Annotated in this window: 50 protein-coding genes (1 of these 50 running past the window's edge); 15 read left to right on the forward strand and 35 right to left on the reverse strand. The window is 46.7% G+C overall.

The genetic code is table 11. The annotated features are described in order from the left end of the window. Window positions 1-448: CIA30 family protein (locus ABY802_RS00560; RefSeq protein ID WP_372624974.1), on the forward strand; the 448-nt coding region annotated here is incomplete at its 5' end. 13 nt (window positions 449-461) lie between these two features. Here ABY802_RS00560 and ABY802_RS00565 read toward each other — a convergent pair. The 11 genes from ABY802_RS00565 to gyrA form a co-directional block, all read right to left on the reverse strand. Beyond that, entirely contained in the window at window positions 462-773 is a 312-nt protein-coding gene (locus tag ABY802_RS00565) for a transporter associated domain-containing protein (RefSeq protein ID WP_372624976.1), read from the reverse strand. Then, the gene (locus ABY802_RS00570; RefSeq protein ID WP_372624978.1) at window positions 770-2,185 is read right to left on the reverse strand and encodes a potassium/proton antiporter; all 1,416 of its coding nucleotides are present in this window, start codon (window positions 2,183-2,185) and stop codon (window positions 770-772) included. The genes ABY802_RS00565 and ABY802_RS00570 overlap by 4 nt, the downstream gene beginning before the upstream one ends. Window positions 2,186-2,211: 26 nt before the next feature. Then, complete coding sequence (gene pyrF, locus ABY802_RS00575; protein ID WP_372624980.1) at window positions 2,212-2,922, reverse strand: orotidine-5'-phosphate decarboxylase; 711 nt, start codon at window positions 2,920-2,922, stop codon at window positions 2,212-2,214. 27 nt (window positions 2,923-2,949) lie between these two features. After that, complete coding sequence (locus tag ABY802_RS00580; RefSeq protein ID WP_372624982.1) at window positions 2,950-4,026, reverse strand: N-acetylglucosaminyl transferase; 1,077 nt, start codon at window positions 4,024-4,026, stop codon at window positions 2,950-2,952. Window positions 4,027-4,085: 59 nt separating this feature from the next. Further along, on the reverse strand, window positions 4,086-4,328 hold the full coding sequence (locus ABY802_RS00585) for a DUF1049 domain-containing protein (protein ID WP_372624984.1): 243 nt from the start codon (window positions 4,326-4,328) through the stop codon (window positions 4,086-4,088). Between the two features lie 37 nt (window positions 4,329-4,365). Beyond that, window positions 4,366-4,650: an integration host factor subunit beta gene (gene ihfB, locus ABY802_RS00590; RefSeq protein WP_372624986.1), complete on the reverse strand. Its 285-nt coding sequence runs from the start codon at window positions 4,648-4,650 to the stop codon at window positions 4,366-4,368. Window positions 4,651-4,711: 61 nt separating this feature from the next. Then, the gene (rpsA, locus tag ABY802_RS00595; RefSeq protein ID WP_372625145.1) at window positions 4,712-6,391 is read right to left on the reverse strand and encodes a 30S ribosomal protein S1; all 1,680 of its coding nucleotides are present in this window, start codon (window positions 6,389-6,391) and stop codon (window positions 4,712-4,714) included. A 108-nt stretch (window positions 6,392-6,499) separates the two neighbouring features. Then, entirely contained in the window at window positions 6,500-7,192 is a 693-nt protein-coding gene (gene cmk, locus ABY802_RS00600; protein ID WP_372624988.1) for a (d)CMP kinase, read from the reverse strand. A gap of 149 nt (window positions 7,193-7,341) precedes the next feature. After that, a complete protein-coding gene (gene aroA / locus ABY802_RS00605; protein WP_372624990.1) occupies window positions 7,342-8,622 on the reverse strand; it encodes a 3-phosphoshikimate 1-carboxyvinyltransferase in 1,281 nt (426 codons plus the stop codon). Beyond that, the gene (gene serC / locus ABY802_RS00610) at window positions 8,619-9,716 is read right to left on the reverse strand and encodes a 3-phosphoserine/phosphohydroxythreonine transaminase (protein ID WP_372624992.1); all 1,098 of its coding nucleotides are present in this window, start codon (window positions 9,714-9,716) and stop codon (window positions 8,619-8,621) included. Before serC ends, aroA begins: the two co-directional genes overlap by 4 nt. 85 nt (window positions 9,717-9,801) lie before the next feature. After that, window positions 9,802-12,489: a DNA topoisomerase (ATP-hydrolyzing) subunit A gene (gyrA, locus tag ABY802_RS00615; RefSeq protein ID WP_372624994.1), complete on the reverse strand. Its 2,688-nt coding sequence runs from the start codon at window positions 12,487-12,489 to the stop codon at window positions 9,802-9,804. A 187-nt stretch (window positions 12,490-12,676) separates the two neighbouring features. Here gyrA and ubiG point away from each other — a divergent pair, with 187 nt between their 5' ends. The 5 genes from ubiG to ABY802_RS00640 all read left to right on the forward strand — a co-directional run bounded on the left by ubiG (window position 12,677) and on the right by ABY802_RS00640 (window position 18,553). Further along, window positions 12,677-13,396, forward strand: a complete 720-nt coding sequence (ubiG, locus tag ABY802_RS00620; RefSeq protein WP_372624996.1) for a bifunctional 2-polyprenyl-6-hydroxyphenol methylase/3-demethylubiquinol 3-O-methyltransferase UbiG — start codon at window positions 12,677-12,679, stop codon at window positions 13,394-13,396. A 358-nt stretch (window positions 13,397-13,754) separates the two neighbouring features. Next, the gene (gene nrdA / locus ABY802_RS00625; protein ID WP_372624998.1) at window positions 13,755-16,040 is read left to right on the forward strand and encodes a class 1a ribonucleoside-diphosphate reductase subunit alpha; all 2,286 of its coding nucleotides are present in this window, start codon (window positions 13,755-13,757) and stop codon (window positions 16,038-16,040) included. A 74-nt stretch (window positions 16,041-16,114) separates the two neighbouring features. Continuing rightward, on the forward strand, window positions 16,115-17,245 hold the full coding sequence (nrdB, locus tag ABY802_RS00630; protein ID WP_372625000.1) for a class Ia ribonucleoside-diphosphate reductase subunit beta: 1,131 nt from the start codon (window positions 16,115-16,117) through the stop codon (window positions 17,243-17,245). 6 nt (window positions 17,246-17,251) lie between these two features. Beyond that, window positions 17,252-17,506, forward strand: coding sequence for a class I ribonucleotide reductase maintenance protein YfaE (yfaE, locus tag ABY802_RS00635; RefSeq protein WP_372625002.1), 255 nt, complete (start codon window positions 17,252-17,254; stop codon window positions 17,504-17,506). Between the two features lie 69 nt (window positions 17,507-17,575). Further along, window positions 17,576-18,553, forward strand: coding sequence for a hypothetical protein (locus tag ABY802_RS00640; RefSeq protein ID WP_372625004.1), 978 nt, complete (start codon window positions 17,576-17,578; stop codon window positions 18,551-18,553). A gap of 82 nt (window positions 18,554-18,635) precedes the next feature. Here the strand turns inward: ABY802_RS00640 and ABY802_RS00645 are convergent, their stop codons facing one another. From ABY802_RS00645 to ABY802_RS00665, 5 genes are all read right to left on the reverse strand, one after another. Continuing rightward, window positions 18,636-19,205 carry a YceI family protein gene (locus ABY802_RS00645; RefSeq protein ID WP_372625006.1) on the reverse strand — a complete coding sequence of 190 codons (570 nt, stop codon included), beginning with the start codon at window positions 19,203-19,205 and terminating at the stop codon, window positions 18,636-18,638. Window positions 19,206-19,449: 244 nt separating this feature from the next. Then, window positions 19,450-20,367, reverse strand: coding sequence for a rhodanese-related sulfurtransferase (locus tag ABY802_RS00650; RefSeq protein WP_372625008.1), 918 nt, complete (start codon window positions 20,365-20,367; stop codon window positions 19,450-19,452). A 99-nt stretch (window positions 20,368-20,466) separates the two neighbouring features. After that, window positions 20,467-21,114, reverse strand: a complete 648-nt coding sequence (locus ABY802_RS00655; RefSeq protein ID WP_372625010.1) for a LysE family translocator — start codon at window positions 21,112-21,114, stop codon at window positions 20,467-20,469. A 73-nt stretch (window positions 21,115-21,187) separates the two neighbouring features. Next, entirely contained in the window at window positions 21,188-22,573 is a 1,386-nt protein-coding gene (locus ABY802_RS00660) for an NAD(P)/FAD-dependent oxidoreductase (RefSeq protein WP_372625012.1), read from the reverse strand. After that, on the reverse strand, window positions 22,522-23,091 hold the full coding sequence (locus ABY802_RS00665) for a GNAT family N-acetyltransferase (RefSeq protein ID WP_372625014.1): 570 nt from the start codon (window positions 23,089-23,091) through the stop codon (window positions 22,522-22,524). The genes ABY802_RS00660 and ABY802_RS00665 overlap by 52 nt, the downstream gene beginning before the upstream one ends. A 176-nt stretch (window positions 23,092-23,267) precedes the next feature. Here ABY802_RS00665 and ABY802_RS00670 point away from each other — a divergent pair, with 176 nt between their 5' ends. Beyond that, window positions 23,268-25,898: a TonB-dependent receptor plug domain-containing protein gene (locus tag ABY802_RS00670; protein WP_372625016.1), complete on the forward strand. Its 2,631-nt coding sequence runs from the start codon at window positions 23,268-23,270 to the stop codon at window positions 25,896-25,898. Window positions 25,899-25,963: 65 nt separating this feature from the next. Here ABY802_RS00670 and ABY802_RS00675 read toward each other — a convergent pair whose 3' ends face one another. Continuing rightward, the gene (locus ABY802_RS00675; RefSeq protein WP_372625018.1) at window positions 25,964-29,002 is read right to left on the reverse strand and encodes an FAD-binding and (Fe-S)-binding domain-containing protein; all 3,039 of its coding nucleotides are present in this window, start codon (window positions 29,000-29,002) and stop codon (window positions 25,964-25,966) included. 10 nt (window positions 29,003-29,012) lie between these two features. After that, window positions 29,013-29,594: a GTP cyclohydrolase II gene (ribA, locus tag ABY802_RS00680; protein WP_372625020.1), complete on the reverse strand. Its 582-nt coding sequence runs from the start codon at window positions 29,592-29,594 to the stop codon at window positions 29,013-29,015. Between the two features lie 261 nt (window positions 29,595-29,855). Between ribA and ABY802_RS00685 the strand changes: the two genes are divergently transcribed. After that, a complete protein-coding gene (locus ABY802_RS00685; protein WP_372625022.1) occupies window positions 29,856-31,703 on the forward strand; it encodes an ABC transporter ATP-binding protein in 1,848 nt (615 codons plus the stop codon). A 32-nt stretch (window positions 31,704-31,735) separates the two neighbouring features. Here the strand turns inward: ABY802_RS00685 and ABY802_RS00690 are convergent, their stop codons facing one another. The 3 genes from ABY802_RS00690 to ppsA all read right to left on the reverse strand — a co-directional run bounded on the left by ABY802_RS00690 (window position 31,736) and on the right by ppsA (window position 36,373). After that, window positions 31,736-32,083, reverse strand: a complete 348-nt coding sequence (locus tag ABY802_RS00690; RefSeq protein WP_372625024.1) for a BON domain-containing protein — start codon at window positions 32,081-32,083, stop codon at window positions 31,736-31,738. A gap of 156 nt (window positions 32,084-32,239) precedes the next feature. Beyond that, entirely contained in the window at window positions 32,240-33,775 is a 1,536-nt protein-coding gene (locus tag ABY802_RS00695) for an alanine/glycine:cation symporter family protein (RefSeq protein ID WP_372625026.1), read from the reverse strand. Between the two features lie 219 nt (window positions 33,776-33,994). After that, a complete protein-coding gene (gene ppsA / locus ABY802_RS00700) occupies window positions 33,995-36,373 on the reverse strand; it encodes a phosphoenolpyruvate synthase (RefSeq protein WP_372625028.1) in 2,379 nt (792 codons plus the stop codon). A gap of 137 nt (window positions 36,374-36,510) precedes the next feature. Here ppsA and ABY802_RS00705 point away from each other — a divergent pair, with 137 nt between their 5' ends. Continuing rightward, on the forward strand, window positions 36,511-37,320 hold the full coding sequence (locus tag ABY802_RS00705) for a pyruvate, water dikinase regulatory protein (protein WP_372625030.1): 810 nt from the start codon (window positions 36,511-36,513) through the stop codon (window positions 37,318-37,320). Window positions 37,321-37,441: 121 nt separating this feature from the next. On the opposite strand, the gene ABY802_RS00710 is transcribed toward ABY802_RS00705, so the two are convergent. Beyond that, a complete protein-coding gene (locus ABY802_RS00710) occupies window positions 37,442-38,794 on the reverse strand; it encodes a class II 3-deoxy-7-phosphoheptulonate synthase (RefSeq protein WP_372625147.1) in 1,353 nt (450 codons plus the stop codon). Between the two features lie 125 nt (window positions 38,795-38,919). After that, window positions 38,920-39,396 carry a low molecular weight protein-tyrosine-phosphatase gene (locus tag ABY802_RS00715; protein WP_372625032.1) on the reverse strand — a complete coding sequence of 159 codons (477 nt, stop codon included), beginning with the start codon at window positions 39,394-39,396 and terminating at the stop codon, window positions 38,920-38,922. A 196-nt stretch (window positions 39,397-39,592) separates the two neighbouring features. Here ABY802_RS00715 and ABY802_RS00720 point away from each other — a divergent pair, with 196 nt between their 5' ends. Continuing rightward, window positions 39,593-40,270, forward strand: a complete 678-nt coding sequence (locus tag ABY802_RS00720; RefSeq protein ID WP_372625036.1) for a response regulator transcription factor — start codon at window positions 39,593-39,595, stop codon at window positions 40,268-40,270. Here the strand turns inward: ABY802_RS00720 and ABY802_RS00725 are convergent. Genes ABY802_RS00725 through ABY802_RS00745 form a run of 5 tightly spaced genes read right to left on the reverse strand, consistent with a single transcriptional unit; the run spans window position 40,243 to window position 43,747 of the window. Further along, window positions 40,243-41,022, reverse strand: a complete 780-nt coding sequence (locus ABY802_RS00725; protein ID WP_372625038.1) for a CsgG/HfaB family protein — start codon at window positions 41,020-41,022, stop codon at window positions 40,243-40,245. The two genes, ABY802_RS00720 and ABY802_RS00725, sit on opposite strands and share 28 nt — an antisense overlap. Window positions 41,023-41,024: 2 nt before the next feature. Further along, window positions 41,025-41,411, reverse strand: a complete 387-nt coding sequence (locus ABY802_RS00730) for a curli assembly protein CsgF (protein ID WP_372625040.1) — start codon at window positions 41,409-41,411, stop codon at window positions 41,025-41,027. An 11-nt stretch (window positions 41,412-41,422) separates the two neighbouring features. Continuing rightward, the gene (locus tag ABY802_RS00735; RefSeq protein WP_290613912.1) at window positions 41,423-41,800 is read right to left on the reverse strand and encodes a curli production assembly/transport protein CsgE; all 378 of its coding nucleotides are present in this window, start codon (window positions 41,798-41,800) and stop codon (window positions 41,423-41,425) included. A gap of 32 nt (window positions 41,801-41,832) precedes the next feature. After that, the gene (locus ABY802_RS00740) at window positions 41,833-43,320 is read right to left on the reverse strand and encodes a hypothetical protein (protein ID WP_372625043.1); all 1,488 of its coding nucleotides are present in this window, start codon (window positions 43,318-43,320) and stop codon (window positions 41,833-41,835) included. A gap of 22 nt (window positions 43,321-43,342) precedes the next feature. Beyond that, the gene (locus tag ABY802_RS00745) at window positions 43,343-43,747 is read right to left on the reverse strand and encodes a curlin subunit CsgB (protein WP_372625045.1); all 405 of its coding nucleotides are present in this window, start codon (window positions 43,745-43,747) and stop codon (window positions 43,343-43,345) included. Between the two features lie 289 nt (window positions 43,748-44,036). Here ABY802_RS00745 and ABY802_RS00750 point away from each other — a divergent pair, with 289 nt between their 5' ends. The 4 genes from ABY802_RS00750 to ABY802_RS00765 all read left to right on the forward strand — a co-directional run bounded on the left by ABY802_RS00750 (window position 44,037) and on the right by ABY802_RS00765 (window position 50,429). Then, on the forward strand, window positions 44,037-46,538 hold the full coding sequence (locus ABY802_RS00750; RefSeq protein ID WP_372625047.1) for a S8 family serine peptidase: 2,502 nt from the start codon (window positions 44,037-44,039) through the stop codon (window positions 46,536-46,538). Between the two features lie 110 nt (window positions 46,539-46,648). Further along, complete coding sequence (locus ABY802_RS00755; RefSeq protein ID WP_372625049.1) at window positions 46,649-47,557, forward strand: AAA family ATPase; 909 nt, start codon at window positions 46,649-46,651, stop codon at window positions 47,555-47,557. Then, window positions 47,554-48,498: a hypothetical protein gene (locus tag ABY802_RS00760; protein ID WP_372625051.1), complete on the forward strand. Its 945-nt coding sequence runs from the start codon at window positions 47,554-47,556 to the stop codon at window positions 48,496-48,498. The genes ABY802_RS00755 and ABY802_RS00760 overlap by 4 nt, the downstream gene beginning before the upstream one ends. Continuing rightward, entirely contained in the window at window positions 48,492-50,429 is a 1,938-nt protein-coding gene (locus ABY802_RS00765; RefSeq protein WP_372625053.1) for a transglutaminaseTgpA domain-containing protein, read from the forward strand. Before ABY802_RS00760 ends, ABY802_RS00765 begins: the two co-directional genes overlap by 7 nt. Window positions 50,430-50,467: 38 nt before the next feature. On the opposite strand, the gene ABY802_RS00770 is transcribed toward ABY802_RS00765, so the two are convergent. The 3 genes from ABY802_RS00770 to htpX all read right to left on the reverse strand — a co-directional run bounded on the left by ABY802_RS00770 (window position 50,468) and on the right by htpX (window position 53,096). After that, entirely contained in the window at window positions 50,468-50,704 is a 237-nt protein-coding gene (locus ABY802_RS00770) for a TIGR02647 family protein (RefSeq protein ID WP_290613926.1), read from the reverse strand. A 182-nt stretch (window positions 50,705-50,886) separates the two neighbouring features. Beyond that, window positions 50,887-51,966 (reverse strand): alanine--glyoxylate aminotransferase family protein, encoded by a 1,080-nt coding sequence (locus tag ABY802_RS00775; protein ID WP_372625148.1) that lies wholly within the window; start codon window positions 51,964-51,966, stop codon window positions 50,887-50,889. Window positions 51,967-52,235: 269 nt separating this feature from the next. Further along, complete coding sequence (htpX, locus tag ABY802_RS00780) at window positions 52,236-53,096, reverse strand: protease HtpX (RefSeq protein WP_372625055.1); 861 nt, start codon at window positions 53,094-53,096, stop codon at window positions 52,236-52,238. A gap of 154 nt (window positions 53,097-53,250) precedes the next feature. On the opposite strand from htpX, the gene pepE reads away from it, so the two are divergent. Then, on the forward strand, window positions 53,251-53,952 hold the full coding sequence (gene pepE, locus ABY802_RS00785) for a dipeptidase PepE (RefSeq protein WP_372625057.1): 702 nt from the start codon (window positions 53,251-53,253) through the stop codon (window positions 53,950-53,952). 195 nt (window positions 53,953-54,147) lie between these two features. Here the strand turns inward: pepE and bioD are convergent, their stop codons facing one another. The 4 genes in view from bioD to bioB are tightly spaced (at most 29 nt apart) and all read right to left on the reverse strand, a layout consistent with a single transcriptional unit that may run on beyond the window. Then, complete coding sequence (gene bioD, locus ABY802_RS00790) at window positions 54,148-54,840, reverse strand: dethiobiotin synthase (protein ID WP_372625059.1); 693 nt, start codon at window positions 54,838-54,840, stop codon at window positions 54,148-54,150. After that, the gene (gene bioC, locus ABY802_RS00795) at window positions 54,830-55,651 is read right to left on the reverse strand and encodes a malonyl-ACP O-methyltransferase BioC (RefSeq protein ID WP_372625061.1); all 822 of its coding nucleotides are present in this window, start codon (window positions 55,649-55,651) and stop codon (window positions 54,830-54,832) included. The genes bioD and bioC overlap by 11 nt, the downstream gene beginning before the upstream one ends. Next, window positions 55,648-56,808: an aminotransferase class I/II-fold pyridoxal phosphate-dependent enzyme gene (locus tag ABY802_RS00800; protein WP_372625063.1), complete on the reverse strand. Its 1,161-nt coding sequence runs from the start codon at window positions 56,806-56,808 to the stop codon at window positions 55,648-55,650. Before ABY802_RS00800 ends, bioC begins: the two co-directional genes overlap by 4 nt. Before the next feature lie 29 nt (window positions 56,809-56,837). Further along, on the reverse strand, window positions 56,838-57,671 hold the 3' portion of the coding sequence (gene bioB, locus ABY802_RS00805; protein WP_372625065.1) for a biotin synthase BioB. It continues 216 nt past the right edge of the window; the window shows 834 of its 1,050 coding nt (coding positions 217-1,050); its start codon lies beyond the right edge, outside the window; the stop codon is at window positions 56,838-56,840.

Below are 57,671 nucleotides of genomic sequence, written 5' to 3' on the forward strand. Positions count from 1 at the left end.
CGTTATGGGTGGACGCTCAACAGGCTCAGTTAAAGCGGTATCGGAACCTGTAGGTCTGCGTTTTTTTGGTGATTTGTCACTCGCCAACAATGGTGGTTTTGCGTCTGCAGAATTCAGACTTGCAAAAAAAATACCTTCAGTTCCCTATCGCAGTATTAAATTAAATGTTGCAGCAGATGGCAGACAGTATCAGTTACGGTTGAAAACCCCTTTTATTCCGCAGGGTGTGGCTTATGTTGCCGACTTTAAGAGCGCTATCGACCAGCTAAATTACTATTTTCAGCATAGCGATTTCAATGGTCGATATCGTGGCAGACTAGTGCCTAACATGCCAAAACTTAGGTTTGCTGATGTCAGTCACATCAGTGTGATGCTGGCAGACAAAAACAGCGGTGCTTTTAGCACTGTGTTGTACTCCATTAGTTTATCGACCGCTCCAGTACCATAGATGCTATATTTTGTCAGGGTTCGAGCGCTTTGATACCCACCTGGATAATATTTCCGTTTTCATCCAGTTCACGCACCGTCAACACAAGTTGATCTAACCTGACCTGATCGCCAATAACCACTCTACGGTGAAACCGCTCACTGATATAGGAAGACAGACTTTGTTTTTTGTTCTGATCGTCCATATTAATGGTATAAAACGCGTCTAAATCTGCCAGACTTACTTCGCCGTTCAATACAAAGTCGCCAAAGAAGTTGCTGTTAGTCAGGCCGGAAGTATCTGCTTCACTGGCGAGCACTTCACTAATTTTCTTTACATCTTTCAACCTGGCCAACACCATACGGTATCGCGACTGTTAAATACAGGTTCTTTAACAGGTAACTGCCACTCGCCATCACGGATTATCCCTAAAAACTGTACATCAACGCTGAATTTAAGGTCCTGCCAACATACACCACGGATCGGTGACTGGTCTTCAACCTTAAATGCTAACACTTCCATCACATCTTTACTGGGGATTGCATCTAACGGCATAGCTTGATCCGGTTCAAGTTCACCTGGCACCTCCAGTTTCAACCAACGTGCAACCGGTACCAGCGTCCAGCCTTGCAGTACCAATGAAACAATCACCACCACAAAAGCAACGTCAAAATAAAGATGCTCGTTTGGTACGCCGGCCAGCCATGGAAACAATGCAAGAATAATAGGTACGGCGCCTCGTAAACCAACCCAGCTGATAAAAATCTGATCTTTAATCGGGAAGCGAAACGGGATCAAACTGATTAATACCGCTAATGGCCGGGCAATAAAAATTAAAATACCGGCTAAAATTAGCGCATCAACTAAATGTTCTTTTAAATTGGTTGGCACCACCAGTAAACCCAGCATCAGAAACATGCTGATCTGGCTTATCCAGGCCAAGCCATCGTGCATTCTTAAGATATGAATAATTTGCGGCAACCTGGCATTTCCTACCAGATACCCCATCAAATAAACGGCTAAAAAACCGCTACCACCAAAACTATTGGTAATGGCGTAGATAAAAATGCTGCTGGCAACGGCAAGTAAAGGAAAAAACGCAAAACTTAATGGTAACCTTCGGCATAAAAATACAAAAACCCGCCCTGCTCCAAACCCCATGGCCCCGCCAACAACGGCTTGCTGTAAAAACGACAACAAGACTAACCAATCAAGTGTTGCATCTTGGGCTAACACACTAACTAAAGTGAGGGTTAGCATTACCGCCATCGGATCATTGCTGCCCGACTCTATTTCCAAGGTTGATGCAACCCGTTGTTTTATTCTGAGTCGCTGCGATTGAAATATTGAAAATACCGCCGCAGCGTCGGTTGAACTCAAGATCGCACCCAGCAGTAGTCCTTCAACAATTGAGAGATTAAGCAGGTACGCAGCAGATAAACCCACTACAACGCATGTTATTACCACCCCAAGGGTTGCCAACATGGAAGCAGGTGCCAGCGCCACCCTGAAACGCTCTGGATGCGTGCGCATGCCACCGTCGAACAGAATAATAACCAGCGCGATCGACCCTATCAGAAATGCAGTTTGCGGGTCATCAAACTGAATACCAACAATGCCATCTTCGCCGGCTAACATTCCAACAATAAGAAATATCAGTAGCATCGGCGCGCCGAGTCGCGCTGAGATTAAGGTCGCTATAATACTAACGAAGAATAATAACCCGCCAATTAAGATGGTGAGGTTTATCGTGTCCATAAAAACCTCCTTATTACTTTATCGCTTTACGCTTTGGCGTTGATCACTTCGTTAACAATAGCTTGTAGCGCTACTAATGGCGAGGTCGCCTGAGTAATAGGACGGCCAATAACAAGGTAATCGACCCCTGCCCGCACCGCTGCTGCCGGTGTCATAATTCGCTTCTGATCATCGGCATTACTGCTAGCAGGGCGAATGCCTGGTGTCACTAACTGAAAATCTTTGCCAAATTGCCGTTTTAATGCAACCGCTTCCTGTGCTGAACACACAACACCATCCAAACCACTGGCCGCGACTAACGTAGCCAGTTTTTGTACCTGCTGTGCCGGGGTCAGTGTGATGCCCATCTCAGTCAAATCACTTTGCTCCATGCTGGTCAGCACGGTTACTGCAATAAGTTTTGGCTTGTTAATACCATAACGTTGCAGCGAGTCCTTTGCAGCTTTCATCATTTTGCTGCCGCCACTGGCATGAACATTGACCATCCAGACTCCAAGATCCGCCGCTGCCTGCACAGCTTTAGCTACCGTATTAGGAATATCATGAAATTTGAGATCAAGAAAAACTTCAAAATGACGACGCTGTAGTTCTGTTACAAACGCCGGTCCAAAGTGGGTAAACATTTCTTTGCCAACTTTTAACCGGCACAGCGCTGGGTCAAGTTGCGCAACTAAATTAAGGGCTTCAGTCTGATTGGCATAATCAAGCGCGACCACAACAGGCGTGTTACAAGACATCGGTGTTCCTTTTACACTGGTAATAATTTAACGGCCGTCAATACCGGTAATTGGCTCCACTGTCTCCCATTGCTGGCAAGATGGACACAACCAGTATTGCTGACGGGTCTTAAAACCGCAATTGCGGCAACTGTATAGCACTTTGTTGGCAAGGTAGGCCTGAACCAGCTCCTCAACGGAAAGCAACGCTTCCGCCGCCGCAGTTGATTGATGCTGTCGAACCTGCAACAGTTTCTGAAACAACCGGATACTGGGTTGTTGTTGTAACTTGTCCAGTAAAAACTGTTCTGCTGCCTTAGCTGAGCCATGCTCTGCCAGCCAGTCAGCCAGTAAACCACTCGCCGTCACATTGTGCTGTTTATTTGCTAACTGACTAAGCAACTGATACCACTGATCACCTGAAAATTCGCACTGTTGTAACAGTGGCAGTATTTCAGCGCTCCACTGGGGCTTCTGTTTAATGATACTGAGTAATGGCTCCTTTGCCAGATCGCCCTGCTCTGCCTTTAAATAAAAGCTAGCCAGAGCAAAACGTGGCCGGATCGCAAGCGGATTAGTTTGAATAAGTTGTTGTAAACGCGCAACGTCTGGTTCGTTATGCATTGCCTCAACGGCCATATTAGCTAACGCGATTTTTAAAGAGCGCGATTCGCTGTTGTTTACTTCATTCTCAAATGTCCGGGTTTTGTGCCAATCATGACTGGCCGTAAAAATACTAAATAACTGCTTTAATGCCGGCTCCCGCCAGCGGTTGCTGCTTACCAGTGGGGTTGCCAAACTCTCAGCTCGATCATACAACCCGGCAGAAAAATAATCTTTTGCCAGTTCATACTGAATTTGCTGTGCCTGTGGTTTAGCTAACTTTAACTGATGAAGTTTTTCATGAATGCGAATGGCCTTGTCCCAATCGCCTTTGCGGCGAAACAGGTTTGCCAACGCTAAATAGGTTTCAATGGTAGCTGCTTCGATATCAAGCAATTCTAGCAACTGCTCAATAGCCTTATCTTCCTGATCTGTCAGCAAAAAATTAAGGCCGGAGGAAAGATTACGGGTAACGCTGGCGCGGTCTTTTAGTTCAGTATGTTTTACGCTATTTCTACCCATAAACCAGCCATAAGCGGCGGCAACAGGAAGTAACAAAAATAGCAATTCCAACATAAAAGTCAGGTTTTCTCTGGGGTGGTTTTAAGCCAGTTTTTGGTTCGACGGATCATTCTTAACCAGGCAGCAATTATCAGCCCAAGCATGACACCGGTAACTAAAAAAATAATTGCAATATCAACGACTCGTAATTGCAGTTTAACAATTAGAAAATGAATATCTGTTACTTGCTGGTTAATAGCACCAAATACAAACCCTATTACCAGAAAAGCAATAATCAGTATCAGATACAGTAATCTGCTCAAAAGACACTCCGTGTACTGCAATAGCCCTGATTAGGGATCAGGTATTATCTTTGACCCGATCGCGTAACTCTTTTCCTGGCTTAAAGTGCGGGACGTATTTACCGTCTAATTCTACTTTATCGCCGGTTTTAGGATTGCGACCAATGCGAGGAGCACGGTAATGCAGTGAAAAACTGCCAAAACCGCGAATTTCGATACGTTCATTCGCTGACAGTGACTGGGCCATCTGTTCCAGAATTTCTTTAACAGATGCTTCGACATCCTTGACTTGAATATGCGGGAAATCGGTTGCTAATTTTTCAATCAATTCAGACTTGGTCATAGACCCTCCTGCAAAACCCAATGGTAAAGCAAGGGGCAGATGCCCCCTGCTTCGCTAGCAATTAATCCTGCTTCTGAGCAGCTTTAAATGCTTCAGCCATAGCGTTACCACCGAAGTCAGCTTCTTGCTGCTTGGTATTAACGGTATCCATAGCTTCTTTTTCTTCAGCTTCGAATTTCGCTTTGATTGACAGGCTGATTACGCGGTTTTTGCGGTCAACACCCATTAAACGAGCTTCAACTTCTTCGCCTACTTTCAGTACTGTTGAGGCATCTTCAATACGCTCACGCGCGATATCAGAAACCCGGATGTAACCTTCAACTGCACCTTCTAACATTACAGCGGCGCCTTTAGCGTCAACGGCGGTTACTTCACCTTTAACGATAGCACCTTTTTTGTTGTCAGCAAGGTAACCATTAAACGGATCTTCATCCAGTTGTTTGATACCTAAAGAAATACGCTCACGCTCTGGGTCAACTTGTAACACAACGGCGTGTACTTCGTCACCTTTCTTGAATTCACGAACCGCTTCTTCACCAGTCGCGTTCCAGCTGATATCAGATAAGTGAACCAGGCCATCAATGCCGCCGTCTAAGCCGATAAAGATACCGAAGTCAGTGATTGACTTGATCTTACCGCTAACCTGGTCGTTCTTGTTGAAACCTTTAGCAAACTCTTCCCATGGGTTAGCTTTACACTGTTTCAGACCTAAAGAAATACGACGACGTTCTTCGTCAATTTCCAACACCATCACTTCAACAGTGTCACCTAAGTTAACCACTTTAGATGGGTGAATATTTTTGTTAGTCCAGTCCATTTCTGAAACGTGAACTAAGCCTTCAACGCCTTCTTCGATTTCCACGAAGCAGCCGTAGTCAGTTAAGTTGGTTACGCGGCCAGTGATGCGAGCACCTTCTGGGTAACGTGAGGCAATAGCGGCCCATGGATCTTCACCCATTTGCTTCAGACCTAAAGATACACGTTGCTTCTCGCGGTCAAATTTCAGTACTTTAACTGGAATTTCGTCGCCAACATTAACAATTTCGCTTGGGTGCTTAACACGCTTCCAAGCCATATCAGTGATATGCAGTAAGCCGTCTACGCCACCTAAATCAACGAATGCACCGTAGTCAGTCAGGTTCTTAACGATACCTTTAACTTCCATGCCTTCTTCTAAAGTTTCTAACAGCTGATCACGTTCCTGGCTGCTTTCTGACTCGATCACTGCACGACGTGAAACCACCACGTTGTTACGCTTCTGATCCAGCTTGATAACTTTGAATTCAAGTTCTTTGTTTTCCAGGTGCAAGGTGTCACGTACCGGACGGACATCTACTAATGAACCTGGCAGGAAGGCACGAATACCGTCGACTTCAACCGTAAAACCACCTTTAACTTTACCAGTGATAACACCAATAACAGTTTCTTTATCTTCGCAAGCTTTTTCCAGGCGAACCCAGGCCTCATGGCGCTTAGCTTTTTCACGAGATAACAAGGTCTCACCGAAACCATCTTCAATAGCGTCTAACGCTACGTCAATGATGTCACCAACGCTAACTTCGATTTCACCGCTCAGCGATTTGAACTGCTCAACAGGGATCGCAGCTTCTGATTTAAGACCGGCGTCAACCATAACAACGTCTTTCAGAACAGCAACAACGGTACCTTTAACTATGGCACCTGGGCGGGTTTCGATGGTCTTGAGGCTTTCCTCAAATAATTGTGCAAAATTTTCAGTCATAGTCACTTTTTCAGTTAAGTGCTCCACTTCGCCTCATGCGTTATGGGGTTGCTAAGTTTACCGGCAACAATCCTTGTTACTGGCTGTCCAAAATGCTGGCTTGGTGTTTTAGCTTACTTTTAGCAGCGAATTACTGTTAATGTAACTAATAACCTCTGCCAGCACTTGTTCAATGGCTTTATTTGTCGAATCCAGCATGTATGCATCGACAGCGGGTTTTAACGGCGCTGTTGCCCGGTTCATATCACGCTCATCACGCGCCTGGATCTCGTGCAAAAGGTCGTCGATGTTAACATCCAGACCCTTTTGTTTCAACTCTAAATATCTACGGTTGGCGCGTTCTGCAGGGTCAGCGGTTAAAAATATTTTAACTTCTGCCTGAGGGAACACAACAGTGCCCATATCACGACCGTCTGCGACCAGACCGGGCGCCTCAGCAAAGGCACGTTGCCTGCGCAACAGCGCTTCACGAACCCGCGGCAATGAAGCAATTTTTGATGCTTCGTTTGCTACTTCCTGAGTACGGATAGTGTGTGATACGTTTTCGCCTTCCAGAGTAACCTTGGTATTACCCTGTTCGTCTGCACTAAACTGCACATCCAGGTGCGCCGCTAGTGGTTGTAATGCTTCTTCGTCATCTGCAGAAATTTGATGATGCATTGCCGCCAGTGCCAGTACCCGATAGATAGCGCCACTGTCGAGTAATTGCCAACCTAACTTCTGAGCCAGTAAACGGCTTAGCGTGCCTTTACCTGAGCCTCCCGGGCCATCGATGGTAATTACTGGTGCATGTTGCGGCATCCTACCTCCTAAAGAGCATTAACTGCTATTTCAAATTTTAAAACCGCCATATTATACAGGTTTTTGCGACAAAAGCTGTGTTTAGTTGCGATAAAGATGCTTCGCGGGGCGCAGTAAAAACTGCTGCGCCTGTTTTACTCAAGGTTGTTTTAGCATTGCAGACGGTTAAATAAGTCAAAATAACCGGGAAATGTTTTTGCAGTGCAATCCGGGTCTTCAATGGTCACACAGGTTTTGCCTAGCGCCACTAACGAGAAGCACATCGCCATCCGGTGATCGTTATAAGTAGCAATACTGGCGTGCTTAAGCTTTAACGGCGGCGTAATTTTAAGGTAGTCATGACCTTCTTCTACTTCGGCACCCACTTTTCGAAGTTCAGTTGCCATAGCAGCCAGGCGATCGGTTTCTTTTACCCGCCAGTTATAGACATTGCGAATAACCGTTGGCCCGGTAGCAAATAATGCGGTGGTGGCAATGGTCATCGCGGCGTCCGGTATCGCGTTATAATCGCGGTCTATACCTTTAAGCTTATTACGCGTAACCATGATGTAGTCATCGCCCCACTCAACCTCAGCGCCCATGGCCTCCAGTGCATCGGCAAAATGAATATCGCCCTGCACCGCATGTTTACCAATGCCTGTGACCTTTATGCTACCACCTTTAATCGCTGCCGCCGCCAGAAAATAGGACGCCGATGACGCATCGCCTTCTACCAGCCAATGGCCTGGCGAGCGGTATTGCTGACTACCTTTGATGCTAAAACGCTTGTAGTCATGGTTTTGCACCTCAACGCCAAAACGCTGCATCAGCGCCAATGTAATATCAATATAAGGCTTGGATACCAGCTCGCCGGTAATGTCTATTTCGCTGTCCCCATTTAGCAGCGGCGCTACCATGAGCACAGCCGTTAAAAATTGACTGGAAATACTGCCATTAATTTGCATGTTGCCGCCCTGCAATGCTTTCCCCTTAATGTGTAACGGCGGAAAATCTTTGCTGCCAATATAACCAATATCCGCCTGCCACTGACGCAGCGCGTCAACCAGATGGCCAATCGGTCGCTCATACATGCGGGGCTCGCCGGTTAAAGTAACATCGACATTAGATGCCGCCAGTGTGGCAGTGAGCGGCCGCATAGCGGTACCGGCGTTACCGAGAAATAAGGTCAACGCCTGCGGATGATTAAACAGGCCGCCAACCCCCTCCACCTTACACTTAGTGCGACAAGCAGATAATGTATAGCGAATACCCAGTGCCGTTAACGCATTGAGCATATATTTAATATCGTCGCTATCAAGCAGGTTCGTAATTTCGGTGGTACCTTTTGCCAGCGCTGCCAACAACAACACGCGGTTAGAAATACTTTTGGAACCGGGTAAATGCACTTCACCGGCCATTTTGGCAATAGGCTCAATGGTTAATGTCTTCATCCGTTTACCCGTTCAAATTCTTGCATAAAGCTGACTAATGTCTGGACACCTTCCAGTGGCATGGCATTGTAAATACTGGCCCGCATGCCACCAACCATCCTGTGCCCCTTCAATGCCAGCAAGCCGTGGACCTGAGCCTGTTCAACAAACATGTCGTTTAAGCGCTCGTCAGCCAGGAAGAAAGGCACATTCATCCATGAACGATAGGTTGGTGCAACGTCATTGCTGTAAAAATCACTTTTATCAATATAATCATAAAGTAAGTTTGCTTTTATTTGGTTACGCGTTGCCATCTCGGTAACGCCGCCCTGCTGTTTTAGCCATTTAAATACCAGGCCGGCTAAATACCAGGCGAAAGTGGGCGGAGTATTAAACATGCTGTCATTTTCAGCCGCCAGACGATAATCCAGTACCGCAGGAATAGCCGCAGCTGATGACGGCAGTAAGTCGTCCCGGACAATCGCCAGGGTTAATCCTGAGGGGCCTATATTTTTCTGTGCACCAGCGTAAATAACACCATAGCGGCTGACATCTATGGGTCTTGATAAAATAGTGGAGGACAAATCTGCAACAATCGGTACTTCCGTTTCAGGTAATCCGGTAAATTCAATACCATCGACTGTTTCATTCGGACAACAGTGTATAAAGGCGGCGCTGCGGTTAAGTTGCCACTGCGCTGGGTCGATAAGCGTGCGCAGGTTATCATCGGTTTTAGTCCGGATATCCTGCACATTCAGCTTACCGTATTTATGCCCTTCTTCCACCGCTGCTTTAGACCAGGCACCAGATATAATATAATCCGCAGTGCTGTTACCAGCATTTTTTTCGGTATTGAAAAGATTAAGCGGTACCGCAGAGAACTGACCGCGTCCACCGCCATGCATAAACAGCACTTTATAATTGGCTGGAATAGCCAGCAGATCACGTAAATCTTGCTCAGCCTCAGCTGCCATCTTAATAAACGCTTTACTGCGATGGCTTACCTCCATTACCGAGCAACCCTGCTGTTGCCAGTTAATAAATTCCTGCTGTGCCTGCTGCATTACAGCCGTGGGTAACATGGCCGGACCGGCACAAAAATTAAAGGTAGTCATGTGTTACTGCTCTCTATTCTATTCTCAACAAAGATTTTAAATCAGCTAAAAAAAACGAGCGCTACTGCGCCCGTTTTCGGATGAATTATGACTGCTCAGGATCGTTATCTTGTGCTAACTGACTGTCTTGTAGATCAGGGCCAGCCACATCAGCACTGTTTGCCGTATCTGCAGAGTCTGCATTTTCAGCCGCAGCTATGATTGACCCGGAACCATCTTCACTATCATTAGGTAAGTCTTGCTCCTGAATTTCGTCGACTTTCGCGACCCCAACCACTTTCTCCTGCTCCTGAGTGCGGATTAGAATAACGCCCTGGGTATTACGGCCCACTTCAGATACTTCTTTAACCCGGGTTCGTACCAGGGTGCCACGGTTTGAAATCATCATAATTTCATCCGTTTCGCTAACCTGTACCGCGCCGACTACCAGACCATTACGTTCTGACACTTTTATTGACACTACGCCCTGGGTGGCACGACTCTTCGCCGGATACTCGGTGAGTGATGTCCGTTTGCCATAACCATTTTCAGTCACCGTTAATACGGCGCCATCCCCTTTTGGAATGATTAATGACACGACTGAGCCACCTTCGCGCAGACGAATACCACGTACCCCGGTAGCCGTGCGGCCCATGCCCCGAACTTGATCTTCGGTAAAGCGCACCACTTTGCCATCATCTGAGAACAGCATAATTTCATTGCTGCCATCGGTAATGTCGACACCAATCAGGTGATCGCCTTCGTTCAGATTTACCGCAATAATACCGTTAGAGCGTGGCCGTGAATAATCGGTAAGCGCGGTTTTCTTAACGGTACCGTTAGCCGTTGCCATAAACACGTACTTACCTTCTTCATACTCACGTACCGGCAGAATCGCGTTAATCCGCTCGCCCTGCTCAAGCGGCAGCAAATTAACAATCGGCTTACCGCGGGCGGTCCGACTGGCCAGTGGTAACTGATATACCTTCATCCAGTACAAGCGACCCCGGTTAGAGAAGCACAGGATGGTGTCATGGGTGCTGGCTACAAGCAGTTTATCGACAAAATCTTCGTCTTTAACTGTGGTAGCCGCTTTACCCTTACCACCGCGACGCTGTGCTTCATAATCTGACAGTGGCTGATATTTGGCATACCCCAGATGCGACAGGGTGACGACCACATCTTCTTCAGTGATTAAGTCTTCCATATTAATATCCAGCATATTGTCCTGAATATCCGTACGTCGCGCATCACCGTATTGGGCTTTGGCCGCCTCTAACTCTTCGCAAATCACTTCCATTAATCGCTCTGGGCTGGCCAGAATGTGCAATAACTCCGCTATTACTTCTAATAATTGCTTATATTCGTCCAGAATTTTCTCATGCTCTAAGCCGGTCAGCTTATGCAAACGTAAATCCAGGATAGCTTGTGCTTGCTGTTCAGTTAAAAAATAGAAATTGTCACGAATACCGAAATGCTCTTCCAACCATTCAGGGCGGGCCGCATCTTTACCAGCGCGTTCAAGCATGGCGCTGACATCACCCAATTGCCAGCCGCGTTCTACTAAGCCTGCTTTTGCTTCCGCCGGGCTGGCTGAGGTTTTAATCAGCTCAATAATTTCATCGATATTTGCCAGGGCAATCGCTAAGCCTTCCAAAATGTGGGCGCGGTCACGTGCTTTGCGTAAGTCGTAAACCGTACGACGGGTTACCACTTCACGGCGGTGCAGTACAAAGCATTCCAACATTTGCTTCAGGCTAAGCAGTTTAGGCTGGCCATCATCCAGTGCCACCATGTTAATGCCAAACACTGTTTGCATCTGGGTATTTGAATATAACTGATTGAGCATGACGTCAGATGATTCGCCGCGTTTCAGTTCGATAACAATGCGCATACCGTCTTTGTCAGACTCATCGCGTAAGGCTGAAATGCCTTCAATCCGTTTTTCTTTAACCAGCTCGGCAATTTTTTCAATTAAACGTGCTTTATTTACCTGATAAGGCAATTCGTTAACGATAATGGTCTCACGACCCGTTTTCTCGTCTGTTTCAATACAGGTTTTACTGCGGATATAGACCTTGCCACGGCCGGTACGATAGGCTTCTTCTATCCCTTTACGGCCATTAATGATGGCAGCTGTTGGGAAATCAGGACCCGGAATAAATTGCATAAGTTCATGCAATTCAATATCCGGGTTGGCAATTAATGCCAGACAACCGTCAATCACTTCATTCAGGTTGTGTGGCGGAATATTGGTTGCCATACCAACGGCAATCCCTGAGGAGCCGTTGATTAATAAATTTGGGATCTTAGTTGGCAATACCGCCGGAATTTGTTCCGTGCCGTCATAGTTGGGCACGAAATCGACGGTCTCTTTATCTAAATCTGCCAGTAGTTCATGCGCTATTCTGGCCATTCTGACTTCGGTGTAACGCATTGCAGCGGCCGAGTCACCGTCAATCGAACCAAAGTTACCCTGACCATCCACCAGCATATAACGCAATGAAAACGGCTGGGCCATCCGGACTATAGTGTCGTATACAGCACTATCACCGTGCGGGTGATATTTACCGATTACATCGCCCACTACCCGGGCAGATTTTTTATAGGCTTTATTCCAGTCGTTGCCTAATTCCTTCATGGCAAACAGCACGCGACGGTGAACCGGTTTTAAACCGTCCCTAACGTCAGGTAAAGCCCGGCCAACAATTACGCTCATGGCGTAATCGAGGTAGGAGTTTTTTAATTCCTCTTCGATATTAATCGGAACTATTTCTTTGGCCAGATCTGTCATATAACGCTAATTTCCCTTAAATCAGATAGATAACTCGCTTTTTTCGATGTTATAAAGCGCGAGACAACGCAGGATTCTACCACATAAAATGGCAGTTGCCATGCCTGTTATGCTTGCCAAAACCTGTCAGCTATTTGCTGAAACAGATCAAGGCTTTATAATGGCAAAAATTTTTAAGGCCCGAACCATGACACAAAATACAAATGTTGATCCAGCTGAAATTGCAAAATTTAATGATATTGCCGCACGCTGGTGGGATCAGGAGGGGGAATTTAAACCGCTACACCTGTTAAACCCTACCCGGCTTGGCTACATCAGTGATATGGCCGGAGGTGTTTTTGGTAAATCTATCGTCGATGTGGGATGTGGCGGCGGTATTCTGGCAGAAAGTCTGGCTCGCAGCGGGGCAATGGTTACCGGTATTGACATGGCCGACGATGCCTTGGCTGTTGCCAGGCTGCATGCCCTTGATGCAGAAGTTGATGTCAGCTACCAGCAAAGCACGGCAGAACAGTTTGCCGCCAGCCAGCCAGCTGCATTTGATATTGTAACTTGCATGGAAATGCTGGAACATGTGCCAGCACCCGCCTCAGTGGTGCAGGCCTGCGCTGACTTAGCCAAGCCAGGTGGTTTATTATTTTTCTCTACTATTAACAAAACAGTAAAAGCTTTTGCGATGGCCATTGTCGGCGCAGAGTATTTATTGCGCCTGGTGCCCAAGGGAACCCACGAATTTAATAAATTTATCCGGCCATCACAGTTGATGCGGGATATTGAGCATGCAGGCCTGGAACTGGTCGATGCTACCGGCTTACATTTTAACCCGCTAAATAATAGCTTTAAAACCGGACCGGGCCTGGATGTAAACTATTTTGTGGTAGCCAGAAAGCCCGGTAATAATGAATAACTCAGCTAACCTTTGTTGATCAGACGTCAGTGCGTGCACTGATGTCTTTCAAATAGCCAGTTAAACTTAAAAGCAGCTGCTTAGAACAAATAATTTTATAGGCAAGAAAAAGCTTGCTTCATTTTTCCATTTTCCCCGACAGGCGTTAACAGGTTAGTAGCTACTAACCGAGAATAATACCGGCTTTTTTTTCAACAAACGCTACCCTTGCAAAAGCCCCTAATCCACACTATCTTGTGATCAGTTTTTAATTTACACCTATATGTTGTGCAAAATGGCAGCATCAGGGTACATGTAATGGGCCGTGCGCAAACGGGCTGTCAGTTAATAATTATTATTGAAACGGAACTCTTCAGCGATGACGCAAAAACTCTATGTCACTAAACGTGACGGACGCCGTGAACCCCTCGACTTAGATAAAATTCACCGGGTTATAACCTGGGCGGCCGAAGGCCTGCACAATGTGTCGGTATCGCAGGTTGAATTAAAGTCTCATATTCAGTTTTATGATGGTATTAAATCTGCAGATATTCACGAAACGATTATTAAAGCGGCCGCAGATCTGATCTCAAAAGAGAGCCCGGATTATCAATACCTTGCTGCCCGGCTTGCTGTTTTTCATCTGCGCAAAAAAGCCTACGGTCAGTTTGAGCCACCACATCTTTACGATCAGCTGGTTAAGATGGTCGAAGCGAAGCGTTACGATCAGCATATTCTGGCCGATTACAGCCGGGAAGAGCTGGATACCATTAACAGTTATATCGACCACAGCCGTGATTTAAACTTCAGCTATGCGGCCGTGAAACAACTTGAAGGTAAATATCTGGTTCAAAACCGGGTCAGCGGTGAAATTTACGAAAGTGCCCAATTTTTATATATCCTGGTAGCAGCTTGTTTGTTCGCGAACTATCCGAAAAGCACTCGCTTAGACTTTGTCCGCCGGTTCTACGATGCTACGTCATTATTTAAATTGTCGCTGCCGACCCCTATTATGTCAGGAGTACGAACGCCGACCCGCCAGTTCAGTTCCTGTGTGTTGATTGAGTGCGGCGACAGCCTGGATTCTATTAATGCAACTTCCAGCGCCATCGTAAAGTATGTTTCGCAACGTGCTGGTATTGGAATAAATGCTGGCCGTATCCGTGCCGTTGGCAGCCCGATCCGCAACGGCGAGGCCTTTCATACCGGCTGTATTCCGTTTTACAAGCACTTTCAAACTGCAGTAAAAAGTTGCTCGCAAGGCGGCGTTCGTGGTGGTGCAGCAACCTTGTTTTTCCCACTATGGCATTTAGAGGTTGAATCGCTACTGGTACTGAAAAACAACCGCGGCGTGGAAGAAAACCGGGTTCGTCACCTCGATTACGGCGTGCAGTTTAACCGGTTAATGTATACCCGTTTAATCAAAGATGACTACATCACCTTATTCAGCCCCTCAGATGTACCTGGCTTGTACGACGCGTTTTTCCAGGATCAGGAACAATTTGATAAGTTATATGTCCAGTATGAAGCAGATAGCAGCATTCGTAAAAAACGGATCAAGGCGTTAGAGTTGTTTACGTTGTTTATGCAAGAGCGTGCCAGCACGGGTCGTATTTATCTGCAAAACGTTGATCATTGTAATACCCACAGCCCATTTAATCCGAAACTGGCGCCTGTGCGCCAGAGCAACTTGTGTCTGGAAATTGCATTACCAACCAAACCTCTGGAACATGTTAATGATCCAAATGGCGAAATTGCTTTGTGTACCTTATCAGCCTTTAACCTGGGCACCATAACCGAACTTACTGAGCTGGAAGAATTAGCTGAGTTAGCGGTACGATCTCTCGATAGTTTATTGGACTATCAGGACTATCCTATTCCAGCGGCTTATCATGCATCGATTAGTCGTCGTACCCTGGGGGTAGGGGTTATTAACTATGCTTACTACCTGGCTAAAAATGGCGTCAAATATTCTGATGGTTCAGCCAACGGCTTAACGCACCGTACTTTTGAGGCTATTCAGTACTACTTGTTAAAAGCATCAAATAAGCTGGCACAGGAGCAAGGCCCCTGCCCTAAATTTAATGAAACAACCTACGCTGAAGGTATTTTACCTATCGACAGCTACAAGAAAGACCTTGATAAAGTCTGTGCAGAACCGTTGCAGCTTAACTGGGAACAGCTGCGTAAAGATATTCTGCAATTTGGTTTGCGTAACTCTACCTTGTCGGCCCTAATGCCATCAGAAACGTCCTCGCAAATTTCTAATGCCACCAACGGCATTGAGCCACCGCGCGGTCATATCAGCATTAAGGCCAGCAAAGACGGTATCTTAAAACAGGTAGTACCCGAGTATGATCGGCTGAAAAATCAGTATGAATTGTTGTGGGATATTCCCTCAAATGATGGCTATCTGAGTCTGGTCGCTATTATGCAAAAGTTTGTCGACCAAACCATTTCTGCCAACACGAATTATGATCCGAATAAATATGATGGTGGCCGGGTTCCGATGAAGTTATTACTAAAGGATCTGCTGACTGCATACAAACTTGGGGTAAAAACCATGTATTACCATAACACCCGAGATGGTGCAGCAGATATGCAGGAAGATATTAAACCTGAGCTTGAAGACGACGGTTGTGCAGGCGGCGCCTGTAAAATTTAACACGGATAAGTCATCGCTCTGTTAACTCGGAGCGTAATAACAACAGGTTGTGTTTAGTTAGGATATTTACAGCAATGGCGTATACCACTTTTAATCGCGAAATTAATGATCAACTAAAAGAGCCAATGTTTTTTGGCCATGCGGTCAACGTGTCGCGGTACGATCAGCAAAAGTACCCTATTTTTGAGAGACTGATTGAAAAACAACTCAGCTTTTTCTGGCGGCCCGAAGAAATTGACGTCAGTAAAGACAGAATTGATTTTCAGAATCTGCCAGATCACGAAAAGCATATATTTCTGAGTAATCTTAAATATCAGACCCTGTTAGATTCTGTTCAGGGACGCTCACCAAACGTGGCGTTTTTACCAATTGTTTCTATTCCGGAGCTGGAAACCTGGATTGAAACCTGGGCCTTTAGTGAAACAATTCATAGCCGCAGCTACACCCATATTGTCCGAAACATTACGTCTGAGCCGCATAAAGTATTTGACGACATTATGCTGAATGAAAAAATTCTGGAACGTGCTGATGATGTCACCCGCTATTATGATGCGTTGATTGATGGCATTAACCTATATCAACGCTGCGGTGAAGGCGAGCATCAGATCAATGGCCAGACTGCAAGTATTACCTTACGGGAGCTTAAAAAACGACTGTATCTGTGTATGTTATCGGTTAACGTACTCGAAGCCATCCGCTTTTATGTTAGTTTTGCCTGCAGTTTTGCCTTTGCTGAGCGTGAGCTGATGGAAGGGAACGCTAAGATCATTAAACTGATTGCCCGGGATGAAGCCCTGCACCTGACGGGTACCCAGCATATTCTTAATATTATGGCTGCCGGTGAAGATGATCCACAAATGGCGGATATTGCAAAAGAATGTGAAGAACAGGCCTACGCCATATTCTTAAAAGCAGCCGAACAGGAAAAAGACTGGGCCCAATATTTGTTTAAAGACGGATCGATGATTGGGCTTAATAAAGATATTTTGTGTCAATACGTCGAATACATCACCAACAGCCGGATGCAAGCAATAGGTTTAAAAGCTCGCTTTAGTACCACTCAGAACCCCATTCCCTGGATAAACTCCTGGCTGGTGTCAGACAATGTGCAGGTGGCGCCACAGGAATCTGAAATCAGTTCTTATCTGGTAGGCCAGATAGATAATGAAGTTGACGGTGCTGAGTTCGGCGACTTCGATCTCTGATCTGTAATGCCTGATATTACGGTTACCGGCCAAGCTGCTATCCATTTTGATGGCAGCCAACCTACTATTTTACATAGTCTTGAGCAACAGAAACAGGATATCAGCTATCAGTGCCGCGAGGGTTACTGTGGTGCATGTCGCTGTAAATTGCTCAGTGGTAGCATTCATTATTTACATGAGCCGCTGGCATTTGTCAGAAATGGTGAATTTTTACCCTGTTGTAGTATTCCGGCTACAGATATTAAAATTGAAATCCCCTGAACCTCTGGTATTTTATCGCGTTATATCGCACACTTATCCTGTATTTATCTTGCTTTGGGGCGGGTTTCAATGAAAATTGCGTTTGTGGGTTTGTTGTTCAGTTTTTCAGCTTTTGCCATTGAACCGGAACAGGCAAACCGCTGGTATGAGCAAGCTCAATACCGGAAAATTCTCACTGAAATTGATCAGCAACCTGACTTGAAGAATAATCCCGATTTAACGGCTATTTATGTCCAGGCCATGTTTAATTTACGCCAACGTGAGGAAGCGAATACGCTGCTAAATCAGCTTATCGTAGAGTATCCGCGGCATAGCGAGCTGCTGTATCTGGCTGGGATCAATAAAATTGTGCTGGCGTCTGATGGTAATATTTTTAATGCCCGGCAACGCACCAGTGATGGCTTGCAATTGTTAATAAGAGCGGTAACCGAAGATCCGGAGAATTACCCGGCGCAACATGCCCTGATCAGTTTTTATCAATCGGCACCGCCTGCTGCCGGTGGCAGTAAAACATTAGCGGCCGAGCAAGCTACATTGCTTGCCAGTGTTAATCCGCTGCAGGGAGCCTTAGCTGAGGTCCAACTGTTAATTCTGGAGGCGCGCTTAAGTGAGGCGGTGGCCCTAATTGATAAACATTTGAAAAAAATGCCAAACCAGCCTGATTTACTCGCTACCAAAGCCAGTATTCTGGCCCGGCAGGATGCCCATATTGTTGCTCAGCAACTCTACAGTAAGACCGCTGAATTCAGTATTAAGCCAACGCAACGTTATAATGCGCTCTATCAGGTAGGTCGGCTGGCGGTGCTTACCAACGACAATGTATTGGAAGGTATTACCGCGCTGTCTGAATATATTGGTTATTACAAAGACAGTGATCAAAGCCGGCTTAATTGGGCGAAATTGCGTTTAGTGCAACTATTTATGCTGGCAGGGAGTGAGGGACGGGCTGAGCTGCTGTTTGCTGATATTGTAAATACTACCAGCGCAGATGAAGACTTTATGAATCTGAAGGATCAGGTGAAATTGCAGCTTACCCCCCCTTTGTAATACCACTAATAAATAAAAGTGATAATTTGCCAACTGTCTGCACTGACATAATATCAAGCAAGACAGTTGGCAAAAGCGGGTTTTACTGGCGGATCCCCTCTACACTGAGATCCAGATAAACCGTTGAAGCCGCCGGACCCAAATCATAATTAATCCCAAAATCTTTTAGAGCAAAGGAGGTACTGCCGGCAAAACCGGCCCGGTATCCTCCCCAGGGATCACTACCCTCACCCATTTTTTCCGCTGCAATAACGACCTCTTTTGCCACGCCGTTCAGAGTCAGCGTGCCATGTAAGTCAAAATTATTGCCTTCTTTAGCAATGATTTTAGTGCTGGTGAAGGTCGCTTTAGGGAATTTGCTGACGTTAAGAAAGTCGGCACTGCGTAAGTGCTTATCTCGTTCGGCATGATTTGAATCTACACTGGCGGTATCAATCTCAAGATTAATTTTTGAGTCAACCAGTTTGTTAGCATCGTAACTAAACTGGCCATCAAACGTATTAAAACGGCCATACAACCAGCTATATCCCAGGTGGCTGATTTTAAACTGAATAAAAGCGTGAGCACCGTCGGTATCAATTTTATAATCTGCGGCATGCGCAGACACACTAAAACCGGCTGTAACAGCGGCAGCAAGTAACAGTTTTTTCATCTTTTAGCTCCTGTTTAATCATTATAGGGCGAGGAACGCACTCCGGTGCAACTGCATAATCCGCTATGAGGGCTTAACTCCGGCCATTTCAAAGCACATTAAACGCATCATGATCAGCTGACAAAGACAATGAGTTACTCCGCCCTTGTGTGTAAGGGCAGAATAGCTCAACTTAAAAGAATTAAAATAGCATTTTACGACATATATCTTTCTATTTTATAGAATAGATAGAAGTGGGAGAGCACTACGTATCGAGTTTACCGTCACGAATATGTTTTTCACCGCGGGCTTTTGCCAGCGTGACTTGTTTTTGCCGTTCTGCAAATGCTGCTTTTTGTTCCATGGTAGTTTGCGCTACACAATGTGGACAACTTAAACCCTTAACGTAATCGGGCGATGCCATCTCAGCAACCGACAATGGCATCCGACAGGCATAGCATTGGTCATAGCTCCCCTGCTCCAGGCCATGCTTGACCGCTACCCTCTGGTCAAACACAAAACACTCACCTTGCCACAAACTTTGCTCAGCAGGCACTTCTTCAAGGTATTTTAAAATTCCGCCATCAAGATGATAGACCTCGTCAAAACCCTGCTCTTTTAAAAACGCAGTAGATTTTTCACAGCGAATACCACCGGTGCAAAACATCGCCACCTTTTTATGTTTGTTTGCATCAAGATTTTCGGCAGCCCACTGTGGAAATTCACGAAAAGTGGTCGTATTCGGGTTGACGGCATTTTTAAAAGTGCCAATAGCAACTTCATAATCGTTGCGGGTATCAATTAACAAGGTATCCGGATCGCTGATAAGTTGATTCCAGGCATCGCCCTTCACATAAGTACCGACAATATGTGCCGGGTTTATACCTTCGACCCCCATCGTCACAATTTCGCTCTTTAGTTTCACCTTTGTACGGTAAAACGCCGGTTCGTCGGCAAAAGACTCTTTGTATGAAAGATTAGAAAAGCGAGGATCAGTTGCAAACCATTGGTTTACCGCATCAACACCCTCACGGGTGCCGCAGATAGTACCGTTAATTCCTTCGGCAGCCAGTAGCAAGGTACCTTTAACCCCATTGTCAGCCATCATTTGATAAAGTGGCTGGCGTAAATCCTGATAATCAGGCAAGTTGACAAACTTATACAGCGCTGCAACAACGAACATAGTTAACCTCTTGCGATGCTGGATCGTAAATCCAGAGCAAATTAATGACGAGCAGTATTATAGCGATCCTTAGCAAGCAGGCCAAGCCGGCCTGGCAAATTAACTGCCATCAACGCCGCCAAAGCTACTGAGCAGCAACTGCGCCGCCAATAGCAGCAACAACACTCCCATAAGCCGGTCAAACCAGTAACCTTTCAGTAATAAAAAACCCCGGATTTTGCTATTTGTCAGCACAAAAGACAGCAGACAAAACCAGGCCGCAGTTGCCAATGCCATATAAACACCATAAATCAACTTATAGCTAAAAGGGGTTTCTGCAGAAATAACCACGGCGAACAGGGAAAGAAAAAACAAGGTGGCTTTGGGATTTAACCCATTGGTTATAAAACCCGCACTGAATGCTTTAAGGCTTGCGGGAGTGGCTTGCCGTTCAAATTCAATAACGTCCTTGCCAACCGGCGCCTTAGCGCGAAGCGCGCCCTGAGCCAGATACAGCAAATAGCATGCAGCTAACACTGTCAGCAGTTGAAACAACCAGGGCGTGGTTTTAATTAGCACACCGATCCCTACCAGCGAGTAAGTAACATGCAGCAAAATAGCCACACCAATCCCGAGGCTGGCAAAAACAGCGGCCCTGCGACCAAACCGCACGGCATACCGCAGCACAATTGCAAAATCCGGTCCAGGGCTGGCAACCGCCAGCAAATGTACCGAAGCAATAATTAAAAACTCAGGCCAAAATGACATGCTAACCCTACTTTTAAAAAGGCCATTGTAAGCAACACATCAGCTTAACTCCAGCACACCCTTGGCGAAACGGCTATAAAAAACGATCTTTAAAGCGCCCCCACTGATAAAACATCTGCTGTCCCTGTCGTCGCCATGCTGACATTGGGAAAGCTGGCAATGTGCTGTGATAAATAGGCAACGGCGGTAACGTTTCTCCGGCAACCAATTGGGCCAGTCGCTCTCCGGCTAAAGCACTGAAAGATAAACCACTACCGCAATAACCGGCAGCATAAAACAGATTGGGTTCTGCAGCACAGACTCTGGGTAAATCATCATAAGACACGCCAACCCAACCACTCCACTGATATTGATAAGTAAGATTTTCCAAACCAGCAAAGCAATGTTTTAATGCGCTCAGCAAACGACGGGGGTATATCGGGTCGGCAGCAGCCTTGCCAGTAATGGCTCCCCTGCCGCCAAATAAAATCCGGTTATCCGGCAGCAACCGATAATAGTACTTCAGCATCCGGGTATCCATCATAATACTGTTTTGCTGCCAGTTAAGTTGCTGCAGCTGTTCGGTACTAAGTGGTTCGGTCACGATCACACTGCTAAGCACCGGCAAGCAGCTATGGTTAATACCGGGGTATAATCCTTTGGCGGTGTAAGCGTTAGTGGCTAATACCAGGTTACGGGCAGAAATAACTCCCTGTGGAGTGATCACTTCAAAACCTGCATTAACACGTTTAAAGCGGGTTACCGGGGTCTGCCCATACAGCGCTGCGCCCGCTTCAGCAGCCATTCTCGCATAGCCCTGCACTAAGGCGAGTGGATTTACGCCATAGCAATCCGGAAAATACAGCGCAGCATCTGCCTGCTGATGATTCACTACCCGTTGCAACAATTGTGCTTTATCATAAAACTCTACTGGATAGTCAAAATTCTGGTTTAAAAAATCCGCTTGCTGCCTCAGTGTGTTGGCCATACCGGTTTTATGGGTCAATTTATAATAACCGCCAGCTTGCGGTTGACAGTCAATATTACCCAACGTAATAAGATGGTTTACCCGCGTTATCGCCGCGCCATATTCCTGATGAAACACTCTGGCGGTCTCAAGGCCAAATCTGCTGACCAGCTGAGCTAAACCCAGTCTGCCTGTTCCTCTTAGTACAAAGCCGCCATTACGGCCACTGCAACCCCAACCGGGCTGCAGGGCGTCGACCACCACTACATCGCGCTGATGCTTTTTTGCAAGCTCATATCCGCAGTTTAACCCGGTGTACCCGGCCCCAATCACTACTGTATCGCAACGGATATCACACTCAAGTGCCGGATAGACTGGACCAGCATGGGTTGCGGTTTGCCAGTAACTACCAATATCAGGCTGATTGCTGCTAAGAGCATTATCAATATAAGGGTCGTACATCAACTCAGCTCCGCGAAAGGCAATACCATTTCTGCTGCGGTGCAGTGACATTGGTTGCCACATACTGGACACAGATAACCGGCAGTCTGGCTGAGATGCAGCCAGCGATCCGGATGTACCTGTATAAGTGCCGCGCCGGCTTTAGTAAAATAACGCTGAGCGGCATTGCCCGGGCTTTGCTGCCAGATATGAGCAAGACCAGCAGTTGCGCCCTGCTGCTGTAATGACTTTACAGACGCACGCAATAGCTGTGTGCCTAGGCCTTGCCCCTGCAACTCAGGGGCCACTGCCACAGATTTGAAATAAGCCATGTTCGCTGGAGCGACTGGCCACTGCGAAACCGAACACCATTGATCCAACGGCCATTGGCCTGCTGCAAAGCTAAGCCGATACCCGACAACCCGGTTCTCTATCAGTGCAACGTAGCTGGCGTTAATATTATGCTTGATGCCTCGTTGCTGCAGATGAGTTAATTTCACCAAATCGAGATAATTTTCGCCGTGAACCTGATTCGCCAGCGACACGACTTGTGGCAACCATTGCTCGTCCATAACAGTAATTGTCTTCATAAAACTCCGTTGTTGCGTGCTGGAATCAAAAAATCTAATCCTTTACCCATTTGAGCGACCAATTGCAAGCAAACTGCGATGGACAACCGCATCATTTTAAAATATGGTTAATTAAGCGCTATTAAGCAATCAGCGTTATCTAGTGATAATCAAAAAAAATAATCCAGGAAAACACTATGAAACACAACAATAAATACCACCCGGTTGCTCATGCAGTTAAGTATGCCATAGCAACAACTTTTGCGTTAGGTATAGTCAGTGGTGCCGTTGTTGCACAGGAGGCCAGTGACACTGCGACTAAAGAGCAAAAAATTGAAAAAATAGCGGTAGTTGGTAGTCGTTCAGCTCCCCGTTCAATTGGTGACTCACCGGTACCTGTTGATATCATTGGTGGTGATGAACTAACAAAAAGTGGTAGTTCAGATATGCTAAACATGATAACGACCACAGTACCTTCACTTAACGTGCATTCCAACCCGATCAGCGACGCTGCTACCTTGGTTCGTCCGGCCAACCTACGGGGTTTGTCCGCTGATAGCACCCTTATTCTGACCAATGGTAAACGTCGCCACAAGGCTTCAGTCATCGCATTTTTAGGCGGCGGTATTAACGATGGCGCCCAAGGCGCTGATATTTCGGTTATTCCGGGCATTGCATTAAAGCAGGTAGAAATTTTGCGGGACGGCGCCGCTGCTCAATACGGCTCTGATGCTATTGCCGGGGTCATCAATTTTGTATTAAAAGACGCAGCAGACGGCGGAAGTTTCGAAGTTAAACATGGCGAATATTATGAAGGTGACGGTACCTCTACTGAATATGCTGCCAACATTGGTATGCCATTAACTGACGACGGCTTTGTCAATATCAGTGCTCAGTATAAAAACTCTGACGCAACCAGTCGCAGTGTACAACGCCCCGATGCATTGGGCTTTATTGCTGCAGGCAATGATTTCATTGCACCGTTAACTCAAATTTGGGGTTCTCCTGAAATAAAGGATGATATTACCATTTTTGTAAACACCGGCCTGGATTTAGGTAACGGTGGGCAAGCGTATATGTTCGGTAACTATTCAGAGCGCGATGTGACCGGTGGTTTTTATTACCGTAACCCACATAACCGACCCGGTGTGTTCTCTAACGACGGTGGCGAAACCCTGCTGGTGGCGCAACTTGACCCTAATATCGCCTGCCCGACGGTCAATATTACCACTGGCAATGTGCTGAGTCAGGCCGACTATGCATTGATTGCTGATCCTAATACTGCGGTGGGACAAAACTGTTTTGCGTTTAACGAATTGTTCCCCGGCGGTTTCACCCCAACCTTTGGTGGTAATGTTACTGACACTGCCCTGACAGCAGGAACAAAAGGTGAATTTAAGAGCGGTTGGCTCAAAGACATTATGTATGATTTTAGTGGCTCGGTTGGCCGTAATGAATCAACTTACCAAATGACTAATACAGTCAATGCGTCGCTTGGCCCGGATACTCCAACAGAATTTAACCCCGGTAAATATATCCAGCTGGAAAAAACCTTTAGTGCCGATTTTGTTAAGTTCGTGCCCGCTGGTTTATACGAAGATTTAACCGTTGCCTTTGGAGCGCAATGGACCGAGGAAAGCTTTGAAGTGGTGGCAGGAGATGTAGCGTCTTTTACGGTAGGTCCTTATGTTGATCAGGGCTTCAGTATTGGTTCGAACGGCTTCCCGGGCTTTAAACCGGAAGATGCAGGCGTTTATACCCGCAGAAACTATGCTGCCTATGTTGATATGGAAGCTGAAGTAACCGAAGCTCTGTTGCTTGGCCTGGCACTCCGCTATGAAGACTATGATACTTTTGGTGATACTACTAATTACAAATTCACCGGTCAGTATCGCTTAAACGATGACTGGGCATTGCGGGCCTCTACCAGCACGGGTTTCCGGGCACCGACCGTCGGTCAATCTAACGTCAGTAACGTGCAAACTAACCTTGAATCAGGTGTATTGGTAGATTCAGCATTGCTGCCACCCACAAACCCCATTTCGTTACAGTTAGGCGGAAAGGAGTTAACACCTGAAGAGTCAACCAGTTATGCATTTGGTGTGGTATACAGTGGTAATAGCTTCTTTATTACACTGGATTATTACAATATCGAAGTGACCGACCGGATCAGCCAGTCCAGTAAAATCAACCTGACTGATGACGATCGTGATGACTTACGCGCTGCCGGTGTCAGGAACGTCGACTCTATCCAGCAAGTCAGCTTTTTCACCAATGACTTTGATACCACCACACAGGGTATCGACTTAGTAGCCAACTACGCTATGGACTTGCTGGATGGTCGTAGCACCTTCAGTCTGGCTTATAACTGGAACGAGACAAAAGTAGATCGGATTAGTACACCACCGGTGGGACGGCCAGCTATTACCGGGCCTGACAAAGTGTCACGTCTTGAAAATGACCTACCTAACCATAGGGCTACTCTGAGCTGGAACCAGAGCTGGGATGACTGGAGTTTCTTTGCACGGGCAAATTATTACGGCGAATATCAGGGCGTACACGTTGACTGGGTCGGCACACCTGCAGAACCAGGTACCGAAGTGAATGCCTCTGCCAAGATAACGTTTGATGCTGAAGTAAGCTATTACGTTACGGATAACATCATGCTTTCTGCTGGCGCACAAAACCTGTTTGACGCAGAGCCAGAGAAATTACAGTTAACTCAGGCAGGTGTTGCCAACAATGAGTTTGGTGGTAAATATTACGAGACCTCACCTATGGGCATCAATGGTGGTTACTACTATGTCCGCGCAACGTACAAATTCTGATTATATTTAGCTCGCTAGATAAAAACGCCCTCAGCTGAGGGCGTTTTTTTATTAAATTATTCATGTTATAACGCTTGCAACAGTGCTTGTAAGGGATGTCTCGGTTTATCACCAATCAGCCGTTTTACCTGACTTCGACATGAAAATCCGGTGACCAGCGTATTCGCCACTCCATAATGTTCAATTGGTGAGCGCCAGCTCATCTCAAACAAGTTTTTACTGTTGTACAGGTTTTGCGCTTCATGACCATAAGTTCCCGCCATACCACAACAGCCAACACTAACCGGCTTTAAGCCAAGGCCTGTTTTATTGAATATTTGCTGCCAGGCTTTTTCCGTTTCTGGTAATGCGGTTTTTTCGGTACAGTGCGCCAGCAAGGCAAATTCAGTAGAGTTAGACGTCTTTGGCAACGTCTGCTTGAGCAGCCACTCATGAAACAGTTGCACGTTAAAATCGCCCCGCTTGTCACCAAGCGTTTTGGTATATTCATCCCGATATACCAGCACTAACGAGGCATCTAATCCAAGCAGCGGCAAGTTGAGCTGGTGTAGCTGGTTAAGGAACTGAGCGGCAGTTTTCGCTGTTTTGCTAAACTCCCGCAAAAAGCCTTTCACATGTTGTGGTTTACCATTAGGTAGAAACGGCAACAATACCGGTTCAAAACCAAGCTTTTCCAGTAACCGCAGTGCATCAGCCACTAATTCAGCTTCATAAAAGCTGGTAAACGGGTCTTGAACCAGCAATACCGTTTTTGCGTTGGCTGCCGACGAGTTTTGTTGTAGGCGGGATAAATCAAACCGGTACTTTTCACCAATCTGCTGTGCCAGCGTCGGCACCGACAGTAATGGCGTATCTACGTATCCTACTGTTTTCTTTAGTAGCGCCGCAGTTACATCACGTTTTAGTACAAAGTTAACCAGTTTAGGTAACTTAGCCAGCACGGGTGCAGTGCGTTCAATATTGCCGACAATGTAATCTTTGGCCGGACGCAGATAGCGGCTGTGGTAAAGTTGCAAGAAGCGCGATCTGAATGAGGGTACATCAACTTTAACCGGACATTGACTGGCACAGGCTTTACAGGCCAGACACCCTTCCATCGCCTCCATTACTTCATGCGAAAAATCCGGCTCCCCTTGATATTTCGCCAGGCTATTCTTCACTTTTTGCCAGAGCTCACCAAAATTTTGTTTTTTATCAGTTAACTGCTGCTCACTAGCCAGCACATCAAAACCTTGCTGCTCGGTTAGGCGTAACCATTCACGCATTAACCCGGCCCGGCCTTTTGGACTGTGACGCCGATCTTTGGTTACCTTGCTCGATGGGCACATCGGCGAGCTTTCTTCATAGTTAAAACACAAGCCATTACCGTTGCAGTTTAAACTACTATCAAAGCTCTGCTTAACATTGACCGGTATTTGCCGATCAAACCACGCTCTTTTTTGACCATCAACGGATACCAGTTGGTCGACACTATAATAAGGCGTACATATTTTACCCGGATTCACTCGGTTGCGTGGATCAAAAGCGGCTTTAATTTTTCGTAGTTCATTAAACAACTCATCGCCGAAAAAAGCAGGCCCATATTCGCTTCGATAGCCTTTGCCGTGCTCGCCCCACATCAGGCCACCATACTTGGCCGTGAGTTTGACAACCTGGTCTGAAATGGTACGCAACAGCTTTTCCTGCTCAGGATCGCACAAATCCAGTGCCGGGCGCACGTGCAGCACCCCAGCATCAACATGGCCAAACATGCCGTAATGTAAGCCGTGGCTGTCGAGCAATGCACGAAACTCCATAATAAAGTCCGCCAGGTTTTCTGGCGGTACTGCGGTGTCTTCAGCAAAGGCAATGGGCTTTTGACTGCCCTTGGTATTTCCCAGTAAGCCTACTGCTTTTTTACGCATGGCATAAATACTAGCGATAGCGGCGGTATCGTAAGTTAGCTGATAGCCTATAATGCCATCGGTTTTATTGGCGATAGCAAGATCCAGTTTTGCGGTAAGAGCTGCTACTTTTTGTTCAATATCGGCACTATCCTCACTGTTATACTCAACCATATTCAGGCCTTGCATATCAGTGTCGGGTACTTCAGTAATTAATTCCTTTACCTGATGCCAGATAATATCGTTACGCGCTAAATTCAGTACTTTGCTATCGACCGTCTCAACCGAGGTCGCCTGGGCTGCCACCAGAAAAGGCGCATTTCTCAGGGCGCTTTCAAACCGATCATATTTAACATTTAACAGACATTTAAATTTAGCGATGGGCGTAATGTTTAACTTTGCTTCAGTAACAAAACCGAGTGATCCTTCAGAGCCAGTAATAATTCTGGATAGATCAAATTCGCTTAAATCATCATTAAACACATGCTCTAAATCATATCCGGTTAAAAAGCGATTTAATCGTGGAAATTTTTCCAGGATTTGCTCTCGGTAATCCCGACAACTCGCCAACACTTGACGATAAATATGACCAATACTGTTAGGCATCTGTGCCCGGTGCTCAGCTTCAAACGTGGCCATTTTATGCGTTTTTAGAATATTACCATCGATAAGTACCGTTTTAAGTGCCAGTACATGATCACTGGTTTTGCCATAGACCAGAGAGCCCTGACCGGACGCGTCGGTATTAATCATGCCACCAATAGTGGCCCGGTTAGAGGTTGATAAATCGGGTGCAAAGAAGAAGCCGTAGGGCTTTAAAAACGCATTAAGCTGATCCTTAATCACCCCAGCTTGTACCCGTACCCAACGCTCTTCAACGTTAATTTCTAAAATGGAGCGCATATGCCGTGACAAGTCTATCACCACATGCTCGGTCAGGGCTTGGCCATTGGTGCCAGTGCCGCCGCCACGTGGACTGAATTTTATATGGGAGAAACTGGATGTCTGCGCCAATGATGTCAGGATCACAATATCATCGGTATTTTTTGGCAGCAGAACTGCCTGTGGCAATGCCTGATAGATACTATTATCAGTAGCCACTGCTAAGCGACTGCCGTAGCTTGTCTCGATATCACCGTTAAAACCAGCAGCAAGCAACGCTCTGCTAAAGGCGACAATGCTGGCGTCCAGCGCCAATTCCGGGTTTAACTTAGGGATCATTAGCGAATCGTTACTCCATATGGCCCATTTTCGCGGCTTTCGTTGCCAGATAGCGATGGCTGTGAGCAGTGGTTTTTACCCGATGCTGCACGCGTTCCAGGATGTTTACTCCCGCATCGCTCAACGCTTTTAACTTACGTGGATTATTAGTCAGCAAACGTATTTGCTGGATACCCAATTGGGTAAACATTTGCGCCGCAATATCATACTCCCGCATATCAGGTAAGAAACCAAGAATTTCATTAGCTTCAACCGTATCCAGACCTTTGTCCTGCTCAGCATACGCTCTGATTTTATTAATCAGACCAATACCCCGGCCCTCCTGACGCAGATACAATATACAGCCCCGGCCTAAATCGGCAATTTTGCGCATTGCGGCTTCCAATTGCGGACCACAATCGCAGCGCAGACTAAACAGGGCGTCACCTGTTAAGCATTCTGAATGAACCCGCGCTAACAGCGGTTCATTTGTTGTAACATCCCCCAGTGTCAGTGCCACATGCTCTTTGCCATTGTCAGCAACAAAACCATGAAGTCTGAACTCTGCAAACGGTGTTGGTAAAATAGTGGAGGTGACAAGTTTAATAGTCATTTTCTTCTCAACGACAAAGGCGCGCGATACCAAAGATAATTGGGGCCTGACCTTAATTAATCCAAGTGGTAACTTACGCAGATTATAACAGGCTGATTTCTCGTAGCTACCGCAATAGGTCGTTATATTATCACAACACTACAGGGTGATCCGCCAGAAAACAGTAACTAACAGCTCAATTAACGGATTAGCCTGATCCAAAGCGACAAACTCGGGTACAATACTGCGCGCTATTACTTCATTATTCACTCAGGACTTTTCATGCTGCGTTTTTTTGAGCGACTCACCAAACCTTTCCCTGCGGCTGAGCCGGGCCAACCGCCTCGTGGTTTGCTGGCATTTTGCCGGCATTACACCAAAGGCATGGAACGTTCGTTGCTTTTTATGTCATTGTCCTCAGCCATTCTGGCCATCCTGGAAGTTTCACTGTTTAGTTTTATGGGCCAGCTCGTTGACTGGCTGGTGGCCAATGATCCTGATAATTTTTTTACTGATGAACGCGCGACACTAATCTGGATGGCTCTGGTGACCTTGGTTCTGCTGCCGCTGATGACCTTTATACATTCTGCCATCGTCCATCAGACGCTGTTAGGTAACTATCCTATGTCTATTCGCTGGCTGGCACACCGTTATTTATTACGCCAGAGTGTCAGCTTTTATCAAAACGATTTCGCCGGACGTATTGCCACCAAAGTGATGCAGACTGCACTTTCTGTGCGGGAAACGGTAATGAAGCTGCTGGATGTGATGGTATACGTGCTGGTCTACTTTGGTGCTATGTTGTTTTTCGTTGCTGATGCGGATCTGCGTTTAATCGTGCCGATGCTGGTCTGGCTGGTATTATATATTGCGCTGCAGTTCTATTTTGTGCCAAGGCTAAAACGGGTGTCTACTGCACAGGCTGATGCCCGCTCTGAAATGACTGGCCGTATCGTCGATAGCTACACCAATATCACCACCATTAAACTGTTTTCTCATACCAACCGTGAAGAAAGTTACGCCAGAGACAGCATGGATGTTTTTCTGCAGCCTGTTTACCAGCAAATGCGGCTGGCTACTGGTCTTAGTGTTTCGGTGCAAAGTCTTAACTACATTCTGGTATTCAGTGTTGCGGCCTTATCATTATACTTATGGGCTGGCAGCGCGATTACCGTTGGTGCTATTGCTATCGCCATAAGCCTGGCATTACGTTTGAATGGTATGGCGCAGTGGATTATGTGGGAAGTCAGTTCGTTATTTGAAAACATCGGCACCGTGGCTGATGGTATTGCCACCTTGTCGCGGCCGATTGAAGTAAAAGATGCAGCCAATGCCAGTAAATTAACCGTGCCTCAGGGTAAAATTGAGTTTAAACAGGTTGGGTTTAATTATGGCAAACAACCGGTCGATGGCGGCAAAGCAGCCGTATTACAGCAACTTGAGCTAACCATTAAACCCGGGGAGAAAGTCGGGCTGGTCGGCCGCTCCGGCGCTGGCAAGTCTACCTTAGTAAACCTGTTGCTGCGTTTTTATGACATTGAAACTGGCAAAATCCTGATTGATGGTCAGGATATCAGTACCGTTAGCCAGGAAAGTTTGCGCCAGCATATCGCAATGGTGACTCAGGATACTTCGCTGTTACATCGTTCTGTGCGGGAGAATATTGCTTATGGTCAGCCTGATGCCACGGAAGAAGAGCTGATTTTAGCGGCAGAACAAGCCGAAGCAACTGAATTTATCAGTGAATTAACTGATCCTAACGGCAATAGCGGCTTTGATGCTCAGGTAGGCGAGCGTGGCGTAAAACTCTCAGGAGGTCAGCGCCAACGTATTGCGATTGCCAGAGTATTACTAAAAAACGCGCCTATTCTTATTCTGGATGAAGCGACTTCGGCACTAGACTCTGAAGTTGAAGCTGCTATTCAGGCCAGCCTGAATAAATTGATGGATGGCAAAACCGTCATTGCTATTGCCCATCGCTTGTCAACCATTGCCCAAATGGACCGGCTGATCGTGCTGGACCAAGGTAATATCGTTGAGCAGGGTAGCCACAATGAACTTATTGCCAGTGGTGGGATTTACGCCCAGCTTTGGGCGCATCAAACCGGTGGTTTTATTGGTATTGACTAAGCGGCGCCCTGCACCGCTTAATTAGCAAATCGTTATTTTATTTCTAAATCATTATTGACAGCGTGCACGCCTGGCGTGCCCCTGGCAATGGCTTCTGCCAGTTGCCGTTGCTCCTCGGTAGCGACGTCACCATGCAATCTGACATCACCTTTATCAGTTTCTACCTGAATATTCAGGTTTTCAAGACGCTGCTCAGCTCGAATCGACGTCGACACTGCCGTAGTAATATTCAGATCATCAAATATGCCTTTCTCTGGTGCTATTGTCAGCCCGGCTTCATCAGTAGGTGCCTCAATGCTCTGTCGCTCACAACCTGTCAGCAATGCACCAATTACCAGCAGTGATGCCAGCATACCCAATGTGTATTTACCTGCCTGCATAATTAACTCCTTCTGTCTTGTTACGATGTCGAGTTTCCTGTTAAGTATGGTTTAATAACAATGACTTCGCAAAGTGAATCCAGATTTGCGGCCTGAGCATAAAAAAAGCCCGGCTATAAAGTCGGGCTTTTTTTATGCGATTTACCGTTCAGAAATTTATTTTATTTTTGTCTCTGACGATGTTAGCGCTTGCTGATCTGCCAGTCGTTTTTCCCAGAAAGTTGCATTTTTGATGCCTAGCTTCACCGGATCAAAGGTCACCGGTCCACCCGCTTTCTTTTGATCTTCATAGTCGCGTAAACAGAGGATGGCGGGTTTAGCCACAAAGAATATAGCGAGAATACCCAGAATGTTAATCCAGGCCATTAAGCCGACGCCAATATCGCCAATACCCCAAATGTAGCCAGAGCTGTTAACCATGCCATATGCCACCATCGCCATAATAACCACTTTAACCAGCACCAGCGGAATAGTCCCCTTAAAATAGCGGTTTAGATAGGACACATTGGTTTCAGCAATATAGTAATACGCCAGAATAGTGGTAAAGGCAAAAAAGAAAATCGCCACGCCAACAAAAGCCTGGCCAAACTGACCAAATACACTATTTAAGGCCATTTGGGTAAAGGCCGGTGAGGCTACCTCAGTTGCAGCATCAATATTCTGAACAATCATGCTTCCGGCGCCGGTTGCAGCGTTAAAATCTTCAGTCTGAATATTGTATTGCGAGGTGATAAGAATCATCAACGCGGTAGCGGTGCAGACAAATAAGGTGTCGACATAGACAGAAAATGCCTGAACCAGGCCTTGTTGTGCCGGGTGGTCTACCTCAGCCGCCGCGGCAGCATGGGGCCCGGTACCCTGACCTGCTTCGTTAGAGTAAATTCCTCTTTTGACGCCCCAGCCAATCGCGGCGCCCATCCCGGCCTGCGCGGTAAACGCATCAGAAATAATTAAACTGAAAATGCCCGGCACTTTATCCAGGTTTAGAAATACCACAATCAGTGCCATTACAATATAACCCAGCGCCATAAATGGCACGACAATCTGAGTAAAGTGGGCAATACGTTTAATACCACCAAAGATAATAAACGCCAGTACAATCAGAATTATTGCCAGCGCTACCAATTTAAAGGTACCTACCTCACCAAAACTGGTTACCACCATATTGCCTTCACCGAATACCTGGGTAAACGCGTTGCCAACGGCATTCGCCTGCACCCCTGGTAAAAATACCCCACAGGCAATAATGGCCGAGACAGCAAATAATATTGCCAGCCATTTCTGACCCAGGCAGCGCTCAAAATAGTACGCCGGGCCACCACGATACTGACCATCTTCTTCAACTTTATAAACCTGACCCAAGGTTGATTCGGCATAGGCCGTGCTGGCACCTAAAAACGCCACCACCCACATCCAGAACACCGCACCCGGGCCGCCAAAGCCAATAGCAGCAGCCACCCCGGCAATGTTACCTACGCCAACCCGGCCAGACAATGATACAGCCAATGCCTGAAAGGAAGAGATCCCTTTATCTGATTCATTGCTGCTAAACAGCAGCTTACACATTTCTTTAAAATGTCTGACCTGTGCAAAACGTGTTATAACGGAATAGAACAAACCGGCACCAAGACACAGAAATATCAGTGCCGGGCTCCAGATAATACTATTAACCGTGCTGACCAAGGCTTCCATTAGCTTCCCCTGTAATTATTGTTGTTGGATTTGATTATTATAAACTAGCGTTAATTTGCCATAACATCAGGCTAATAGCTATGTTTGGCGGTACCACCGCGGCACGATTAGTGATTTTTTAGCCAATTTTCAGCAATGTAAAGTTTTTCGCTTTCTCAGCCCAAAAAAAAGCCCTGCGTCGCAGGGCTTTTTTAAGCGCTATACAATAAATCAGTACCGTTAGTGTTTACCAAATTTTTCTGCCAGGTACAGCCAGGTTTCTAACACGGTATCCGGATTCAATGAGACACTATCAATGCCTTGCTGCATTAACCAACCGGCAAAATCTTCATGATCTGAAGGTCCCTGGCCACAAATGCCAATGTACTTGCCTTTGGCTTTACAAGTTTTAATCGCCATCTCCAGTAATTTATATATCGCCGGGTTTCGCTCATCAAATAAGTGAGCAATTAGGCCACTATCCCGATCCAGGCCCAGGGTTAACTGGGTTAAATCGTTTGAACCAATTGAAAAGCCGTCAAAATATTCGAGAAACTCTTCTGCTAGCAGCGCATTCGATGGCAATTCACACATCATGATGACCCGCAAACCATTTTCGCCACGTTTCAAGCCATGCTCTGCCAGTAATTCAATTACCGCTGCAGCTTCTTCCAAAGTGCGAACGAACGGGATCATCACCTCAACGTTAGTAAAGCCCATAATATTGCGAACCCGCTTTAACGCTTCAACTTCTAACGCGAAACAATCGCGGAAGTCTTTCGAGATATATCGCGAAGCACCGCGAAAACCAATCATCGGGTTTTCTTCATGCGGCTCGTACTGCCGTCCGCCAACCAGGTTGGCATATTCGTTGGATTTAAAATCTGACATCCGGACAATGACTTTTTGCGGCGCAAAAGCACACGCCAACGTTGCAATACCCTCTGTCAACTTAGCAATATAAAACTCAACCGGATCGCTATAGCCTGCAATCATCTGACTGATGGTGGCTTTTAGCTCAGGGGTTTGGGCATCAAAATTTAACAATGCTTTGGGATGCACACCAATCATCCGGTTGATAATAAACTCTAACCGGGCCAGACCAATACCAGCGTGGGGCAATTTCGCAAATGAAAATGCCCGCTCAGGGTTGCCGACATTCATCATAATTTTCAAATCCAGTGCCGGCATCTGATCTACCCGACTACTAACCACTTTGTAGTCCAGTTTGCCATCGTAAATAAATCCGGTATCGCCCTCGGCACAAGATACTGTAACCTGCTGGCCTGTTTTTAATTTGCTGGTAGCATCGCCACATCCGACAACCGCAGGTATTCCCAATTCTCTGGCAATAATTGCGGCATGACAGGTACGGCCGCCGCGATTGGTAACGATTGCCGAAGCCCGCTTCATAATGGGCTCCCAATCTGGGTCTGTCATATCGGTTACCAGCACATCACCTGGCTGGATTTGATCCATCTGTTCAATGCCTTTAAGCACTTTAGCGGTACCAGCGCCAATTCGCTGGCCAATCGCTCGGCCTTCCACCAGCACCGGAGCCGAGCCTTGCAACTGAAAACGCTCCATGCTGTTACTGTCTTCGCGGCTTTTAACTGTTTCCGGCCTGGCCTGCACAATATACAGCTTGCCATCATTACCGTCTTTCGCCCACTCAATATCCATCGCCCTGCCATAGTGTTCGGCGATGATCACGGCCTGCTTTGCCAGCTCAGTCACTTCAGCATCCGTTAAAGAAAACTGCTGGCTACGCTCTGTGGCAATATCAACAATTTTGACTTGTTTACCATGGTCCTGTTCTGCTGAATACACCATTTCAACTTTTTTACTGCCCAGATTCCGTTTCACTACCGCTGGTCTACCGGCCGCCAGTGTCGGTTTGTGGACATAAAACTCATCAGGATTTACCGCACCCTGCACCACCATTTCGCCAAGACCATAAGAAGAGGTAATAAAGACCACATCTTCGAAACCGGATTCAGTATCGATACTAAACATGACGCCAGAAGAGGCGATATCAGAGCGCACCATTTTCTGCACACCAGCAGATAGCGCAACACCCCGGTGATCGTATCCCTGATGCACCCGGTATGAAATGGCCCGATCATTAAATAACGACGCAAACACATGTTTTATGGCAACAATGACCGCATCGTAGCCGCGAACGTTTAAAAACGTTTCCTGCTGTCCTGCAAAAGAGGCATCAGGCATATCTTCAGCCGTAGCAGAAGAGCGAACTGCAAACGACACATCATGCGTTGGATCAGCATGTAGTTGCTGATAAGCGTCCCGAATCGCCTGCTCTAACTCAGGTTGAAATGGGGTATCGATTACCCACTGCCGAATTTGAGCACCGGCTTTACTGAGCGCAGCAACATCATCGACATCCAGGCCATCGAGCAACTGATATATGCGCTCGTTAACGCCGCTTTGTTCAAGGAACTGATTAAAGGCATCCGCGGTAGTGGCAAATCCGCCCGGCACCTGCACCCCGGCATTGGCCAGGTTACTGATCATTTCACCTAGGGAAGCATTTTTACCCCCTACCCGATCCACATCATGCATACCCAGCTTTTCATACCAAATCACAAATTCTTGCACAGTTCGTCTCCATTTTTTGTTGAAGGGCGTGTAAGCTTACCAGTAGCATTACAAAGCACTTTGATTTTACACTCTGGCTGAGATTAATTAAAACCCTAATTTACATGTAATTTTATAACAACAAATTGGAGATTACCTTGCGGACAGCTTTCTATATATCTGATGGAACCGCCATTACTGCAGAGGTATTTGGCCATGCCTTACTTACTCTATTTCCAGCACAATTCGAGCATATTACGATACCTTTCGTGGAATCAGCTGATATGGCATTGCAAGTAAAGCAGAGAATTAATGATCGGTATAAAACAACGGGAGTAAAACCACTTATTTTCCAGACATTTGTCGATGATAATTTGCGGCATATTATTAACAGCAGTGACGGTATTTGTTACGACTTTTTAAACACCTTCGTTGAACCTATTCAGCGCGAATTAGGCGTTGCGCCAGTACCTAAAACGCATCGCACGCACAGTATGCATGAGAAAACCTACGATTTTCGCATTGACGCCGTAAATTTTTCTCTGGCTAATGATGATGGTGCCAATATGAAAAATTTTGACCAGGCAGACATTATTCTGGTGGGCGTAAGCCGCTCTGGCAAAACGCCTACCAGTCTTTATCTGGCCTTACAATATGGCATAAAGGCCGCCAACTATCCGTTTGTAGAGGAAGACATGCAAGCGCTACGCCTGCCACCAGAGCTGATGCGAAATAAAGATAAGTTGTTTGGGTTAAGTATTACCGCTGAACGACTGAGCCAGATCCGACAACAACGCCGGCCTGACAGCAGGTACGCTTCGATCAGGCAATGCGCTACAGAATTACATGAGGTGGAGGCATTATACCGCCAGGAGCAAATACCCTTCCTTAATTCAACGCATCTTTCTATTGAAGAGATTTCTGCGAAAATCATTGCCAAAACCGGATTAAAACGTCATAAATATTAAAACAGGCCCGCGCTGGGCCTGTTTTAATATTTTATCGGGCTACTTAAAATAGGCCTTTTTACAGGGCGTTCGTTTGCCGACGCGACTAGCGATAGCTACTTGCAATAGCAACTTGCAATAGCTACTTGCGACTGGCGCTAAGCGTATCAGCAATTAAAAATGCCAATTCCAACACCTGATCTGCATTTAACCGCGGATCGCACTGGGTAAAATAACGCTTACTTAAGTCATGTTCACTCAAACCGTAAGCACCACCGGTACACTCGGTCACATGCTCACCGGTCATTTCCAGATGAATACCACCGGCATGCGTTCCCTCCGCTTTGTGAACGGCAAAGAAATTTCGGATTTCCCGTAAAATAGCTTCAAAATCACGGGTTTTAAAGTCGTTACTGGCTTTAACCGTATTACCGTGCATCGGATCAGAACTCCAGACCACGGTACGCCCTTCTTGCTTCACTTTACGAACCAGCGCTGGCAGTTTATCGGCGAGCTTGTCAGCACCCATTCTGGTAATCAGGGTTAATCTGCCAGGCGTGTTGTTTGGGTTTAGCGCATCAATCAGTCTGATTAACTCATCAGGTTGCATTCCTGGCCCAATTTTAACACCTACCGGATTATGAATACCCCGAAAAAACTCCAGGTGGGCATGATCTAACTGACGGGTACGCTCACCAATCCAGACCATATGCGCAGAGCAGTCATACCAATCACCGGTAAGGGAGTCGCGACGGGTCAGTGCTTCCTCGTAATTAAGTAACAAGGCTTCGTGTGAGGTATATAGCTGAGTCTCACGAATCGAGGGTGAGTTTTGGGCGGTAATGCCGCAAATCTCCATAAAGCGCAAGGCTTCCTGGATCCGTTGTGCCACGTTATGATAGCGATCTTTTAATGGATTAGACTCAACGAATCCCATATTCCATTTACTGACCTGATGTAAATCGGCTAACCCGCCCTGAGCAAAAGCTCTGAGCAAATTCAGAGTAGCAGCAGAATGGTGGTAAGCCGTCACCAGCCGGTTAGGATCAGGTTGACGAGCAGCCTCCGTAAACTCAAAACTATTAACAATATCGCCACGGTAACTTGGTAAGGTAATGTCATTTATGGTTTCAAGATCACTGGAACGAGGTTTAGCGTACTGCCCCGCCATCCGGGCAACTTTAACAACGGGCAAACCACCGGCATAAGTTAACACCACCGCCATTTGTAGCAGCACTTTAAAGGTGTCACGGATTTTGGGCGCATTAAAGTCATTAAAGCTCTCAGCGCAATCTCCACCTTGCAATAAAAAACCATTACCATTAGCAACTTGTCCTAATTGCGTATGTAAATCTCTGGTTTCCTGCGCAAAAACAAGCGGTGGATAACGATGTAACTGTTTTTCAATTTGCGCCAGTAGATGCGGATCCTGATAAGACGGTTGTTGTTGTATTGGCAGAGCTCGCCAGCTATCTGGCGTCCAGGTGGTCACGATGCGTTTCCTATAGGTTGAAATGATAATACGGTGCCAAGTTATAGACTTCCGGACGTAAATTCAATCCTGAACTCAGAGTTTTTCGCTCTAATACCGGCGTAATCGGAATAAGCCGGGCTAAACCATTATTTAGGATGCAACTCAGGCGCCGTAATTAACTTGTCGCAAGACTGTTCGATTAAATCCAATACCAACTCGAAACCTTTACTACCGCTGTAATAGGGATCAGGAACCTCAGCCACAGACGGATATTCCGGATGATAAGAGAGGAATAATTTAATTTTATGCTGATGATCCGGCGGACAGCGCCTTTTTAATTCCGCTAAGTTTTCATTATCCATCGCCAGAATAAGATCAAAATCGGCGAAATCCTGCTCAAATACCGGACGCGAATAAAGACCGCTAAAGTTGTATCCTCTGGCAATACCTGCCTCAATGCTGCGGCTATCGGGCCGCTCGCCCCGGTGAGAAGCACTGGTACCAGCAGAATCAATCTCAATATTAAGCTGTCGCTGTAACGCTTTATGCTTTAGTACCGCATGAGCAGTGGGTGATCGACAAATGTTTCCTAAACAGACAAGCAGAACTTTTTGGCTGCGCATGGTCGCTCCTTAACGAAGATGTTGCCATTAAACTGAAAAATCGCACCCTGTGCAATAGTTAAAAAATAGCGGCATTTTTGCTGCTTTATTTTAACTTTAACCAGCTTCAACAGTTGCAATTGGCAGCCACGCGGTACAGTATACCAAGGTAGTTTTAGTCAATGGTGAAGGCTAAAGTCGTTTGGAGGTGAAAACAATGGAACGGTTTTCGAGACTGATAATACTCTCAGAGCGTCAGCAATTGCATAATACTGCGATGCTCGCCCAGTCGGTTGGAATAAAAGTACAGCAGTGTAGTCGTGCCGACTTTATTCAGCAACCTGTTAAGTCAGGTGTATTAGTGGGTTGTCAGTTTAGTAGCCACGATCTTACCAAAAAAGGCTTATCGAACGAATTATCGATGCTGATGCAGCGTTGCCCGATATTTATTTTTCAGGCTGAGCGAGCACTAATTGACCCGGCATTTGCAGTTCACAGTGGGATCAGAGGCTTGATCTATCGTGATGAACAATTAGACCGGGTGTTAACCGCATTGAAAACCCTGATGTCTGGTCAGTTATATTATTCGCGTACGGTGATGTCGGACGTGGTAGATTTGCTGATCAATAAACCTAAAAAAATAATCTCAGATGCCACAGCCAGTGCTAATGCCCAACTAACCCGGCAAGAGAAGCGAATAATCGGATTGGTTGCACAAGGCGCCCGTAACAAAGAAATTGCAGAAACACTGAATATCAGCGCCCATACTGTCAAAGCGCATTTGTCAGCTATCTTCAGAAAAACGCAGGCTCGCAACCGGGTTGAATTGCTGCGTTGGTTGCAGCAATCCAACCTGATATTAGAAAGTCAGCCTGAGCTGGCAAGATTGGCCTGATCATCAGTTCGCCAGAAACCACGCTCCAAGCCGATACTGATTAATTCAACCACAGCACTTTCCATTGCCTGCTTTACGCAATACTGCACAGGTTCATTGGTTGAATAGCCGCCTTCCATTTCAACCAATCTGTTCAATGAAACATAACGGAATAAGCCCGCACGTAACTCCTGTGAAAATACTTTTTTAGTGGTAGAGACAGAAAGCAGTACCTGGCCGGTATAAACATCGATTGCTCGTAAATACACCGTAACCTGATCTTCGCGATAAAGTTCTGACAATCCCAGGCCAAAATATTCAGCGCCAATACCACCTGTTGTTAGGTTCGTTTCATACCCAATGATGCCACCCTCGAATACCAGACGCGCCTCTTTTAATGGTGGTAATTCAGTTAATTTTTTATTAGAGCCATATATTTTCCGCTCAGTAAGCAAGTTCTGCAGTCCTTCCCGCTCCAATGGCGCAAACCAGCCACTATCAAGCAAGATCTGGGTTAGCATTGAGGTTGCCCCCTGAGTTACTGCGGTAGAGAAACTGGATACATTGCCCTGAGGTTTGTATTGTCCAGTCTGGTCCCGAAAAGCATAGACAGAAACGGGAATTTGTTGCCGTGGCTTTGCTTGTTGTTGTAACGACTGCATTGTGCTGCTAATCGAATCAACACTGGCGGGCGTAATACTAAGTTCTGGTTTCGGTACCAGAGAGCATCCTGCAATAGCAGATATCAGGACTAAAATAATTACTGCTTTCATTACTAACCCCCAATCACAGGAATAGTAATGATGGTAACTTCACCGGTATCAAGGTTAGTAATATTGACAATAACACTGCCATCGGTGCCGGTCGTAATCTCAACCAGAAACTCACCCGTATTGTAAATGCCGTCAACCAAGTCACCATCCGCTATTCGTCTGGTCAGCGAGTTTATAATATTTCGCTCCAATGCTTCCTGGAACTTATCTACAAAAGATAATGTTGGCCTCTCTTCACTAAAGCTGTTCTGGCTTTGAGCTTTTTGCAGCAAAAAGTTTCCATTTAGCGGATTGCCACCAAAGCTTGGATTAATAGGGGTATAGACTAATTCAGTTGCACTTACGCAGGCAGATGCCAGCAGGAATACCAGTACTGCAGTTTGTTTCATTATTATTCCCTTTAGTATATTTCTTGTTCCTGATCACCCAGTAGCATGCTGGCCTGAATATTAGCCAGTTCATTAATACTGCGTAAAATTGCCTGCTCAGCCATCTCTTTCACATTGTTATAGCGCCGGCCAAAGTAGGTTTGATAAACACGTTGTTGGTTCATTTCGACCCACAGAAATGTACCTGCCTGCGGATATACTTGTTCATAGATAACGACCGACACACCTTCCGTTGCCGGCATATCACGCCAGTAACCAGAGTAATAGAACATAAAATCTTTGCCAAAACGCGAGATGGTGCGGTCAATCACTAAGCCGCTTAATTCGATATCATTTGCTGCTACTTTAAGCGGTAGCAGCAAACATAACAGCAGAAAAATTACTTTCATATGCCTTTGGCGGTCATTAGCCGCCCTTTACGTTAGTTTTGAGTAACAATTGCAGTATTAAAGTCACCCAGCTGCGTAATATTCATAATATTACCATTGCCATACTGCTCACCTAACACCAGATTATCGTTACCAAGTTGACTGATCGCAACCGTACCATTCTCACCTGAAAGTGCAAAGTAGCCATCATTACCAGCAACCCAGTTACCATTGCCCTCTTGTAAAATGTCGGCAAAGTTACCGCTACCCTCAACCAGCATATCTACCAGGTTCAGATCGCCATCCTGCTGCACACCAATACTGTTTTCTGCAACCACGATATCACTGGTAAGAAGCACTTCATTCATATTACCCATTTGATCAACCCTGATATCGTTATCAATACCAACAATATCAACTACGGCAAAGTTATCATCGCCCCGCTGCATAATGTCAGTGTTATTATCAATCCCTACTAGGGCTACACCAGCAAAATTGTTATTTCCGCGGCTATATATGTCAGCACTATTGCCATCAACACCTAACACCATTTCAGCGGTGTTCATGTCACCGTCCTGATAAATGGTTAAATCGTGATTGTCACCATCAGTCGCTACTACCGCATAGTTTTCAGTACCATCTTGGCGAACATCAATCAGGTTATTATTGCCAACCAGACCCAGTGGGGCTTCAACCAGATTGCTAACACCGGTTTGGTCAATCAGGATCCAGTTGGTGTCGCCGGTTACCGGTTCCACCAGAAATACGTTATCGGTTCCATCCTGTTTAACATCAATCAGGTTATCATTGCCGGTAACATTGGTTGCGATAAAGGCATTTAGCATGCCTTCCTGTTGCACGTAAATGGCATTGTTATCACCGGTTAAACCAACTACACCACCGACGTTCTGGTCTCCAAACTGCTCAGATTCAAACTCATTGGCATTACCTGCTACGCCGAGCATAGCTGCTTCGTTACTATCTCCTTCCTGATAGCTGTAAAACATGTTGTCATTGCCGGTAAAGTCGGCATTCGACCAGTTGCTGTTACCGCTTTGCTCAATTTCGGCAATATTCATGTCGCCAATTAAAGTAGCGAAGGCTTCGTTTAAATCACCCGCTTGAAAAACAACGGTATCATTCACATTACCTTCTACAATAATTGACGCCTGATTGTAAAAGCCGTCCTGGGTAACCGTAACGATGTTATCGTTACCAGTAATATCGCTAGAAGCGATGTGCCAATCGGCGAATTGTTCCATCCGCACGGAGTTATCGTTACCAGTGTTAAAACTATAAGCCTCCAACCACAGACCATTCTGCAAAACACTGCCATAGTTCAATTCACCAACTTGCTCAATGATGGCCAGATTGGCATTGCCCCCCGTATTGGTTTGAGTTATTTCAGCAGTGTTACCTTCTCCAGAACCAGCTGCTGAGCTTTGCATAATAATAGCTTCATTCTCTGCCATAACATTGCCTGCAAAACACAAAGCAATTGCCATACTTAATAAATGTTTACGCGGTTTAATAAGGTTCATGTGATTCTCCCTGAGTCTCTTATTAGTATTGAATTATTGAGATTTCAGCACCGTTGCCAATCTGTTCAATCGAAAAACTGCGGTTTCCCCATTGCTCTAATCGGATTAGGTTGCTCTCTCCCTGCTGTAAAATATCAGCACTGTTATTGTTACCAAATTGCCGGATCTGCGCCTGATTACCACTGCCATACTGCTGCAGAAAGATCTGGTTAAGCACACCTTGTTGTAATAAAACAGCATAATTAGCATCGCCACCTTGCGTTACATCAGCCACATTCAAATCGCCCAGCTGAGTAATATCAACTCCATTAGCTAACGCATGACGCTCAATTAGTGAAGTTAACTGTACTGAAACATCTGCAAACGCCAACCCGCTGGTTACAACTCCAGCTATCAGAATCACCACCCTGAAATTTACATTTAGCACAAGTATTCCTTCATTCATTATTACAACTCTCAGACTAAAGAGTTCTTTTGAAGCCACAATAGGACAAATGTTTTATTTTTCACTTCAAATAACCAGCACTAAATATTATTTATTTATCTTATAGATACAGATTCTTAAGCAACAATGGTTAACATGTGGACGCCCTTAACTACTAATCCATTATTACTATTTTTCTTTATATATGATCAAATTGTTAATAAACGTGCTAATGCTTATTGGTGCAGTATACAAGCATATTTTTTTACAAATAATTAAAATAGGAACTACTATGTCCAAGCAAAAAATTCTGGCGCTAGCGGTTACCGCAGCGCTATGTTCCGGTTCAGCATTCGCGGCGAATAACGCTGCACAAGCCGATGATTCTATTCTTGTTATGTTCAAACCAGGCGTATCCAAACAAGAACGTGTTTCCATTGTAAAACGCAGTGGCGCAAGTCTGCGGCAGCTCGACACTCAGGGGCGTGACATTAAAATGCGGCATATTGCGGATGGGCGCATTGCCAAAATTAAGGTTCCTAAAGGCATTAATCGTGATTTCTTAATCAAACAACTTGCCTCCAACCCTGCTATTGAAGTCGCTGAGCCTAATTATCTGGTAAAAGCATTAGCAGCCCCTCTCGCGGTTCCTAATGATCCCCGATTTGGTGAAATGTGGTCGTTAAACAATACCGGCCAGAATGGCGGTACGGCAGGTGCCGATATCGGTGCTGTTGCAGCCTGGGATATCACCACAGGTAGTCGTGATGTGGTTATTGGCGTAATCGATTCAGGGATGGACTACAATCATCCCGATTTAATTCCAAACCGCTGGGAAAATGACGGCAGCTATCCTGGACACCCATATGGTTATTCAACGTTAAACGAAAATAACGATCCGATGGACAGCGATAGCCATGGCACCCATGTTGCCGGCACTATCGGTGCTGGTGGCGACAATGGTATTGGTGTAACTGGTGTCAACTGGAACGTAACATTACTGCCTTGTCAGTTTCTTGGTCCCACGGGTGGTAGTACAGCAGGTGCTATCGAATGTATTGATTACTATACCGACTTAAAAACAAATTTTGGTGTAAACGTTAAAGCGACGAATAACTCCTGGGGTGGTGGTGGTTTCTCTGAAACCTTGCGCGCCGCCATTCAATCAGGTGGCGATGCCGGTATTTTATTTATTGCGGCATCGGGCAACGATGGCGCTGATGCTGATGTCAGCCCCATGTATCCGGCAGGATATGATTTGGATGTTATTGTTTCTGTTGCGTCAACTGACCGCAATGACAACTTGTCAGTATTTTCGTCTGGCGCTTCTAATTATGGCCTAACGACCGTTGATCTTGGCGCCCCGGGCTCCGCTATTTTATCTACCATTCCTGGTAATAGTTATGCTGCTTACTCTGGTACATCAATGGCCTCGCCTCATGTAGCCGGCGCCGCAGCGCTGTTATGGTCTATAAATCCGGACATCACGCCATTAGAAATGAAAGCAATTCTGATGGGCAGTGGTGATGAACTTGCTTCACTTGATGGTAAAACGGTTTCTGGCAAGCGGTTGAATCTGGTAAACGCGCTGGCAGATGCTGACCCCACGCCGAGTTTCCGCTTAGCATTATCTCCCAGAAGCCAGCAGATAAGCGCTGGTGATACTGCTGAGTTCACCCTTGACGTCGGTAATCTGGCTGACTGGATGGGCGATGTAGAGCTGAGCGTCAGTGTCGATCCAAGCATTCAAGGCGTCAGCCTATCTGCTGAAACGGCCCAACCGGGTGACACTGTTACTGTCTCGGTACCGACCCTGGCCGAGACAGCATGGGGCGATTATCTTGTTACTGTAACAGGTATTGATGCTGCTGACCCTACAGTAGTTAAAAGCGTAGCTGCAACGCTGGCTATACTGCCGCAAGGTCTGGCTGATTTCAGTTTCGAGAACACCACTCCTATCGCCATTCCTGATAACAACGCCACGGGTATTGAAAGCGTTATCAACGTGCCAACTGAAGGTACTGTATTTAACGTAGAAGCTGGCGTTAATATCACCCATACCTGGCGAGGCGACTTGCTTGTTAGCCTGACCTCTCCGCAAGGTACAGAACTCATCCTGCATAACCGTAGTGGCGGCAGTGCAGATGACTTGGTTGAAAGCTGGACTGTTGACAGCTTTAATGGCGAAGCGATGCAAGGTGACTGGACGTTAAACGTATCTGACAATGCCGGTGCCGATTTAGGCACGTTAAACAGTTGGAACTTAACGATTACGGCACTTGGCGGTGATGTCGTCGATCCTGATCCGGTGGCACCCGCTGCAGACTTTAGTTTTGTTGCATCGGGACTGAGTGTCGATTTCATCGATAATTCTACTGATGCGAATGATGATATTAGCAGCTGGAGCTGGGATTTTGGTGACGGCGCGGTATCTGATGCACAAAATCCAAGCCACACGTACCCGGCAGGAGGCAGTTATGAAGTTACGCTGATGGTTACCGACAGTACCGGCTTAACTGATATGACAAGCCAGCTGATTACCCTAGTTGAGAGTGATATTAGTCTGACGTTGCATCGGGCAATCAGAGCGCGTACCGGCTCTACCATCGTTGACTTGCGCTGGACGGGTGCCACAGGAAACCTGGATCTGTATCGCGATGGTGAGTATATCGAAACAATCGAAAACGATGGCAGACATCGTGACCGGTTTAACTCGATGGCGGCCTCAGCAACCTATACCCTGTGTCTGGAAGGCACTTTGGTATGTTCAGCTGATTTAACAGTCGATTTCTGATATTCAATGTGTTCCAAAAAATAAGGCAGCTTCGGCTGCCTTATTCTTTGGTTGATCCTTACCGCAGAGCGGCTAGTATAGAAGATATCATTCAGCAGTAAGGAATCAGCGTGCTAGCGCAATTACATCAGGTTGAACAAAGCCTTAATCAGGTAATTCTTGGTAAACAACAGCAAATTCGTCTGGCGTTGTGTTGTTTACTCGCCGAAGGGCATTTACTGCTCGAAGACCTTCCTGGCCTCGGTAAAACCACCCTGGCGCATGCGCTTGCTAACAGCTTAGGTCTGAGTTACCGGCGGGTACAATTCACTAGTGATTTACTCCCCGCAGATCTCACCGGCATCAGCATATATGATACCCGGTCACAACAATTTCATTTTCAGCCGGGTCCGGTATTCTCCCAAGTGTTATTGGCCGACGAAATTAATCGCGCCAGCCCGAAAACCCAGAGTGCCTTGCTAGAAGCGATGGAAGAGCGCCAGGTTAGTACGGATGGGCAAACCCGGCCGTTACCCAGTCCTTTCTTTGTTATTGCTACTCAAAACCCGTTATTTCATGCCGGAACCTCCGCGTTACCTGAATCACAACTAGACCGCTTTTTAATGCGTTTATCGTTAGGGTTCCCGGAACGCGCCGCTGAACATCAGTTGCTGGTCGATGATAGCAAGGGCTCCCGCCTGCAATTTTTAACTCAACAGCTGGACAGTCATACCCTGCAAAGCCTGCAGCAGCAACTTGGTTCGGTTAATGTCAGCGATGCCGTTATTGATTATCTGCTTAGCCTGGTTGATGCCAGTCGCAGTCGCAATGATATGTTGCCGTTATCGCCACGCGCTTCCAAAGCTCTGTTAAGGGCAAGCAAAGCTCATGCTTTAATCACTGGCCGTGATTTTGTAACAGCCGATGACGTGCAGCAAGTCTTCCCATCAGTGGCAGAACACCGGCTAGATCCCCGCTCCAGTGCGGCGAGTCATTCACACAGTGATTTACTACTTGAGCAAACTGTTTGCCCGTTATGAACCACCTTAAGCGGCAGTTACAGCAGTGGTTTCGTCAGCAGTTTACGAGTTGGCTGAATAAGCGACAACCACTAGCCAGAGAAGTCACCCTTAGCCAGAAGATCATTTATATTCTGCCCAGCCGCTTCGGGCTATGGTATATTTTGCTGCTGGTACTGCTGTATTTGCTAGGAACAAATTATCAAAATAACTTAATTTTATTAATGAGTTACATGTTGGTATCGGTACTGCTTTTAGCGCTGACGTTAGCCTGGCGCAATTTGCACAATATTAGCGTAAGTTGTGCACCGGTGTTAACCGCATATGCAACAGAAACGCTGATGGTGCCAGTATCATTGCAAACAGCAGAGCAAAAACAGCAAATACAATGTTATTTTACTTATGAGCAGCAACCGTCGGTGCTTGCCGATGCCAATATGCGGGCGATGGTGCCGTTGGTTGTCAAAAAACGAGGTTATTTTCCATTACCTCGGCTTACCGTTCATAGTTACTATCCTTTTGGTTTGTTTAATTGCAAAAGCATGCTGATGCTTGATTATCATTTCTGGGTATTTCCAACGCCGCTGCCTTCAGAGTCGGCGGACGCCCTGGCTGAAAATAGTGGCAATAAAAACCAGGTTGCAGAAGATTACGATACGATCCGTAGCTACCAGGCTGGGGACAGCTTAAAACTAATGTTGTGGAAGCGGCTGGCCCGTGATCCAGCCAATCCGGTTGTCAAATATGCACCTAGTGTGCCTTTGCCTGAACCAGACTGGATAACCATTCCAGCAGTTACCGGGGCGGCCCTGGAGCTGGCGCTGTCAAAAGCCTGCTATATGATGTTGCAACTGGAACAACGCAGTAAGCCTTATGGTCTGCGGATCCAAAGCAAAAGTATCAATCCGTCCTGTGGCCAGCAGCATTTGCAACGCTGTTTACGGGAGTTGGCTTTATGTTAGTGCTATTAAGCCGCCAGGCGATCATCTCGTTTACTATTATTTTACTAGCCATCATTGGGTTACTTCATCAGGCGTTACCGCTATGGTACAGCGCTATCTTGTTGCTGCTGCTGGCGTACCGCTGGCCGTTGCAGCGAAGCGGGAGCAAGGTTAATAAGCTGAAACGTGTCAATATTATTGCAGCGCTCATCCTGCTGTTATTGCTTATCAGCCTGAAACAAAGCGGTATTTTTCACTTTATGCTACAGATATTGCTGCTTTCTGCAGTAAGTCGCATGATGCTGATCCGTCAGCGGCATGACAGTCATCAGTTGCTCTGGGTGTTATACTTCCTGTTGGCCTGCTGTTTTATTTTTTACCAGAGTATATTATTAAGCTTGCTGATTCTGGGGTTACTGTTATTTACCCTGTTTCAACACTATCAGCTTTACGCCAGCAAACAGCTTCGGTTGCAGTGGTTGCAGCTGGGAAAAGCGCTATTGCTTACGTTTCCAATATGGATCTCATTATTTCTATTATTCCCGCGCTTACAACCCTTATGGCGGATCCCAACGGCTGAGTCCGCGATAACCGGTCTGGCAGATAGTCTGGATCCTGGCAGCATTGAAAATCTGGTGCAGAGCGACAAACTCGCATTTCGGGCAATTTTCAGCGGGCCATTGCCCGCACGACAGCAATTGTATTGGCGCGCGAAAGTTTACGAAGACTTTGATGGTCGTAGCTGGACAGTGAACCAACGGTTTGAAAGTCGTCAGGCCGCCATCCCACAAATTACTGAAAATAGCCGCAGTGAACAGGTTGATTACCAGATTATTACTGAAGTCAGTAACCAGCGTAGTGTATTTGCGCTTGGCATACCGTTGCAATCAACCAATACCGTACGCCCTGTTGCGGCTTATCTGGTTGAAGCCCAACGTCCCGTAAGCCAGCGGCTGAGTTATCAGGTTAGCAGTGATCTCTCAGCCATACCTGAAGATCATGCGACAGAGCAGCGACTGAATATCCGCACCGTCAATGCCAACCCAAAAACCCGGGCGCTCGCTACGGAATTGGCAGACAGAACTCAGTCAACGGCTGAGTTAATCGGGCAAATAAGTGAGCTATTCCGCCAGCAACCGTATTTTTATAGTCTTAACCCTCCTCGTCTGGGTGAAAACAGTATTGATGCCTTTCTGTTTGATAGCCGCAGCGGATTTTGCAGTCACTATGCTTCAGCGACTGCAGTATTATTGCGAGAAGCGGGTGTTCCGGCCAGAGTGGTAGGCGGTTATCAGGGCGGTGTCTGGCATGAAGAACAGCAGTATCTGGAAGTACGGCAACGAGAAGCCCATGCCTGGGTTGAATATTTCGATAATGGCGCCTGGCAACGGTTTGACCCCACCGCCGTTATCGCACCTGAGCGGGTTCTGGCAGGATTGGATGCCGTGTTATCAATGGAAGAGCAGGACCAGTTACAAGCTAACTGGCGGCGTTTTTCTGCAATTAATTACATTAATCAGCAGTTATTGCATTTGGATTATTACTGGTCAGTTTGGGTATTAGGATTTGACGACAGCCAGCAATACAATATTTGGCAACAACTCAAAGCGATTAGCAAACTGTTGGCAATCCTGGGTGGGTTTATCGTCTTGATGATAACAGTATGGTGGTATCTGAAATATCAGCGGCAACCGGCAAAATTTCCCCCGCCGGTTCGTTTAGTCAGGCGCTATTTAGGTAAGCAGATCCAGCATAAGCCAGCGGGCCAGCATTTCAGCCAATTTATCTATCAGCTCAAAAACTATAACCCGCTGCACGCCACCTTACTTGAAAAGATAGATGCGTTGTATCAGCGGGCATTATTTGCCAATGATCACAAGGCGCTATTGCAATTAAAACAACATTTAAAAAAGAATACTAAAATACTTAACCGGTTAAACTGGCCGCAGTAGCAGGCCAGTTTATGGTGGTAGATGATAATTGAGTCAGGTTAACGGGTAGCCAAAATACGCAGAGCCGTCTGGATATGCTCAGCACAGTGCACACCTAAATCGGTTAAATAACCACCATCAGTCTGGGTCAGTAACCCTTTAGCATGCAAGCGGGCGATGGCATCCCTGGTTTCGTTATCAGCATCTTTATGAACTTTTAACCCTTCCATTTGTGAGTCCAGGTTATATAAATTCAGAATTTTTATCTCAGCATTCAGCTCAGGTGTTACTGGCATAGCATAGGTCCTCTGTTGTTAGCAGATTCAAGATAGCCGTTATCGACAAATATTGGCAGCCTTTTCTGCACAAATTTATCGATTTGCCGACAATCTTTAGAGGCAACAGGCAACATTACCGTCCTTGATGACTCAGCCAGCCAGCGCTACTATTGTTGTGCTTTGGCGCACCATTAAATTGATTACTTAAGGTGCTCAGTCAGCGCCTGCAGGCAAAGTGCAATATTTTCACGTCGTGCGCCATAGCCCATTAAACCAATCCGCCATGTTTTACCAGCCATCTCACCAAGGCCGGCGCCAAGCTCCAGATTATAATGCTCCAGCAGCGCACTGCGCAGCGTGGCATCATCCGCACCTTGCGGAATATATACGTGGTTTAATTGGGGTAAGCGGTGTGGCGCCGCCACTACAAACTCCAGGCCCAGCTTAGTTAAACCCTCTGCCAATAACTGATGCATCTTCTGGTGGCGCTGCCATGCCTGTTCAAGCCCTTCATTTGCCAGTAAGCGCAGCGCTTCATGCAGTGCATATAAGCTATTAACTGGCGCGGTATGATGGTAACTGCGCTTGCCTTGCCCGCTCCAGTAGGCCATCACCAGACTTTGATCTAAAAACCAGCTTTGCACCGGAGTTTTACGCTGCTGAATTTTGGTAACAGCGCGCGGCGAAAACGACACCGGCGATAAACCCGGAACGCAGGATAAACATTTCTGACTACCAGAATAAATGGCATCAATACCCCACTCGTCAACTCTGAGCTCAACACCCCCTAGCGAGGTGACGGCATCAACAATAGACAAACAGTCATATTGCCGGGCTAAGGCACACAGGGTTTTCGCGTCACTTAGTGCTCCGGTAGACGTTTCAGCATGCACAAAAGCAATAAAGCGCGCATCGGGGTGTTTTTTCAATGCATCTTCAACATGTTGCGGGTTAACCGGCTCACCCCAAGCGTTATCCACACACACCGCAACACCACCACAGCGCTCAACATTCTGGCGCATTCGCTCACCAAAAACGCCGTTACGACAGACAATAACCTTTTCACCGGGTTCAACCAGATTCACAAAACAGGTTTCCATACCGGCGCTGCCGGGCGCAGAGACCGCGATAGTCACCGGGTTTTGGGTTTGAAACGCGTATTGCAATAGTTGCTTCAGCTCATCCATCATGCCGATAAACAATGGGTCTAAATGGCCCACTGTCGGCCTGGCCTGTGCAGCCAGTACCTGTGGATAAACATCGGACGGACCCGGGCCCATTAAAATACGGCGTGGCGGATTAAACGTGGCAATGCCAGGCGCTGGAAAAAGTGCCTGAGGTGTTGTTTGTTGTTTTGCCTGTTGCATAAAAACTCCGGCTAATGATTTTTGCTTACCATAGCAAAACCAGCGGTTCATGCCAGTACTGTTCGGCTATTGCCGCTATTCAAAGGATTAATAGTAACCGATTGCCACTTTTGCCTACGGCCCTTTAACTGCAAAAGAAAAAGGCCCCTGCTTCGGGGCCTGCTACTGTGTAGCTTTAAACATTAAAACTCGCGGCGGTTTCGCAGCGCTTCAATCCTTTTCTCTAATGGCGGATGGGTTAACAGCAACTCAGACTTTGGTTTTTTACCAGCAATACCAAAAGCCATTAAACTGCCTTCAAGCCGGCTTTCATGGTTATGCTTCAATCTTTCAAGTGCTGCAACCATTTTATCCGGCCCTTCTAAGCGCGCCGCACCGGCATCGGCTCGGTATTCACGCTGGCGTGAAAACCACATAACAATAATGCTGGCCAGAAATCCAAATACAATTTCCAGCACGATAACAATACCAAAATAGGCAAAGGTACCCAGTTGCTGATTATTATTGCGAATGGCACCAGCAATTAAGCGGGCAAAGAAAATAACAAAGGTGTTTACCACGCCCTGGATCAGGGTCAAGGTGACCATATCGCCGTTAGCAATGTGCGATACTTCATGGGCCAGTACGGCTTCTACTTCATCTTGTTTCATATTACGCAGCAAGCCTGTACTTACCGCCACTAAAGCTGCATTGCGGTTCATCCCGGTAGCAAATGCATTCATCTCCGGTGAGTCGTATACCGCGACTTCCGGCATACCAATACCCGCTTGCTTTGCCTGACGCTCAACTGTACGCATCAGCCATTGCTCGGTTGCGTTACGTGGCTGGGTAATAACCACCGCGCCGGTGGAACGTTTGGCCATCCATTTTGACAGCGCTAACGAAATGAAAGAGCCGCCAAAACCAAATATGGCTGCAAAAACCAACAACCCGCTGATACTGCTATGATCAATTCCCAAAAAGCTGAAAACGATATTCAGTACAATACTCAGTACTACAATAACCGCCAGGTTCGTTGCCAGAAACAGCAAAACTCTTTTCATATAACCCTACCTCAGTGACTTAACTGCTAACAATATATGGGCTGCCAGCTGAATTTCAAATTAAGCCATGCCGAAAATTTGTAAGAAAACATGTTTGACTGCACGTATTTCGCTACAATATCGGCCGAAACTGCAAACTCAAGCGGAGAACGTCATGCAATTACTATTATTGAGCAGCTCACGGGCCCACAACAGCGAGTATCTGGCGCCTTATATGAACTGGCTTAAATCGCAGCTTCAAGGCATAGACGAACTGCTTTTTATACCTTATGCCGGCGTTACGATTGACGCCGATGGTTATCTTAAGCAAGTTGCCAGCGCCTTAACGCCATTAAACATAAAAGTGACCAGCCTGCACCAGTATCGGCAGCCGCAGGAAGCAATCAGCAAAGCACAAGCGATAGCCGTGGGTGGCGGCAATACTTTTCAGCTACTTAAAAAGTTATATCAGGAAGATATCGTTAAGCTTATCAGGCAACGCGTAACCGAAGGGGTGCCGTATATTGGCTGGAGCGCCGGCTCTAACATTGCAGGTGCAAGCATTCGCACCACCAACGATATGCCGATTGTCGAACCGGAGTCATTTGACGCATTGCAGCTATTACCACTGCAGTTAAATCCGCATTACAGCGACTATAAGCCTGAGGGGTTTCACGGTGAAACCCGTGATATGCGCTTGGCAGAGTTTATGGTGTTAAACCCGACTACGCCGATTATTGCCATACCGGAAGGTACCGCATTACAACGTACCGGCGATGCCTTAACCCTGTTGGGGAATGGAGGTGGCTATTTATTTAGAGGCGGCAAGAAAACAGCCATAGCAGAAAACAGCGATTTATCTTATTTATTGGATTAAAAATAGCTACATAAAAAAAGCGGGAGCGAAAGCAGATCGGCGTAGAAGAGCGGTTACAACACCCGATAAGCTCGCCACAGCAACTCGCGTTCGCTCAGACACTCTGTGTCGACTGATCGGGTATTCTAACCTTTTAACAATATAGGCGGCGTTCTGGTAGTGGTAACGAAGCTTGCATAAATATTGTTGTAGCGCTTAGCCTTTATTGCGACCTGAAGTCCTAAGCAGATTTCCGGCTAAATGCAAACCCAACTGCATTTGATCTTCTGGATCAAAGGGCACCACACCTAAACACGGCGCGGTAATTCTCTGCTGTAAATCAGCAATATTTTGTTGCAAAAGCGCCATCTCCGGATCAACACAGTTGGCGACCCAACCCACAAGCTTGCAGCCGCTGCGGGCAATTTCCCGCACCGTAAGCATGGCATGGTTCAGGCAGCCTAGTTTCATTCCCACAATTAATATTACCGGCAGCTGCTGCTCGGCCACCCAGTCAGCCAGATAACGCTCATCACCAATAGGCAATAGCCAACCACCTGCACCTTCAACTAATAGCTGTTGTATGGGTAACTGTTGCCAGTTGACCATTGCCTGATCAAGTGTTGCTTCGTCAATGGGCTGGTGCTCGTAAACCGCAGCCAGATGCGGTGCGACCGGCGCCTGATAGCACATTGGATTGACCACATTGTAGGGTAACGCGATACCAGATTGGCACTGCAGCAGTAACGCGTCACTATTGTACCCCTGCTCGTCGGCGCCGGCGGCTATTGGCTTTACCCCGGCCGCAGCGATATCGAGTGCTTTGAAACCTTGCAATAGCATACTGCAGACATAGCTTTTGCCGGCATCTGTGTCAGTACCGGTTATAAAGTAGCAATTAGCGGGCATTTTTGGTTCCTGTAATAAATAACACCTGATAACTGGCCGGTAAACCCTGGGCTGTCCGATGCTTTTCATAGGCTACTGCCAGCTTTTGCCAGTAGCCTCTACCGGTTAAACCGGTTGCACTGCGCCCAGCAACCTGATTAGCACCTAACGCTTTTAACTCCCGAGCCAGGCTTTGCACATCAGGGTAATATAGTGGGTAGTTTCGTTGCTCAAAGTGCCAGGTAACCTGTGGCACAGTGCCAGCTGCCTTAATGAGTTCAGCTTCGGGTAAAAACAACTGAGTATGCGGCTTTTGATCTAACGTCGCAAAAGCGCCCTGTAGCTCCTGTAACGTGCCCTGCACCAGGGTGGTGATAACCAACCGCCCGCCCGGGGCCAACACTCTGGCAGCTTCGGCTAATACCGCTTCAGGCCTTTGGCACCATTGCAGCATCAAACTGGAAAAAACCTTGTCAAACTGTGCTGTGGCCAGCGGCAGTGCCGCTGCATCAGCCTGAATATAAGCCGTCGCTAACTGTAAACTTTGGGCCTTATTTAACATGCCTGCACTTAAATCAACGGCGCTAAATTCATGACAATAGTTTTTTAACTCAGGGTGGATCCAGCCCGGACCGCAGCCTAAATCGAGCAATTTACCGTTATGGTTGGCGCATAACATCGCAAGTGCCGTTAATGCCACCTGCTGTTGTAAACGTGCAGCCGCTGCATAGCTCTCACAAGCCTTACCAAAACTTTGGGCTACCTGCTTTAAAAAAGTACTTTCGCCATGAATTGCCGGTTCAAATATGCAGGGTTTTATTCGGGAGATCATAACAATAGCAGCCTTAATTGCTGCACCAGCAGCGCTATATCTTCATCGCTGTGCTGACTGCTCAGGGTAATTCTTAAGCGGGCGCTGCCTGCCGGCACCGTCGGTGGCCGAATGGCGGTTGCCCAGATGCCGGCTTTTTTTAGCTGCTTGCTGGCATTAACCGCCTGCTCGCTGCTACCGAGCACCATTCCCTGAATAGCGGTATCAGAATTCATAATGGGTAAATCTGCAGCCAGTATTCTGAATTTCTTTATATTGTTGTATAGCTTGTCGCGCCGCCAGTGTTGCTTGCGACACAAATCAATGCTTTTTAAAACCGCGGCACAGGTTGCCGGCGATAACGCCGTACTGTAAATATAGTGCCGCCCAAATTGTTCAATATAGTCAATTACCGTTTTGCTGGCGCCAAGAAAAGCCCCGGCCACCCCCAGAGCTTTGCCAAAATTAGCCATCAGGCAGAACAGCTCGCTGTTCGCTACGCCTTGCGCCGGCCCGCTGCCCTGACCTTCCGAACCTTTAACGCCCAAACCATGTGCATCGTCCAACAGCAGTGGTACCTGGTGCTGCAGACACAGACTACGTAACGCCGCCAGATCAGGGCAGTCGCCATCCATACTAAATACCCCTTCAGTTACCACCATCGATTGTGGTTCCTGCTCTAACAACCGCGCCAATGCGCTCATATTATTGTGAGCAAAGCGTTTCATCCGTGCGTCACTATGCAGCGCACCATCAATCAATGAGGCATGGCTGAGTTTATCCAGTAATAAGGTATCCTGCTTAACAGCCAGCGTATGCAACATGGCCTGATTAGCAGCAAAGCCTGAAGAGAATAACAGTACCCGCTCCACACCAAGCCAGTCACTCAAGGTCTCCGTCAGCTGGCGGTGTATTGCATGCTGGCCCGTGACCATTGGTGACCCACTGCTACCGGCACCAAGTTTCAGGGCGCCGTCGGCATAAGCCTGCAATACCTCAGGGGCGGTAGCCAGCCCTAGATAGTCGTTGCCGGAAAAATTAAGGAATGGCTGACCATCAATAGTAATGAGCCGGCCGTTGTAATGTTCAACCGTTACAGGCTGGCGCATCAGCTGCTGAGCTTCACGCTCGGCAACAGCCTGTTGCAGCTGTGCCAGTCTATCCTGCAGCATAGTCATTAAGCCACTTTTTTACTGCGCTGCCATATTTACTGTACAGCACGGTAAAGCGGCGGGTTAGCCTGCTCGTTTAACGCATCAGCCATTGCCAGTTCGTGCGCTTCGTCTGAGACATCAGCACGCTGCTCTGGCTTTATGCCCAATTTGGCAAACAGCTGCATATCAGCATTAGCTTCAGGGTTATCGGTCGTCAGTAGTTTATCACCGTAAAAAATAGAGTTAGCGCCGGCAAAAAAGCACAAGGCCTGCATTTGCTCGTTCATACGTGAGCGCCCTGCCGAAAGCCGGACGTGACTTTGCGGCAACATAATACGCGCAACGGCAATAGTACGGATAAACTCAAAACCGTCTAAATCTTCGACATTTTCCAGCGGAGTGCCTTTAACTTTAACCAGCATATTAATGGGTACACTTTGCGGATGCTCCGGCAGGTTGGCTAGCTGCATGAGTAAGGCCGAACGGTCGTTGGCACTTTCACCTAAACCGACAATACCGCCACAGCACACTTTCATACCGGCATCGCGAACATGGCTTAAAGTATCAAGACGATCCTGATAGGTGCGGGTGGTGATAATTTCACCATAAAATTCTGGTGAAGTATCCAAGTTATGGTTGTAATAATCCAGGCCAGCCTGCGCCAGGGTTTTGGCCTGGCTGTTGTCGAGCATGCCTAATGTCATACAGGTTTCCAGCCCCATGGCTTTGACGCCCCGCACCATTTCAATAATGTAAGGCATGTCGCGCTGCTTCGGGTTGCTCCAGGCGGCGCCCATACAAAAACGGCTGGCTCCCTGCGATTTCGCTGCAGCGGCTTGCGTCAGTACCTTTTCTACTTCGATTAAACGCTCACGCTCTAGCCCGGT

This window comes from Arsukibacterium sp., from assembly GCF_041616895.1.
Classification (GTDB): Bacteria; Pseudomonadota; Gammaproteobacteria; order Enterobacterales; family Alteromonadaceae; genus Alishewanella.

Bases quoted from the DNA above. Each gene is read 5' to 3' on its own strand.
- ABY802_RS00570 (WP_372624978.1), bottom strand. From the start codon at position 2,185: ATGGACACGATAAACCTCACCATCTTAATTGGCGGGTTATTATTCTTC.
- pyrF (WP_372624980.1), bottom strand. From the start codon at position 2,922: ATGTCTTGTAACACGCCTGTTGTGGTCGCGCTTGATTATGCCAATCAG.
- ABY802_RS00580 (WP_372624982.1), bottom strand. From the start codon at position 4,026: ATGGGTAGAAATAGCGTAAAACATACTGAACTAAAAGACCGCGCCAGC.
- ihfB (WP_372624986.1), bottom strand. From the start codon at position 4,650: ATGACCAAGTCTGAATTGATTGAAAAATTAGCAACCGATTTCCCGCAT.
- rpsA (WP_372625145.1), bottom strand. From the start codon at position 6,391: ATGACTGAAAATTTTGCACAATTATTTGAGGAAAGCCTCAAGACCATC.
- cmk (WP_372624988.1), bottom strand. From the start codon at position 7,192: ATGCCGCAACATGCACCAGTAATTACCATCGATGGCCCGGGAGGCTCA.
- aroA (WP_372624990.1), bottom strand. From the start codon at position 8,622: ATGAAGACATTAACCATTGAGCCTATTGCCAAAATGGCCGGTGAAGTG.
- serC (WP_372624992.1), bottom strand. From the start codon at position 9,716: ATGACTACCTTTAATTTTTGTGCCGGTCCGGCCATGTTACCCACGGCT.
- gyrA (WP_372624994.1), bottom strand. From the start codon at position 12,489: ATGACAGATCTGGCCAAAGAAATAGTTCCGATTAATATCGAAGAGGAA.
- ubiG (WP_372624996.1), top strand. From the start codon at position 12,677: ATGACACAAAATACAAATGTTGATCCAGCTGAAATTGCAAAATTTAAT.
- nrdA (WP_372624998.1), top strand. From the start codon at position 13,755: ATGACGCAAAAACTCTATGTCACTAAACGTGACGGACGCCGTGAACCC.
- nrdB (WP_372625000.1), top strand. From the start codon at position 16,115: ATGGCGTATACCACTTTTAATCGCGAAATTAATGATCAACTAAAAGAG.
- yfaE (WP_372625002.1), top strand. From the start codon at position 17,252: ATGCCTGATATTACGGTTACCGGCCAAGCTGCTATCCATTTTGATGGC.
- ABY802_RS00640 (WP_372625004.1), top strand. From the start codon at position 17,576: ATGAAAATTGCGTTTGTGGGTTTGTTGTTCAGTTTTTCAGCTTTTGCC.
- ABY802_RS00645 (WP_372625006.1), bottom strand. From the start codon at position 19,205: ATGAAAAAACTGTTACTTGCTGCCGCTGTTACAGCCGGTTTTAGTGTG.
- ABY802_RS00650 (WP_372625008.1), bottom strand. From the start codon at position 20,367: ATGTTCGTTGTTGCAGCGCTGTATAAGTTTGTCAACTTGCCTGATTAT.
- ABY802_RS00655 (WP_372625010.1), bottom strand. From the start codon at position 21,114: ATGTCATTTTGGCCTGAGTTTTTAATTATTGCTTCGGTACATTTGCTG.
- ABY802_RS00660 (WP_372625012.1), bottom strand. From the start codon at position 22,573: ATGTCACTGCACCGCAGCAGAAATGGTATTGCCTTTCGCGGAGCTGAG.
- ABY802_RS00665 (WP_372625014.1), bottom strand. From the start codon at position 23,091: ATGAAGACAATTACTGTTATGGACGAGCAATGGTTGCCACAAGTCGTG.
- ABY802_RS00670 (WP_372625016.1), top strand. From the start codon at position 23,268: ATGAAACACAACAATAAATACCACCCGGTTGCTCATGCAGTTAAGTAT.
- ABY802_RS00675 (WP_372625018.1), bottom strand. From the start codon at position 29,002: ATGATCCCTAAGTTAAACCCGGAATTGGCGCTGGACGCCAGCATTGTC.
- ribA (WP_372625020.1), bottom strand. From the start codon at position 29,594: ATGACTATTAAACTTGTCACCTCCACTATTTTACCAACACCGTTTGCA.
- ABY802_RS00685 (WP_372625022.1), top strand. From the start codon at position 29,856: ATGCTGCGTTTTTTTGAGCGACTCACCAAACCTTTCCCTGCGGCTGAG.
- ABY802_RS00690 (WP_372625024.1), bottom strand. From the start codon at position 32,083: ATGCAGGCAGGTAAATACACATTGGGTATGCTGGCATCACTGCTGGTA.
- ABY802_RS00695 (WP_372625026.1), bottom strand. From the start codon at position 33,775: ATGGAAGCCTTGGTCAGCACGGTTAATAGTATTATCTGGAGCCCGGCA.
- ABY802_RS00715 (WP_372625032.1), bottom strand. From the start codon at position 39,396: ATGCGCAGCCAAAAAGTTCTGCTTGTCTGTTTAGGAAACATTTGTCGA.
- ABY802_RS00720 (WP_372625036.1), top strand. From the start codon at position 39,593: ATGGAACGGTTTTCGAGACTGATAATACTCTCAGAGCGTCAGCAATTG.
- ABY802_RS00725 (WP_372625038.1), bottom strand. From the start codon at position 41,022: ATGAAAGCAGTAATTATTTTAGTCCTGATATCTGCTATTGCAGGATGC.
- ABY802_RS00730 (WP_372625040.1), bottom strand. From the start codon at position 41,411: ATGAAACAAACTGCAGTACTGGTATTCCTGCTGGCATCTGCCTGCGTA.
- ABY802_RS00735 (WP_290613912.1), bottom strand. From the start codon at position 41,800: ATGAAAGTAATTTTTCTGCTGTTATGTTTGCTGCTACCGCTTAAAGTA.
- ABY802_RS00740 (WP_372625043.1), bottom strand. From the start codon at position 43,320: ATGAACCTTATTAAACCGCGTAAACATTTATTAAGTATGGCAATTGCT.
- ABY802_RS00750 (WP_372625047.1), top strand. From the start codon at position 44,037: ATGTCCAAGCAAAAAATTCTGGCGCTAGCGGTTACCGCAGCGCTATGT.
- ABY802_RS00760 (WP_372625051.1), top strand. From the start codon at position 47,554: ATGAACCACCTTAAGCGGCAGTTACAGCAGTGGTTTCGTCAGCAGTTT.
- ABY802_RS00765 (WP_372625053.1), top strand. From the start codon at position 48,492: ATGTTAGTGCTATTAAGCCGCCAGGCGATCATCTCGTTTACTATTATT.
- ABY802_RS00770 (WP_290613926.1), bottom strand. From the start codon at position 50,704: ATGCCAGTAACACCTGAGCTGAATGCTGAGATAAAAATTCTGAATTTA.
- ABY802_RS00775 (WP_372625148.1), bottom strand. From the start codon at position 51,966: ATGGGCCCGGGTCCGTCCGATGTTTATCCACAGGTACTGGCTGCACAG.
- htpX (WP_372625055.1), bottom strand. From the start codon at position 53,096: ATGAAAAGAGTTTTGCTGTTTCTGGCAACGAACCTGGCGGTTATTGTA.
- pepE (WP_372625057.1), top strand. From the start codon at position 53,251: ATGCAATTACTATTATTGAGCAGCTCACGGGCCCACAACAGCGAGTAT.
- bioD (WP_372625059.1), bottom strand. From the start codon at position 54,840: ATGCCCGCTAATTGCTACTTTATAACCGGTACTGACACAGATGCCGGC.
- bioC (WP_372625061.1), bottom strand. From the start codon at position 55,651: ATGATCTCCCGAATAAAACCCTGCATATTTGAACCGGCAATTCATGGC.
- ABY802_RS00800 (WP_372625063.1), bottom strand. From the start codon at position 56,808: ATGACTATGCTGCAGGATAGACTGGCACAGCTGCAACAGGCTGTTGCC.